This is a genomic window from Paenibacillus sp. NPDC056722 (assembly GCF_042790635.1).
In the GTDB taxonomy this organism is placed as follows: domain Bacteria; phylum Bacillota; class Bacilli; order Paenibacillales; family Paenibacillaceae; genus Paenibacillus_AQ; species Paenibacillus_AQ agri.
In genome coordinates, this window is the sequence record NZ_JBHTYV010000002.1 from 752,544 (window position 1) to 810,214 (window position 57,671).

A 57,671-nucleotide genomic window follows, 5' to 3' on the forward strand; every position below is an offset into this window, starting at 1 on the left:
TGCCATATCTTTTCACCGGCACTGTCACCTGCCGCCATAATCTCTTCTAGCAGGGCTTCATTATTCGTTACAGCACCAGTAGCAATATCGCCCAGCGTAGACAGTACAGCCCCTGTCAGGGTTGCCACATCCACAATGCGCTCCGCTCCCCATTCCCTAATGTAGGTGAGCGCGTCTGCCAGTACAATTCGTCCTTCCGCATCTGTATTGAGCACCTCGATGGTTCGTCCGCTGTAGGAGGTGACGATATCACCCGGCTTGAATGCATTTCCTGCCGGCATATTCTCCGCCGAAGGAATCGCCATCACTACATTGATGGGCGGACGCAGACGCCCCAGCGCCTCCATAACGCCCAGTACTGCAGCGGCGCCGCCCATATCACTGATCATGTCCTCCATGCCGGGCGCCCTTTTCAGGGATATCCCTCCTGTGTCGAAGGTGATGCCTTTGCCGACCAGCCCGATGACATTCTCCCACTCCCCCGTGCCCTGATAGCGGATTACGATCATTCGAGGTGGATTAACGCTGCCCTTGCCCACAGCGATTAAACCACCCATACCCTTTCTAGCGATCTCCTGCTCATCCAGTACCTCTGCCGGAAAACCGTATCGTTCTGCTACAGCAATAGCCGCAACGGCCAGATCAGACGGAATCAACAGATTGCCCGGCGTATTCGTCAAGTCACGTGCCAGATTCGTGCCCTCACCAAAGGCTTGCCCTCGTTCAAGCCCTTCTCTCCAACCAGCCGCTCTCTCCTCTTCTGCCTCACCCTCCTGATGGATCAACAGATGATCTATACCGAACTGGGACTGATCCAGCTTATAATGCTTCCGGCGGTAAGCCCCTAGTATAAAGCCTTCGCTCAGCGCTTGTGCAGCCTCCATGCCCGACAACCCTGCTGCGCGCAGAGCGAAGTCCTGCGGCAATTGCAGGATCACTCGCTGCATCTTCAATCTGATCGCTGTACGGACAAGCTGAGCCGCCCACAGCCGTAAGTCTGATTTATCAAGAGGACCAACCCCTACTCCAGTCAAAATGCCCAAAGAACAAGCCGGATGATCTTCCAGCGGTAACGCGTAAGTCTGATTCACCTTACCTTCAAACAATCCCGCCTTGTTCAATCCGTGCAACCGTCTGTCCCATTCTGCGGATACACCGCCATGCTGAGCTTCTGATTCCGAGATCATCAGCACAAGGGCATCGGCCTGTGCGGAATCGGTCAGTTTTCCACTGCTCCATTCAATATTCATTATAGTCCCTCCATCTGTCGTTCCCAGAAGTCTAAGATTTTATTGTAACACAGAACAGGCTGATCTCCTGTAAGGTGAGGGATCTGGGCTCTCAACCTGACAAAATATCAACCTGTCTTTTCCCGCTATGGAACTAATAATTGAAGCAACATACCCTATACAGGTCTACTATTGAATCAGAGGCAGCGAAATTACAAACTGCGTGCCCTCATTCAATCGGCTGTTGACGGAAATGCATCCCCCATGATTTTTAATAATCCGGTCACTAACCGACAGTCCAAGTCCCGTCCCATTCTCCTTGGTGGTGAAGAACGGGCTAAACAACCTGTCCAAGGTGAGGATGTCCATCCCCTTACCGTTGTCGGAAATAAAAATGCGGACCTCTGCGCCCTCTCTCCGTGCGCCGATCTCGATTTTACCCATATCACTGTCCATCCGGTCTGTAATCGCTTCCATTGCATTTTTTATCATATTCAGAACCACCTGCTTCACTTGCTTCACATCCACAGATATGATCAGGTCGTTTTGAAGTTGGTGGAGATTGATCTGGCAGCCCTTCATTAGAGCCTCACTCTCAGTCAAAAGCACAACTTCTTTAAGCAATGCAGACACTGAAATCATTCCGACTTGAGGTACAGAAGGTTTGGAGGAGGTCAGAAATTCATGTATAATATCGTTCGCCCGGTCAATTTCGGCCAGTATAATTCTGGCATACTCTTCTTTGCCGAGTTGGTGCAGGTGTGGACGGAGCAATTGGATAAAGCCGCGGATTGCGGTCAGAGGATTGCGGATCTCATGGGCGATGGACGCTGACAGCTTGCCCAACATAGCAAGATTGTCATTTTGGTAGGCGGTTTGCTCGATCAGCTTGTAATCGGAGATTTCTTTTACCGTAAATAGATAAGAGCCTTTCAGTTGTTCCCCCGAGGATAGAGTAACTCTCCAATAACGGCCGAATTCATCAATATATTCATAACTTGATTTCCCCTTGTAGACCGTCTCACGGTAAGTACGTAGTATTAGCTTCTTCTTGAAGCGGCTTAGCTGAACATGGGCCAGCAGATGAGACATCGTGCATCCAACCAACGAACTACGCGGCAGGTCCAGCATCCCGTACATTTGCTTGTTCACAAAGCTAAGAACTCCCTCTTCGTCAAAAAGCATGATCCCACTGTCAATGTGCTCCAGAACATCCTCAAAAGTCGTGTCCAACATTCCTGATTGAAACGTTCTTGCCGTTAAATGCAAGCTTTCTTGAAATTGGCTTATCACGATACGAAGTTCCCCCTTCTACTGCAAATGACGAAGCGCTCAACGACATCAAATGACTATGTATTTGAGTATATGACGAAGACGCCAGAACATTCGGTAATCGTTCTTTATTATCCAACCGTTTCAACTATATTCCAATCATATCCAAGTAGAGAAGACAACGCAATCAGAGAAACTGTCGAATAGTAAAAATAATCATAAAATGATACATAAGACATAGTATTTTTCTCAATAAAGTTAAATTTAGTCCCGAAGCAGCATAATGAAAGGGTACACACGTTCCTGATTTTACATTAATAACGACATACAGAGCGATTTTGACATAAAAAAGAACCTCTACAGCAGCAGAGGCTCTTTTTCATGAAATAGCAACTTGTCGTTCTATGCTTTTTGCTGAAGACGGTGACGACGCTGGCTCATAACTGCCAGTCGCTTCTTCAATTCACGTTCCCATTTGGCATCCTGAATCTGCTTGGCAAAAGCAAGCAGGTCAAGCGCCATGTCAATTTGACTGCGGACAATCGCCAGCGGGTCCTCACTCTCGACATTCACGACATTCTCGAAGACCGCTTCATCGTCCTCCATGACGTAATCCTGGAAATCCACATCCGTTACACCATCGCCATGCGCATATTCCGCAAGAATTTCATATTCATTCTCAACCTTGTAATGTACCTCAACCCGGTGGCACACCGGGCAAAAAAGCAGGGGAACATTATGGACTTGCGTGCGATAATGTTTTAGGGTTCCCGTTGTTCCTACCATACTCGCTCCACAGCAAAAGCTCATGATTGTTCACCCTCCTTGGATGATCCGATATTTGTGAATTACGTATTATTGTATTGTATTACGCTTCTTTTATAAAAATACAAACGATTTGGAGCAAAAAACCCCCTTGTCGGGAAAAATCCCGCAAGGAGGTCCTTGTCAGCTATCAAAGATCACAATGCTGAATGAACGGATTACAAGTTCTTGTCGCCTGGTTTCCAGTTCATTGCGCACAATCCGCCGGATTGCAGTGCTTGAAGCACACGAAGCGTTTCTTCCACGCTGCGGCCTACATCATTGTGGTTAACAACTTGATATTTCAGTTCGCCTTCAGGATCGATGATGAACAGACCACGCAGAGCGATACCTTCTTCTTCGATCAGGATGCCGTAATCTTTGGCAACCTTCTTCGTAAGGTCAGCTGCAAGCGGGAAGTTCAATTGGCCAAGGCCATTGGAATCCTTAGGTGTGTTGATCCATGCTTTGTGGCTGTGGATCGAGTCAGTGCTGGCACCCAAAATTTCAGTGTCAAGCGCCGCAAATTGAGCAGCAGCATCGCTAAGAGCTGTGATCTCAGTTGGGCATACAAATGTGAAATCTAGTGGATAAAAGAAGAATACAAGCCATTTACCACGATAATCGGACAAGCTAACCTTTCCGAAATCCTTACCATCACCCGATACAGTCTCCAAAGTGAAATCCGGAGCCGGTTTACCTACCAAACGTTCTGCCATTGCTTATTCCTCCCTTGATTATGTAAGAAAAACAACAAGTCTGCATGATTTCCGAAGAAAATCAGGAAGCCGGTGTCTTTCTTGAATTTTGATGGACAGTTACTGTCTTACTGCTACATACCAAATGGTATCATCGCACAAAATCAAAGTCAATATTACATTCATTATTTTTTTATAATAATTATAATTAAGCAACTTTTTGTGACGTTTCAGTACATGCTTCCCGATTCAAAATGAGATCAGCGACGGGTTGGTAACGATTCTTTAGGCTTTGCGGATAGCCGCTGCAATCAGGTCGCCCATCTGCGTGGTGCTGATCGCTTGGCTCTTATCTACAGCGATATCGCTTGTACGGTGACCCGTATCCAGCACTTCCGCTACTGCCGCTTCAATGGCATCCGCTGCATCTTCATAACCGAAGGTCAGGCGGAACATCAAGCCCAGGGACAGAATGGTCGCAATTGGATTGGCAAGACCTTGGCCTGCGATATCAGGCGCGGAGCCATGTACCGGTTCGTAGAGGCCGTAGCTGCCTTCGCCCATGGAAGCGGAAGCCAACATTCCGATGGAACCTGTCAGCATAGCTGCTTCATCACTCAGGATATCTCCGAACATGTTCTCAGTAACGATAACGTCGAAGCTCGACGGACGACGCAGAAGCTGCATCGCGCAGTTATCTACCAGTACATGCTCCAGCTCGATGTCCGGGTATTCAGGAGCCACTCTGTTTACAACCTCACGCCACAGGCGCGAAGTCTCAAGAACGTTGGCTTTATCTACACTGGCCAGCTTCTTGCGGCGTTTGCCGGCAATTTCGAACGCCTGGCGTACGATGCGCTCAACTTCTGTAACATTGTATACGCAGGTATCCACTGCTTCTTCGCCATGCTCACCTTGACGGCGAAGCTTGTCCCCGAAGTAAATGCCGCCTGTCAGCTCGCGCACAACCATGAGGTCTGTGCCTTCCAGCACTTCCGGTTTCAATGTGGACGCATCCTTCAGACAATCAAAAACGTTAGCCGGACGCAAATTGGAGAACAATCCAAGGGCTTTGCGAATACCCAGCAGACCTGTTTCCGGGCGCAGCTCTTTCGGGTTGTTATCCCACTTCGGTCCGCCTACAGCACCGAGCAATACAGCATCTGCACTGCGACAGATTTGCAGTGTATCTTCTGGAAGCGGTGTGCCTCTCTCGTCAATGGCGATGCCGCCGAATAGCGCATGCTCCGTTTCAAACTTGTAGCCGAACACTTCTTCTGTTACCTTCAATACTTTTTCCGCTTCAGCCACAACCTCAGGTCCGATTCCATCCCCTGCGATTACCGCAATCTTCTTAACCTCGCTCATTCCAGTCACTCCTCAAGTGGTCTGCAGTCACACAGACATAGTTCTTCTTTCTATTGTTGTATCATAACGGACAGTAAACAACAAAGATATAAATTCTATTGAGCTTATAGGTATATCCTATAGGGTTACTCTTTTCAAATATATAAAGATTAACTTAAGATCCTAACGTAAGACTCGGTCGTCACTACGGTGGAATGTTTGGACTTTTGGCCGCTGTTGTCTCCAGGTTTCTTTCCATTGTACTTATATAGAAAGATTTACTACTAGATTTTACTTTACCTGTTGAGCCGTTTCAGCTTCATAGTCCGTCGCCATTCCTTGATCGGTTGTTGCCAATCGTCTTGTCATAAATGTACAGATCAAGTGCTGTTATACCTCTGCGGGCAAGCTTCACAAAGAGTACAAAGGCATACAGACCCATTCCAAGCGTAGCCAGCCATAGCAACACACCGAATACACTTAGTCCATTTAATAAAAATAATCCTCCCGATGTACTCGACATTTCAACTCCCCCTTTGAAGTAAAATTTCTATGAATATCATGACTGTACTCGATCTGTAACAATTTGTAAATGAGCTTCATTATTGTTAGTTTCACAGCTCAATGGGTATAACATAGCTCATGTATAAATGTTCCCTCATACATTTGCTCTTGACCCAGAAGTTGGTTACACTTAATAAGTAAAAGAAAAAGCAACCGGTTTCGTCCTATTTCAAAATCATTGAGGGAGTGATTACACCGTGCAATACGCTAAACTTGGTAAATCAGGACTGAAGGTTAGCCGCCTCTGTCTGGGAACAATGAATTTTGGCCCGTCTACCGATGAAAAAGAAGCATTCCGGATCATGGACGCCGCGCTGGATGCAGGAGTCAACTTTTTTGATACCGCTAACATTTATGGATGGGGCGAAAACTCCGGCCTGACAGAGACCATTATCGGCCGCTGGTTCAAGCAAGGTGGAGGACGCCGTGAGAAGGTTGTCCTGGCGACCAAAGCCTATGGCTCCATGAGCGACAAGCTGGACGGTCCTAATGATGAAGCTGGCCTCTCCGCCTACAAAATCCGCCGTCATCTGGAAGGCTCCCTGAAGCGTCTTCAGACCGATCACATCGAGCTGTACCAGATGCACCATGTGGATCGCAGCGTGTCCTGGGACGAGCTGTGGGGTGCCTTTGAGCTGGCTGTGAGCCAGGGTAAAATCGATTATGTCGGCTCCAGCAACTTTGCTGGCTGGGACATCGCTGTGGCCCAACAGGAAGCTAAGGCCCGCGGATTCCTGGGGCTTGTCTCCGAGCAGCATAAATACAGCCTTACCTGCCGCCTGCCGGAGCTTGAGGTACTGCCAGCTTCGCAAAGTCTTGGCCTTGGGATCATCCCTTGGAGCCCGCTGGACGGCGGCCTGCTAGGACGCAACGCCCTTAAGAAGATTGAAGGCAGCCGCAGTGGTGGCAATACGGAGCGCGTAGAGCAATACAAGAGCCAGCTTGAGGCATTTGCCGGGCTGAGCCAAGAACTGGGTGAGCCACAAGACAATATTGCCCTGGCTTGGCTACTGGCCAATCCGGCGGTCACCGCACCGATCATTGGACCGCGCACGCTGGAGCAGTTCGAAAGCGCACTGCGCAGCCTGGAAATCGTACTGGACGAGTCCGTACTGAAACGTCTCGACGAAATCTTCCCTGGTCCGGGCGGGGAAGCTCCGAAAGCCTACGCCTGGTAATCCCCAGTAAGACTGATAATACATGGTAAGACCAGAAAGCTGTACGGTAAGCAATGAATCTGATCGCATTTTAACTCGATATCTGTAAGCAGAACTACAATCAACAAAGGGAGCTGTCTCTCCCCGGTCTTGTGCCGGTAGGGACAGCTCCCTTTAACATTGGCTCTACTATTCTGTTGTATCTGCGGTGATACCACCATTGCTTGTAGAGATAGTAACTTTATAAGTACCTTTGCCGACTTTAGCCGTGCCGCTGGTATCGCTGCTGCGTTCCCAATTCACATTGCCTTTAAGTGAACTGTTACTGGTGTCCGCGGAGATAGTGGCATCAGTAGCTTCTGGTATTCCCATGACAACGGAGCCATTGCTCGTTGTCAGTCTCCAATCCCCGGTTACCCCGGAGTTTACCGTTATTTTGCCGTTGCTGCTCTTGGCAGTCAGGGCTCCATCCACTTTATCAAGCGTCATCGATCCGTTGGAGCTGGCCAAATCTACTTCGCCCTGAATATTTTTCACCGTAATCGATCCGTTACTGGAATGGGCTGTCAAGCCGCCAGCAATATCATGCAGGTTCATCGCCCCGTTGGAGGTATCCACCGTCAAACCAGACTGAAGTCCGAATGCCTCAATAGAGCCGTCGCTGGTGATCACTTCTACGGACAGATTCTGCGGCACACTCACATTCAGATAGGGGCCTTTGCTATAGAAGCCAAACTGTATATTGGAAAGCCAGTTATTGTTGCCAGCCAGCCTAAGAACCAATGTATCCCCTTGGGTTGTGATCTCCCATTTTTTGTCCAGGTTACTCTTCGCTTCACTTTCTGAATCACCGGGAAGCAGCAGGCTTCCCTCATATTGAACCTCGGCCTTCTCTGCTTCTCCCTTTACGGTTACTTTGCCATTCGGCAGCTCTATCCTGACCGCCTTGACCTCAGAGCCCGCCTCTGCCGTTCCGCTCATCGCAACCAACTGGTTATTGCCGAACAATCCACCCAGCGAACCTCCAGCATAAAGAGACTGACCTCCGCTTGCAGCAACGAGAAGAATGATTAAAACAATAGCCCACCCGCTTACACGGCTCTTGGCATCTGAGCGGATAAAGAGTCTAAGCAGCATCTCCAGACCGAACAGAATCAGCAAGGCGGGCCATAAAAAGCCCAAGGCAGCGTAGCTCAACATACCATACTGGGCCAACGCAATAATAGCGCCAACCGCGATACAGCCGATCGCTGCGGTGAAACTTCCGATTTTCCATCTACTCATTGACACAACTCCCCGTTTCTTAGGCTCTTGTATTACTCTTGAGCAATTTCAGCCCGTAGCCAATCAGCACCAGCGAGAGTAGAATCGTGCCGAAATTGATCTCTGACAGAATGTCCCACAGTCCTGGAAACGCTGTAATCATCAGTAGCAGAATGCCGCCAACAACACAGCCAATCCCTACCCAGGCCGGGTTCATATCATCCTGCGGGTATCCCGGCATTGAATGCAGATCCATCGTCCACGGAGCGCCGAAGGCATCCGGCTGGAACATCATTCGTTCATGCTCTGCTGCTGCAATCTTCATCCAAGCGGCTTTTTGCAGCGCATCAAATAACTGATAGAACCATAATGCCGCCAAGGCGAATGGAAAAATCATCGGTTCAGACGGAATGCAGATGATGCAGATGGATGCTCCGATCATAAACTGCAGGCCCTGTTTTTTGAACCCTAGGTAAAGGTGACCGACCCCTGGAACCATCGCCAGAAAAAAGGTAAGCCAGCGTCTCTTTCTAATCATACAATATCCTCCCATAATTTGTAATGTACTAATCTTAGTGATTGCAGATCATTCGTTATTTATTGGCTCTGAACCATGAATTCACCGAGGTTGACACATGCCCGTTGATCTCCGTGATTCCGTAAGCCAAATTCTCAAAGACACCGAGCTGGAGCAGCAGGAACGTCAAGCAGGCCGCAAGACCATAGTGCATCCAAGAAGTTTTGGGCGCGAACCGTCGTCTTGCGAGCGTTCCTGTAATCGTACGCTCTCTTCGCTCGGCTTCTAGCGATTCAATATGAGCCATCACATCTGTTTTCAAATCTGGATACTCCATGGGCTCCTCTGTACCCGGCAGCCAGGCTTCCATATCGGTCCACAAAGCTGACATTTCCCTGGCTTCTTCCAGCCACTGGGCACAATCGGGACAGGACTCGATATGCAACCTGATGCTCAGCTCCATCTCAGGAGACAGCTGACCGTCTATATAATGCGGCATCCATTCTTTAACTGTTGCACAATTCATCGCCATTCCTCCCCTTGTTTGCGCATCATCTGTCTGGCACGATACAGCTGTGATTCCACTGTTTTGACGGAAACACCCCGCTGCTCGGCAATTTCCTGATAGGAGTGTCGCTGAAAATAGTAGAGCTGCACAACCGACCGGTACGGTTCCGCTAGGCTGTTCAAATTCTCATCCAGTTCAGCAGATGCTTCTTTACGAAGCGCTGCGTGCTCTGGTGTCTGCGACGTCACCCAATCATTCTCTGTGTACTCAGCCATACTGCGGTGCCGCCACTCCCTGTCGTTAGCCCGTTTCCAGTCCAGACAGGTTCTGTAAGCAATTCTGTATAGCCAAGTGGAGAAGGAGGATTGTCCCCGAAAGGAGGGGAGCGCTTTGTAGGCTTTGATGAAAACCTCCTGGGCCATATCCTTGGCGGACTCGGCTTCTCCTGTAATCTTAATACATACTCTGTACACCATGCCCTGATAACGTTCCACCAAATGTCCAAACATTTGATGTTCGCCTCTCAGCACAGCGGATATCCACTCCGCCTCTTCCAGTTGTCTCCCCTCCTCCTGCTTCTTTTAGTTAGACGCCCGGCAGCGCGGTTTCCCTGCAATCTTTTCACATTATTTTTTAATTTGGGACCAAACAACTGGCTTCTTCCAATCATCTATAGAACAAGTCATTACCATTATAGAGGGAATGATGCCTTTTTTGTCGAATTAAAGCTTCAGTCTCCTGAATACTGAATTTTTTTTGAGTGGGAACTTGAACTTGTGGTCGCTTATTTGTACATTGAGAAGGAACGATTCTTACTAACGGATAGGGAAAGTATGGAAATTGCATGTCAGCTTTGCGTTTTTTGTGCAGGTAGCAGACAGAAACTCCATTAACAACGAACTCTTTTATATACGGAAATTGAATCTAATTCAGTAGTACTGTCTTGCAAGATAAAACTAAGTCTGAGTGGTGGGATAGTAATGATCCAGGCAATACTAGTGGACGATGAGCGGCTGGCCTTGATGAAATTGGAGCATATGCTTAAAGAACTAGGAACAGTGAATGTAGTGGCCACATATACGGACCCTGTGGAAGCGGTCAAAGAAGCCGGAAAATGGAATGCGGACGTTATTTTTCTGGATATTGATATGCCGGAGATGAACGGCCTGCAGGCTGCAGAAATCATGCATGAGCATACCCCTGAGGCTGATATTGTATTTGTGACAGCTTACAACAATTATGCCTTGGAAGCATTTGAAGTCAACGCATTGGACTATGTACTGAAGCCAGTTATCCGTGACCGGCTTTTAAAGACAATAAGTCGTTTGGAGGAACGTACACAACGAGTGACCAAGCAGGTAATTCCCTCGGATACGCTCATGGTCCGCTGCTTTCCTTCTCTGCGTTTTGAACGGGGAGGCGTACCCCTGAACACAATTCGCTGGCGGACCAACAAGGCACAGGAACTGTTCGCTCTTCTGCTCCATAACCGTAACCGTTTTGTTAGTAAAGATACGCTGATAGATATGCTGTGGCCCGACTTTAATCTTAAAAAAGCTTCAACCCATCTCTATACTACAATCTATCAAGTTAGGCAATGCTTGAGGCAGGCCGGTATCGAGCTGCTGATTAACAATGTCAGTGGTGGTGAGGGCTATACCCTGGAGAGCGGTTCGATGCTAATTGATTCCGTCCAGTGGGAAAACGGTATTCTTACGCTTGATCCCATCGACGATAGCAATTTCAATGATCATCAACGGTTGTTCGATCTTTATTCTGGAGATTATTATGGGGACTACGATTATCTCTGGGCGGAAAGCGAACGACAGCGGCTTCGGACTATTTGGTTGCATCATGCCATTGGGACCGCCGATTACTATATTGGCAGTGGGCGAATTCCTGAAGCTGTGACCGTCTACCAACGGATTGTCCAGCTTCAGCCCTATTTTGAACAAGGACATCTGGGGCTGATGAAGGTCTATGACAGTATTGGAGAACGTTTTGCGGTGGAGGAGCAATACAAAGCTCTCAATGAACTGCTAAAGGATGATCTCAGCACCGAAATGCCGTCCAATATTGAACGCTGGTATTCCGACTGGAAGCTACACAACCTGAAACAGTTGTAGAGAAAACGAACTGATGCTGATTCCGGTCCTATACAAAGAAGCGAGCCTATCTCCGTTTCATCTGGAGATGGGCTCGCTTTTCCTTTAATCTAGACCTTTTTAATATCTCACGCAGTTCTTATCTCTATTCCTGTTTGCCGCCTCTTCTGAATCTTCTGCTGAGTACATAGCCGAGAATAATCAGAGATCCACCAACCAGGTAGATCGGAAGCGGGCTGTCTTCGCCAGTCTTCGGCAATACGCTAGGCTTTCCATCTTTGCCTTTACTATTACCATTACCATCTGGCTCTCCTGTTACCGTACCCTTTGGTACTTCTTCAACATCAATTTCGATGACGATCTCTTCTTCATTTCCGTCTTTATCGGTCACGATGATCGTGAATTTGTCTTTTCCGATAAAGCCTGGATCCGGTGTATAAACCCACTTGCCGTTTGGCTTCAGGGTAACCTTACCATGTGCCGGTTTATCACCTACACTTGGCACACCTCCAAGCGGAATTTCGCCTTCAATCGGCACTTCTTCAGTCGTTGTCTCTTGCTTCACAGGCGGTGTTACCTGCGGGACTGGTGTTGCCGGAGTTGTCGGTTGAGCAGGTGTTGTTGTTGGTCCTGCACTTGGTACAACTGTCGGCGTTGCCGGTGGTGTTGCCGATGGTGTCGCCGGTGGTGTTGCCGATGGTGTCGCCGATGGTGTTACTGAAGCACCCGGTGACGGCCATGGCGTTGGTGTAACAATGACTCCTGGTACAGGAGTAGGCGTTGCTACCGGCTCAAATGTCGATGTCGGCGGCGAGGTCGGTACTGGTGTTGCTGTCGGCGCGGCCGAAGGTGTAGCCGTTGGTTCTTCAGTCGGCGGCGCTACCGTTGGCGACGCGCTAGTCTCAGGCGTAGCCGAAGCTGTTGGCGTCGGTGTTGCTACCGGCGTTGGTGTTGGTGTTGGTGTTGCTACCGGTGTTGGCGTCGGTGTTGGTGTTGCTACCGGCGTTGGCGTCGGTGTTGGTGTTGCTACCGGCGTTGGCGTCGGTGTTGGTGTTGCTACCGGTGTTGGCGTCGGTGTCGGTGTTGCTACCGGTGTTGGCGTCGGTGTCGGTGTTGCTACCGGCGTTGGCGTCGGTGTTGGTGTTGCTACCGGCGTTGGCGTCGGTGTCGGTGTTGCTACCGGTGTTGGCGTCGGTGTCGGTGTTGCTACCGGCGTTGGCGTCGGTGTTGGTGCTACCGTCGGCGTTGGTGTTGGTGTTACCGTCGGTGTCGGTGTTGGTGCTACCGTCGGCGTTGGTGTTGGTGCTACCGTCGGCGTTGGTGTTGGTGCTACCGTTGGCGTCGGTGTTGGTGCTACCGTCGGCGTCGGTGTTGGTGCTACCGTCGGTGTCGGTGTTGGTGCTACCGTCGGCGTCGGTGTTGGTGCTACCGTCGGCGTCGGTGTTGGTTCCACCGTTGGCGTCGGTGTTGGTTCCACTGTCGGTGTCGGTGTTACTACCGGCGTTGGTGACGGTGTTGCTGTGGGCGTTGGTGTCGCCGTCGGTATCAGCTTATTAGATACCTGTTTCTTTAATTCTTGTGATGGATCAATGGTTACATTGATGCGAGAAGTATCCAGCACGTAACCTGTAGGCGCCTTTATTTCTTTAAGCGTGTACTCTCCGCCCTTTAATTTAGTGAAAACAATCTCACCATCACTATTGGTAGTATCTCTACCAACTAATTGATCATTTGAATCGTACAACTCAAATTCCGCGCCTTCCAGTTTTATAGACGTGTCTTCATCTGCTACTTTTATAATTCTTAATGACCCATTGAAATCATTTTTAAGAGTTAATGCAATAGCAGTTGAAGAGTTGATCGTCACTGGATGCTCTGTTGGATCCAAGGCGTATCCCGCTGGGGCTTTTGTTTCTTTTAACACATATTTCCCTGCTCTGAGATCCTTGAATTCCAGGATACCATTTGAATCCGTCTTTTCTTCTTTCTTCTCTGTCTGCTGAGTACCAGCCAGACGGAACAGCGCAAATTCCGCATCCTTCAGCTTCTCAGTATCGTCAGCATTGGTTTTTGTGACTACGAGAGAGCCCCTAACCCCGCTTCCCGATCCGGAAGTATCGATAATACGAATATCATTTTTGCTCGTAAACGGTTTTTTAATTTCATTTTTTCCTTCAGCACTGAAATCTACTTGATTGTTAACTATGACGTTATTTCCGACTGCTGTTACGATAGAATTATACTCCAGGATATAGGCCTCTTTGATCGGGTTCTTTAACTCGAGCGTAAAAGTCTCTCCAGTTTGATCTGAACTGATTTCCAACGTATAGTCCACATCGCGAGTTAATTTATCATTAGTCTTTGTTACAGTACCGTTCTTAGATACTGTAGTCTTGAAGAGCTTGAAGCTATCCGGGAGCAGAATCTGATTCGGAGTAGGGGTATCAACGATTTTAACCTTATTGATATCGGACTGGTTAGCATTAATCGTGATGCTCCAATTCATTTGAGTCTGGTCATTGGTATCCTGAGTACCAGTTTTGCTGATATATTCGCCACCCTTTGGAACATCAAGCTTTTTCTCTAGTGGCTTGGATACATCATTACCCTCTTTATCCTTGAGAGTTGCAATATTTTTTACCTCGGATTGATTGATATCCTCATTCACAAATTCCGTATCAAAAACAACGTAAAAAGCGTAGTCAACTGCATTGTTGAATTTTACTCTTAATATTGCAGGAGCATCAGGATCATCAGGATCATCTGATACAACCGACTGAGCATATTCACTGGCATCAATTAGATCCTCATTTTTCGGATTGCTTGGATTCCCATTAGCACCATAGCTCAACTTGTATACTTTTAAGCTATTGTCAACATACTTCTGACCGTCAGGAATGGGGTCTTCGAGTACTGCACCAGCGGCAAGATTTCTCTTGTTATAATTCGCACCGACGGTCCAGGTAATCTTCTTGGTGGTCGCGTCATAATCTCCGTTTTTAAACCCATTGTTCTTCACTTCATTACGCGGAGAAAATTTATCCCATACATCCCCCTTTTTTTGCTCTTTTCCATCTGTATCTTTCCACACAAGATTAGCCACATTGTAAAATTCAGTTTCTCCGGCTCTCAGCTTGTAAGAATCAAAAGAAGTAGTGTAAGTAATTGTGATCGGCTCAGTGATCGGATTATTAAATTCGATTTTGAATCCATCTTTTTCCTTATAATCTGAGTTGCCAACAGGAGTAATACTGTAACCCGTACCTTCTACTCCTTGGCTTGGCGAAATCTGTAGATCTCCAAGGTATTTCAAGCCCCCGCGATCAAAAACATCGGTCAGAACCACTTCATTCATGGTTCTTTTATCTTCATTGATTTTGATCGTCCATTTCACAGTCTTGGCATCATAGTCTACGTCTCCACGTTTCTTGGAGAGAACACGCTGGCCAATGCCTTTTTGGTCGCCTGCAGAATTATTATCACCATAGGTAACATCGTTATGAATGGTTTCATCATTAATTACCCGATCCGCTACTTTGGTTTTGTACACGATACGATAAGCCGAGTTGATGTCATTACTGAATTCAAGTTTGAACCCGTTCTTATTGTTTTTGTCTGTCAGGTCAGATAATGTGTAGTCCGTACCCGAGACCAATTCACCATCATCGGTGCCCTTTCCATCCTGATCCAGCTTTACTTTATAGACATGGAAAGAATCTTTATCAAGCACCTGTGACTTGTTGAAATAGTCATTCAATACAGCATCATCTTTTAGAATCGTTTTTTCATTGTAATTAAAACGAATTTCCCATGGGATGGTTTCTGTAACAGGATCATAGTTGCCAGTAGCACTCTTCTCCAATGTTTTTCCACGGTCTACTGGAACTACGTCAGAAGAATCTTTAGATACTCCATCGCCTGTCAATTTAGCTGTATTACGGTAAGATAATCCTGCTGAATCCGTAATTTTGGTAGAAAACTTAATGCGGTAAGCTTCTTTGATCGGATTGGCAGCAAACTTCAGGTTCAATTTCGATGCATCACTGCCGGTCGTATCAAATTCTCCTGCATTAAGGGCTCCATTTTCAGTTGCTTCCCCTTTGACATTAACATCCAACTTATAAACAGAAATGGAGTTAAGATCAAGCTCCAGCCCCTGCTCCAGAATATCCGTTACAATTGCATTATGAATTTCATCTAGTGACGTATTGACGTCAACCGACCACTCAATGCGTTCCGGATTATACTTTTGCGGTTTGGGCGTTCCTTCCTTTTTAATACTAGTGCCGCCCTTTGGCTTAAGGTGAAGGACAAATGAGTTATTAGCATCTCCAGCAATTGGGAAAGGAATCACCTGCTGCGTAGATCCGCTAATTCGGGTAGAACTCAAGATTGATTCAATGTTAAATGTTCCTTTAACATCAAAGAGACCTTCAATATTTTTATTAAAGGTAAGAACTACTTTATTATCAGGGCCTACATTATAGGTCCCGATGCCATCTGGAAACTCATCGTACACTAAGGTCCCACTATAGCCCCGATCGATTAGAAATACATTTGGGAGTGTAAATGTATAAGTCGATCCTTCACCATACTTGCTTGCCCCATCCGGTCCAGCCGGTAATTCGTAAGTCAAGTTTAGCTTCGTTGTTGAGTCCAGCTTATACACATTATCTGTCACAACCTGGCCATTTTCATAGACTGCCAAAGTCACATTGGTGATAATGTTTTCGCTGATTTCATTGGACGGGTCTGCACTCGCACGTGCGCTAAATCCAAAAGAATTAAAAAACTGTGTAAAAAGAAGAAGAAGTGTCAACCAAATTCCTGCATTCTTTCTTTTCATGAACTAGATAGCCTCCCTTTCTCGTAGTGTCATCTCCCAAATACGATCTGCACCTTCTTAACGCTGCTCCTATCCAACTCGCTGATTCCATCTCCCCCCAAACAAATTTGAATTATTGTAGGTTTTTAAGCTTTTGACAGTCTACATTTCACTTTAATTCAGCCAGCTAAACATTTTCTGAACAAAACGTCCCAAGCCCAAATCCTCATGTTACGCAACAAAAAAAGCCGTCCTGACCATAGACAAATGTCTATAGCCAAAACGGCTTTCATCAAACAATCCAATGCATGCACATTGTATTCAATTTACAGAGTAGCGTGATCACGCTGCGTATAGGTTTTACGCTTCTCGATCAGCTTGTTAAGCGCATCCAGATAAGCCCGGGCGCTGGCTTCCAGAATATCGGTGCTGAGACCTCTACCCTGTGCTGCAACTATGCCCTGTGTCAATACCACATGAACCTCACCCTGCGCATCTTTACCCCGGCTGACGGATTTAATGGAATAATCACTCAAGGTGACTTCCTCGCCTGTAGCCGAATCAATGGCATTGTAGATAGCATCTACCGAACCGTTTCCTTCAGCAGAAGCAGTAATCGGCTGCTCCTCAGGACCGTTGATAACGACCTTGGCTGTTGGTGTGGCTTCATTACCATAAGTGACATAAATCGTCTGCAGACGGAACACTTCAGGAGTCTTGACAAGCTTCTCTTCAATCAGTGCCAAAATGTCCTCGTCGGACACTTCCTTCTTCTTATCCGCAAGATCCTTGAACTTAGCAAATGCAGTGTTCAAATCTTCATCCGGCAGATCATAGCCAAGATCACTCAGCTTATCACGGAAGGCATGACGGCCGGAGTGCTTGCCGAGCACAAGCTTGCTTTCCTTCAAACCGATGGTCTCCGGAGTCATGATCTCGTAAGTCGTCTTCTCCTTCAGCATACCATCCTGATGAATGCCCGATTCATGGGCGAATGCATTCGCACCTACAATCGCTTTGTTCCCTGGAACGACCATACCGGTCAATTTGCTAACCAAACGACTGGTACGGGATATCTCCGATAGTACAAGGGAAGTCTTCGCTCCGAAGAATTCGCTCCGCGTCTCCAGAGCAAGCGCCACCTCTTCGATAGCAGTATTCCCGGCGCGTTCGCCGATACCGTTGATCGTACCCTCAATCTGGTCTGCACCATTCTGGATCGCCGCAAGGGTATTCGCCGTAGCCATGCCAAGGTCGTTATGGCAATGCGCGCTGAGCTGCACCCGCTCGATGTCAGGCACATTTTCTTTCAGATACTTGAAGATCGCTCCGTATTCCGAAGGGTTCAAATAACCCACCGTATCCGGGATGTTGACCACATTCGCTCCTTCACGGACGGCCATGCCAACCACTTCTGCCAGAAAATCATATTCAGTACGGCCAGCATCCTCAAGAGAGAACTCCAGCTTGGAAAAATGTTTCTTAGCATAACGGATCGCTGACTGGGCTGTTTCCAGCACCTGAGCCTTATCCATCCGCAGCTTATGCTTCCGGTGAATGGGCGAAGTTGCGAGGAAAATGTGAATGCAAGGATCTTGTGCGCCTTGCAAAGCCTCTTTAACTGCATCAATATCCGCTTCTCTTGAACGGGACAACCCGATTACCGTCGCATTCTTGACAGCTCTGGCTACCGCGTTGACTGCCGCCAGATCACCCGGCGAGGCAGCTGGAAATCCCGCTTCCATGCGGTCAATCCCAAGCTTTTCAAGCTGATGGGCGATTTCCACTTTTTCAAGCGTGTTCAGGTTCACACCCGGCGACTGCTCTCCATCGCGCAGTGTCGTATCGAACACATAAATTTTCCGCATGCGGAGCACCTCCTGAAAATTGGGCTAAAACCCTCAAATGCGGCTCGTTGGTGAACGGCCGCATCTGGGGATTACCATATAGATTTCAATGTTACCTTATTTATATGTGCTTATTTCTTGATCCAGTGCATCATTTCACGCAATTGACCGCCAACTACTTCTACCGGGTGAGCAGCTTCGTTGCGGCGAGTTGCTGTCAAGAAAGCATTACCGGATTGGTTCTCCAAGATAAAGTCGCGAGCAAATTTACCTTGTTGGATATCGGTAAGTACAGCCTTCATTGCTTTCTTAGTGTCTTCAGTAACAATACGAGGACCAGTTACATAGTCACCGTATTCAGCTGTGTTACTGATGGAATCGCGCATGCTAGCCAATCCGCCTTCATATACAAGGTCAACGATCAGCTTCAACTCGTGCAAGCACTCGAAGTAAGCCATCTCAGGAGCATAACCTGCTTCAGTCAATGTTTCGAAACCTGCTTTGATCAGTGCGGATACACCACCGCAAAGGACAGCTTGCTCACCGAACAAGTCAGTTTCGGTTTCTTCACGGAAGGAAGTTTGGATTACTCCGGCACGAGTACAACCGATACCTTTCGCATAAGCCAGACCGATTTCTTTTGCTTGTCCAGTTGCATCTTGCTCAATTGCGATCAGTCCAGGAACTCCGAAGCCTTCTACATATGTGCGGCGAACCATGTGTCCAGGGGATTTCGGTGCCACGAGCAGCACGTCAGCATCCTTAGGTGCTACGATTTGGCCAAAATGTACGTTAAAGCCGTGGGAGAACATCAGCGCTGCGCCTTTTTTGAGGTTAGGCTCGATGTCATTCTTATATACGGACGCCTGTGTTTCATCCGGCATCAGAATTTGCACTACATCAGCACGGGATACTGCTTCTGCTACGGACAATACTTCAAAGCCGTCATTTTTAGCTGTGTTGAAGGATTTGCCTTCACGCAGGCCGATGACAACCTGAAGACCACTATCACGAAGGTTTTGTGCTTGGGCATGCCCTTGGCTACCATAACCGATTACCGCAATTGTCTTCCCTTTTAATACGCTAAGTTCTGCATCCTGTTCATAGTACGTTGTCACTGCCATTGTCAATATCCTCCTTTAAATTGGACCCATCGTAAAGAGCGGGTGCTTCAAGAGCATCTGGCTGAAGGAATCCTTAAGCTGCTCCTCAAGCCCCCGCTCTTTAGCGGGCATGTCATTTTTTCATAATCTCGTTATACCGTTATATCACATCTCGTTAAAGCAACCAAGCAGTAATTCGCTAAAGCCGTAAAATACAACCTTTAGGCGTTGCCGCGAACCATGGCTGTAACCCCTGTACGCGACAGTTCTTTAATGCCGTAAGGCTTGAGCAGCTCAATCATGGCATCGATTTTATCGGTGTCTCCAACGACCTGTACAAGTAGACTAGTGCTACCGATATCAATAACAGCAGCCCGGAAAGTCTCCACCACGCCCATGATTTCCGGACGCTCCGACGGCTCTGCCTTCACCTTAATCAAGGCAAGCTCTCTCGCCACCATTGGTTTGGAGCTGAGGTCCACAACCTTGATGACATCGATCAGCTTGTAAAGCTGCTTCTCGATCTGTTCCAGGGTGCTGGCGTCACCCCAGGTAACGATAACCATCCGGGAAAGTCCTTCTTCTTCAGACTGCCCCACAGTAATACTCTCAATATTATAGCCCCGGCGTCCGAACAAACCGGATACCCGCTGCAGCACACCTGGCTGGTCATTCACAAGCACAGCAATCGTATGTTTCATCACAGTTATTCATCCCCCATCAGCATTTGATCGATGGTTGAGCCTTGGGTAACCATTGGATAGACATTCTCGTCCTTAGGAACAACGAATTCTACCAATACTGGACCCGGTGTTTCCATCGCTTCCTGCCATGCCGCTCTTGCTTCTTCTTTGTTGGTGGCTCTAAGACCTTTTACACCATACGCTTCAGCCAGCTTGACGAAGTTCGGGCTGCCTGCCAGATCTGTATAGCTGTAACGCTTCTCATAGATGAGGTTCTGCCATTGACGAACCATGCCGAGCACTTCATTATTGATTACTACAATTTTGACCGGTATATTGTGAATGGCGCAAATCGCAAGTTCCTGAGAACACATTTGCATGCCGCCGTCTCCGTTAATGGATACTACTAACCGTTCCGGGTGCGCCATTTGCGCGCCGATTGCGGATGGGAATCCAAAGCCCATCGTTCCAAGACCGCCAGAGGTGATCCATGAACGTGGATGATTGAACTTGTAGTACTGTGCCGCCCACATTTGGTGTTGACCAACGTCTGTCGTTACAATCGCTTCACCTTTAGTGGTGTCATTGATCATCTCGATAACCCATTGCGGCTTCAATTCTGTCTCAGAATCGTTGTAGCGAAGCGGTTTATCCTGCTTCCACTGCGCGATCTGTGTTCTCCAGGCGTCCGCGTTAGCTGCGCGTCCTACTTCTGGATTCAGCATTTCCAGAACAGTCTTCACATCACCTACAATCGGAATGTCAGGCGTTACGTTCTTGCCGATCTCAGCCGGGTCAATGTCAATGTGTACAATTTTAGCTTTTGGCGCAAAGCCGTCCAGCTTCCCTGTTACACGGTCGTCGAACCGGGCACCGATATTAATGAGCAGATCACATTGCTGAATGGCGTTGTTGGCAGTATAGGTGCCGTGCATTCCCGGCATTCCCATCCACAGGTCTTCGCCGCTTGGGAAACAGCCCAGGCCTAGCAATGTCGTCGTGATTGGAATTTCAGTACGTTTGACAAATTCCAGCATCTCTTCATGTGCTCCGGAGTAGATAACTCCGCCGCCTGCAATGATAATCGGGCGCTCAGCTTCCGAGATAGCTTTCACGAGCTTGTCAAGCTGCAGCTTGTTGGGTACAGTTCGCGGGTTGTATCCACGAAGGTTAACACCTTGCACCGGAGTGAACAGCGTTTTCGCTGCCGATACATCCTTCGGAATGTCGATAAGGACAGGACCTTTGCGACCTGTGTTTGCAACATGGAACGCTTCGTGAATCACACGTGGCAGATCCTCAACATCGCGTACCAGATAGCTGTGCTTCGTAATTGGCATCGTAATACCGGTAATGTCTGCCTCCTGGAACGCATCTGTACCAATTAGGCTAGAGAATACGTTACCCGTAATAACAACCAATGGTACAGAATCCATGAACGCGGTCGCGATACCTGTTACCAGGTTAGTTGCCCCTGGTCCCGAGGTCGCGATACAAACGCCGGGCTTGCCGCTTGCTCTAGCGTAGCCGTCTGCTGCGTGGATGGCACCTTGCTCATGACGAGTAAGAATATGATTGAAATCTTTAAAGCCGTGCAGTGCGTCGTAGATGTACAGTACTGCACCACCCGGATATCCAAATACGGTATCTACGCCCTCGAGTACAAGACTGCGGAGTAGAATCTCCGATCCGGTAATGACCTCCGGCTGTTTCCATTTCTCACGTAACTCATCTGTCGATCGCAGTTTCGGTATTTGCGCGCTCATCAGTCTTCCTCCTTCGATGTTTAACGTTCAGTATTCAAAATGACGGACCGTCAATTTAACAACAACTTTAGTTAGGGGCGGCTTTCCTTAACAACAAAAAAACCTTTCGCCTCCCACACGCAAATTAAGCGTGTGAGGGACGAAAGGTTGATCTTCCGTGGTACCACCCATGTTTGCATTCATCTCGCGATGAAATGCCTTATCAGGTATACAAAAATCCATCGATGTAGGCAGGGCCCAATCTTTGTAACCTGAAGTCCCTAACGCGGACTAAACGATTCCCCCTAATAATTCCACCGCTCTTACTGATGGACCTTTCAGGAAAACAGCTCCGAGGTGAGCTCGTATATAAGGGATTTCGGTGGAGGTTGCAGCAAATCCTCACACTCTCTGAGCAAAAGAGCCCTTAAAACTTCGTCCTCATCATTGCCGATACATGTATGCTCGTTAAAATGTTTAGACACATTATATGATTCCTCACACGGATTAGTCAATACCCATATTTTTAAAAAAGTTTTTCCTCCCCTGCGCCCTTACGGAACGCTTCCCCCTCCTGCTGTCATATGATGTACGACAATGCGTGGAAAGGGGGCGCCATATGATCCGTTACCGCAGACCGAAACAGGACGATGCCGTCATCCTCGATCTGATCGAGAAACAGCTCGTCCCATTATCCCATCTGCCGAAAAAAGTGATTTCCCAGGTACGAAAAGATTTGCCCCGCCGGATGGGGCACGGTGTGACGCTTGTTGCCTGTACCGATTACGAAAGTGATCCGCTGGGATTTGTCCACTTTATGCTGCACGGGGATCTGCTATATATCGACATGCTGGCCATCACACCCGCCGCTCGGCGCAAACGCTGGGGGAATCTGCTCATGGATCGGGCAGAGCGATTTGCACTATCACGCGGGTGCCAGCGGGCCAAGTTATCGGTCGATTCCGGGAATACAGCTGGCCTTACCTTTTATCGTAAGCTAGGCTACACGACGACCCGTTATCATAGACAGAGCTGCATCTACGAGATGGAAAAACAATTACTCTGAGACCCATGAGGCTATAAGACTTTAGTAAAATCCATAAGGATAAGGGGATCCACCATACCCATATCCAGGGCCGTAACCGCCATAGCCATATCCGCCGCCATAAGGCGCACCACCGTATCCTCCATAGGCGTATGGAGCCGTCCCTACAGCCAGCAAATCAAACAGTACCAGTGGAATCAGTGCCTTTGTTTGTACTTTTTTGCCACTGGAACGCTGCAAGATCAAACGATTTCCAGAAATGCGGACCAATTTGCCCGATACCTTCGTTCCATCTTTTTTCACTGCTACGATATGTTTACCAACCAGCTTCATGACTTGCTTTTTGGTAACCGCCTGTGCCATAATACCCCTCCTCAAAAGTTGTACGAAGTCTATCCGTGCATCGAATGGTCTTCGCAATCATATTGACTCTGCTCTCAGCCTTTTACTTGCATCTTCAAAACAATGTATTCACTGGATAAGATGCCTGCCTGTTCATCCGCCTGTTCTGCTGAGTTTACTTTGGATGAAAGTCTAAAATGGGAATAAAAAAAGCCGCATCCCCGGCAATACCGGAAATGCGGCTTGAACTGTATTACTCTAACACTGCTGCTCTAACCTAACGTTTACTTGGATCGTACGCTTGTCCCAGCGCTTTGGGAGCAGACGAACGTCCTACAGTACTTACAAGCACGATAATTGTCAGCACATAAGGAATCATATAGATAAATTCCTGAGGAATGTTCTTGGACCATTCGAACAATTGTACGTAGTTGCGGATCGCTTGGGAGAAGCCGAAGAATACGGCCGCACCAAAGGCACCCAGCGGGTTCCACTTTCCGAAGATCATCGCTGCAATAGCGATGAAGCCTTGACCTGAAATCGTATTATGGGCAAAGGTTCCCGTTGTGGTCAATGTAATTGTTGCACCGCCAATACCAGCGAGCATACCACTCATCATTACGCCAATATACCGCATTCTGTTTACATTGACACCCAGCGTGTCCGCAGCACTCGGATGCTCACCCACAGCTCGCAAACGAAGACCAAACGGCGTCTTGAAGAGCACCAGATATACAATGATCACCAGGACAATGGCCAGATAAGTCGTCGGATAGGAATTGAAGATCCCTTCTCCGATAATTGGAATTTTGGACAGACCTGGAATAGCAAACTTGCTGAATCCATCCAGCAATGGAGTCTCCCCTGAGCCTTCAAACAACAGCTTTACCATGTAAAGCGTACTGCCTGCTGCCAAGAAGTTGATCACCGTACCACTGATAGTCTGATCTGCTTTGAACGTAATGGAGGCAACAGCATGAATTAAGGAACCGATAATCCCCACTGCCATTGCAGACAGCACCCCTACCCAAGGTGCTAAATCACCCATGCCAGCTTCTTGGGCATAATATCCCCCTACAGCAGCGGCAAACGCACCAAACATCATCAAACCTTCAAGCCCAATGTTAACTACACCGGAGCGTTCCGAGAAGATGCCGCCGAGGGAGGCGAAAATGAGCGCTGTGGAAAATACAAGCGTCGTATTGAGCAATTGGCCTAATAGCGTCAGCACATCCATCTATAACACCTTCTCTTTCTTGCGCTTGAAGTAAAATGGTTTGAGTACCCAGCGCACAATACCTTGTGCAGCAATGAAGAAAATAATCGAACCGATAACGATACGGATCAGCTCAGGCGGCACGTCCGCACCAAAACTCATACCCGCAGCACCGTAGGTTAGCGTACCATACAATATTGCTGCCAAAATGACACCAAACGGATGGGTCAAACCAAGCAGTGCTACCGCGATACCATCGAAGCCATAGCCCGGCGAACCTGCAAAGACGGATTGGTAATGGAATACACCAAGGACTTCACCTGCTCCGGCTAAGCCCGCGAATACCCCACTAATAAACATCGCTTTAATGACATTCCGGCCGACATTCATCCCGGCATACTCTGCAGCATTTGGATTGAGACCCACCGCACGCATTTCGTATCCTTGTTTTGTTTTCCACAGATAAACATAGAAGAAGACGGCCGCTGCTAACGCAATGGCTGTTCCCCAGTGGAGACGGGCATTGTCGAAGAAAGAATTAAGGAAGGTCATAGAGAGCGAAGCGGGAATATCTTCCGAACGGTTCTGACCCGGAATTAGCAAGAAGGTTCTAACAATATAATTCGCAAAGAACAATGCGATCCAGTTCAACATAATGGTGGTAATAACTTCGTTAATCCCACGCTTGGCCTTAAGGTAACCGGCAATCCCGGCCCATATACCGCCGCAAAGTCCGGCAGCAATCACCGCCAGTGGAACAAGCAGGAAGGATGGCAGAGCAGCCAGCTTAATGCCGACTACCGATGCAGCTGTCATCCCAATCAGAACTTGTCCATCCGCACCAATATTGAACATCCCTGAACGGAATGCAAAGGCTACTGCAAGTCCGGTCAGCATAAGCGGCGTCATCTCACGGATGGCTTCCCCGATGTCATATGTGCTGCCGAATACGCGTTTAAACAGCGCAGAGTATGCTGCAATCGGATCATATCCGCCAGCTAGCATGACAATAGCGCCAACTAGAAATCCAAGAACAATCGCGACAAGAGGAATAATGTAGCTGTCTGTCGCAAAGATTTTTCTAAGCTTATTCAACCGTCTTCCCTCCCCGCTTCAAGCTGCCCGCCATCATCAGACCCAGTTCCTGGTCGTTTGTATCCTGCGGGTACACTTCGCCGACAATCTGTCCTTCATAAATAACGGCGATTCTGTCGGAAACGTTCATAATTTCGTCCAGCTCAAAGGAAATGAGTAGAACGGCTTTGCCTTGATCACGCTGAGCAATAAGCTGCTTTTGCACAAATTCAATCGCACCCACATCAAGACCACGGGTTGGCTGAGCCGCGATGAGTAATGTCGGATTTTTATCTATTTCCCGCGCAATAATCGCTTTTTGCTGATTACCCCCGGACAAAGAACGCGCCTTAGTCTCCAAAGACGGCGTCCGCACGTCGAATTGCTGGATAAGCTCTCCTGCATGCTTGTTAATAATGTCATAATTCAAAAATCCATTTTGGTTATATGGCTTCTGATAGTAGGTCTCCAGCACCATATTCTCACTCATTGAGAAATCAAGGACAAGGCCGTGTTTATGGCGGTCTTCTGGTATATGGGAGATATTCTTCTCGGTAACTTTACGCGGGGAGAGGTTCGCGATCTCCTGGCCTTCCATAGTAATGGAACCGGAATCAATCTTGCGCAGACCGGTAATCGCCTGAATCAACTCACTCTGTCCATTGCCATCGACACCGGCAATCCCCAGAATCTCGCCTGCTTTAACTTCAAAGGTAAGTCCATTCAATACAGGCACGCCATCTTTATTCTTGCTGTTGACATCATTCAGCTTCAGCACGGCTGTACCAATTTCCGGAGGCTTCTTGTCCACTTTAAAGGTTACCCCGCGTCCGACCATTTTCTCGGCCAGTTCATTGGGATTAGTCTCAGAAGTCTTGACGGTATCAATAACTTTTCCGCGACGAATAATGGTAACCCGATCGGAGATCTGCATGATTTCCTTAAGCTTGTGAGTAATCAAAATAATGGATTTACCCTCAGCAACGAGTCGTTTCATGATAGCCATTAACTCTGTAATCTCCTGCGGCGTAAGCACAGCAGTTGGCTCGTCAAATATGAGAATATCCGCTCCACGGTACAGGGTCTTCATGATTTCAACCCGTTGCTGCATGCCTACAGAAATATCATGGATTTTGGCATTTGGATTGACTTGAAGTCCATACTGCTCAGACAGTTTCCGAACCTGCTCCGCAGCGGATTTATAGTCGATTTTAAGACCTTTTTTCGGTTCCATGCCAAGAACAATGTTCTCGGTAACCGTAAAAGGATCTACTAGCTTGAAATGCTGGTGAACCATACCGATACCGAGCTCAATGGCTTTATTCGGACTATCGATCATCACCGGTTTCCCGTCAATCTCAATACTGCCTTCATCTGGTTGATACAGCCCAAATACGATGTTCATCAAAGTGGACTTTCCTGCCCCGTTCTCACCGAGCAATGCGTGGATTTCCCCTTTTTCAAGCGTCAGGCTGATGGAATCGTTGGCGACAATACCAGGAAAACGTTTTGTGATTTGCTTCAACTCTACGACTGGAGCCGCAGCACTCATGGAATCACCCTCATCACAGAATATAATACAGCGGAGTAAGAAACTCTCTTAGAAATCGTTTTACCGCCCTATCGAGGACGGCATCACTGGTTACTTATTTACAAATTAGCGCTTTAACCAAAGAACAAGGCCAGCTGTATAACCGGCCTTGCTCCCTTGTACTATTGTGTAATACACGAAAAAGGTGAGGCAATATTACTCGGCAGGAACTGTGATCTTGCCGTCGATGATTTGTTGCTTGTACTCATCTACTTTAGCCAGAATTTCCGGAGTTACGTTAGCCTTCGAAGTTTCAGGAAGACCTACGCCATTGTCTTTCAAACCAAGAACAGTATGTGTGCCGCCTTTAAAGGTACCGTCAACAACTTGTAGGGATACTTTCTTAACAGCTTCGTCTACGCGTTTGATCATAGAAGTCAGGGTTACATCATCGCCAAATTCCAGAGATTGGTCTTTGTCTACACCGATAACCCATACTTTGGAACCGCCTGATTTGTTACGGGATTTAGCTTCGTTGAACACACCAGTTCCTGTTGCGCCTGCAGCAGGGAAGATAATGTCCGCGCCGGAATCATACAATGTAGCTGCCAGGGACTTACCAGTATCAGGCTTGTCAAAAGCACCTGCATACGTGATTTTCACATCAGCGCTTGGATTTACTTCAAGAACGCCAGCTTTGAAACCAGCTGCAAAACGTTTGATAACCGGGCTTTCCATACCGCCAACAAAAGCTACTTTGTTAGATTTAGTTGTCAGACCTGCAACAACACCCACCAAGAAAGAACCTTCGTTCTCAGCAAAAGTAACGGATTCAACGTTAGGAGCATCTACAACGCTGTCGATGATTGCCAGGTTTGCGTTAGGGTTTTCATCAGCTACTACTTTAATAGCATCGCCAAGGTCAAAACCGATACCCCATGTCAGGTTGTATCCACCCTTAACGAATTGATTCAGGTTTGGCTGGTAGTCTGCATTGGATTTACTTTGAAGGTATTTAACTTCTACACCTTGTTCCTTCTGAAGGGCTTGCAGCGATTCCCATGCGGATTGGTTAAAGGATTTGTCGTTAACTCCACCTACGTCAGTAACCATACCGACTTTAACATCGGATTTAGGAGCGGCTTCTCCACCGTTTGCACCTGTGTTAGTGTTGGTGTTTTTGTCTTTACCGCAGCCTGCCAAGACTACTGTGAACGCAAGCAGCATAACGAGAGACAGCTTGAAAACCTTTTTCATTGATAGTGATCCCCCTTAGAAAATTGGTCGTCCTCTGTGTTTCTGGTTGGACATCCATTAGCTCAAATTATACCTGCAAAAAATGCTAAAATCCAGTCTATTAATGACCGAAGGTCAATAATAATTTGTCTTTTCGACTCAAGAAAGCGCTATCCTTGTCATATTATGTAACAAAAGCATACAAAACACGTTAGATAGGTCGAAAACTCTGCAGCAGCTTTCGCTTTCTTCGTTTTAATATTATTGCACAGAATCGCAATTTCTATTATCATGAGTGCTTACAAAGCCGGAAAGGAAGTTTCAGAAAATGAATGAAAACAAAGAAACCCCAGCGGCGGCTCCCGCCTTTAAATACTGCCGGGAATCCCGTGTATTCAAAACCGGACGAGTCTTCCCAAATGATGTAAATAATCACAAAACATTATTCGGCGGCAAGCTCATGAGCGGCATAGATGAAGTTGCTTCTATTTCAGCTATGCGGCATTGCCGGATCAACGTCGTCACTGCTTCCACCGATTCCGTGGATTTCCTGCGCCCAATCGAACCGAGCGATTCCGTATGCTTCGAATCCTTCGTCTCCTGGACCGGACGTACCAGTATCGAAGTATTCGTTAAAATCATCGCCGAGAACCTCTACACCGGAGAACGTGCTGTTGCAGCGACGTCGTTCCTGACGTTTGTAGCCATCGGCGAGGACGGTCAGCCAGCCCCAGTACCAGCAGTCATTCCTGAGACCGATGAAGAGAAGCTGATCAGCGAGTCGGCTGAAGAACGTGCCGAACTGCGGAAAGTCAGACGGGGCATTAGCAAAAAGCTTGCTCTCCAGCTCAACACAACCAAATACTGGGAGTAGGTCCTTTACGCCATAAAAAACCCAAAACAGGTTTGCGGGCAAGTCTCAGCCTTAACCGAAATCTCGAAAGAGCTCTCTTATCCCACAAAAAAGCACCGCCTGCGGGTTCCCCGTATAGCGGTGCTTTTCGGTTATATTACAACACTTACGCGTTGATTTTCTCTTTAGCTACAACTGCAAGTGAGTTGAATGCGTTAAGATCATTAACAGCCAGGTCAGCCAGCATCTTACGGTTTACTTCTACGCCAGCCAATTTCAGGCCGTGTACAAGTTTGCTGTAAGACAAACCGTTCAAACGAGCTGCAGCATTGATACGAACGATCCACAGTCTGCGGAAGTTACGTTTAGTTTGACGACGGTCGCGGTATGCGTAAACCATCGATTTCATTACTTGTTCTTTAGCTGTTTTGAAAATGCGGTGTTTAGAACCGAAATAACCTTTTGCCAACTTCAATACTTTTTTATGTTTACGACGAACGACGAATCCGCCTTTAACTCTTGCCATATTAATAAACCTCCCAAAAATGTGTAGTAAACTATTACAAATTACCCAATTGTTGTTTCAAACGTCTTACATCCCCAGGGGCCATAACAGGGTTCGTACCCAATACGCGCTTCGCACGTTTGGATTTGTGGGAAAGCAAGTGATTTCTGTGTGCTTTGTAACGTGTTACTTTACCAGTTCCGGTAATTTTGAAGCGGCCTTTAAGGCTGCTATGTGTTTTCATTTTAGGCATTGTGTTTCCTCCTTGAATATTATGTGGCGCCACTTTGCATTGCAAAATGGTTCCGGGGTTATTGAGGCTTAGGAGCCAAAATCATGATCATGCTGCGACCTTCCAGCTTAGGCTGGCGTTCCACAACAGAGATCTCAGCAACTTCATTCTTGACGCGCTCCAGGATCTTCTGGCCGATATTGGCATGTGTAATCTCACGTCCGCGGAAACGTACGGAGCACTTCACCTTATCGCCTTCGCCCAGGAATTTAACCACGTTGCGGAACTTGGTTTGATAATCATGTTCCTCAATGTTGGCACGGAACCAGACTTCCTTGATATCAACGATCTTCTGGTTCTTACGCGCTTCCTTCTCTTTCTTCTGCGTCTCATAACGGAACTTGCCGTAATCCATGATGCGGCATACCGGCGGTTTCGCCTGCGGCGCTACATTGACTAAATCCAGATTAAGATCGATCGCCATTTGCAGTGCCTCGCGGATCGGTTTGATTCCGATTTGCTCACCTTCCGCACCTACCAACCGAACCTCTTTGGCCCGAATTTCATCATTGATCATATGTTCCTTACTGATAACTCTCCACCTCCGGATCTTGTTAACAATAAACTTCAGCACAACTTCATAAAAAAGGGATGCCGGTTAACTCCCGACACCCCTGTTTGATCAACGTTCATGAACATTAACATTCATAAAGCATTGAGATCAAAACCAGCTAGCATAATGCCAGTCAGGTGAGAAGCCGGTGCTTCTGCTTGCAATCTCTATGTTTTGCATACTTGAATACTATACACTGTTGCCCGTATGAATGTCAATAGATTTTCGATATTTTACGAAAAAACATTATCCAGCTGTTACCCTTGCTTGCTCTGCACTTCCTCCAGCCTTACGACACGCGTATGCTTGGTGTGGCTCCATTGCTTGTTGTTCTGCGTGAAGAACGCATAGAACGTAATCGGATACCACGAGATCAGGTAGATCGGGAACAGAATTAAATACGCATATACCTTCTTGAACTTAACCTTCTCTAAGATCATCGCCAAGAAGAACGTAAGCAGATTCCCGCCTACAGCCACAAAGCCCAGCCATAATGGAAGATGTCCATAAATATTAGCGATGTTCGGTCCGTCAAAAAAGGCATTGTCGATCCACATCACAGCAGTCATCAGGAAAGTAAGCAGCACAATATATACATTTGCCCCATACAGGGCGAGGTCAAACTTCGTCAAGCTGCGCTCCTTGATACTCTGCCATAGCAGCGGGAAGAAATAACGACGGGCCACGGTGAAGTGTCCCTGCATCCAGCGCAGGCGTTGTCTTGAGGAAGCCTTGAAGGTCAAAGGTTTCTCGTCGAAGACTTTAGCGTCATAGTTGAACTTCGGATATACACCCTTCGAAGCGCTGCGCATCGTGAACTCCAGATCCTCGACCAGACTCGTTGCTCCCCAACCCATCTCCTTCAGCAGTTTGGTCTCAAAGCACATGCCGGTACCGCCAAGGAAATTCGCCATGCCAAGGTTATGGCGGGAGAGCTGCCATAGACGGTTGATATACCAGTAGGATACCCCGTAAGCGGCCGTAATCCATGAATCTTCCGGGTTCTTCGTATCAATGTAGCCTTGGATTACTCGTGCCCCGGAGCAGAGGTCATTGTTCATTTCCATCAAGAATTCCGTGTGTGCCAAGTTATCGGCATCGAACATCACGACGGCGTCATACTGACGCTGCATGCCCCACAGTTCCTTGAGCATCCATTCAATCGCATAGCCCTTACCTCTCAGATTGGCGTTGGTACGGACACAGGCATTCATGCCATGCTCACGTACTATCCGGGCCGTCCCGTCCGTACAATTGTCGCAAATAACGAATACATCGTACAGCTCCGGCGGATAATTAAGCTGTTTCAGGTTTTCCATCAGTGCGCCGACGACTTCTTCCTCGTTGTGCGCCGCAACGAGTACCGCAAACGATTTTTCCGGCTTAAACTGCTCTTTTCTTTTTTTCTTGTGCAGTCCGAACAGCGAGAACGCAAACTGGTAAATCGCAATCGCCGCCAAGATCACTTGGAGCGAAACAAACAGTGCGTCTGTCATGATCTTTTTAATGCCCCCTTTTTACACTCTTGGTGTTCTTTTTCTCTCTAGCTTGTAAAACGTTCTTTCTGACCCTTTTGTTGCATCCCTTACAAAATAGACTACAAGCATTCACTTATTGTTGGCAGGGTTCCGGTTTTTTATATGTTCCGCGCTTAAGGGCTGGTCGGATTTCCTGATGCAGAAACCCTTTTTTCTCTGTTACCTTTTAAACACGTTCGGCCCGCTTGAATCATTGTAAGGCGTAAGGGTATCCCAAGTCAAAACTGGCAATTTTCGCGCAAAGCTGAGCTTTTTCTTGAATGGGCTCCCTTAAAAAAGTATGATTAAGACGGCTTCACTTTTTAAGAACGGAGTGCCGCATCAATGCTAAACCGATAGCCGGACTAGCGGAGGGACAACGATATGAGACATTTATTCATGAAACTGCATCTCTGGGAGCGGCGTCTTTTTCAATGGATTAACGGCCGGATGCATAACCGGTTTTTGAACTTCTGGCTTTACCATCTCACGCATTTGGGCGGAGCAACGATCGCAATCGGCACCAATCTGCTGATTTGGGCCTTCTCTCCCCAACCATGGAGAACAACGGCGTTTCAGGCGCTGGTTTCGCTAGCTGTTAGCCATGTGCCTGTAGCTATCGCCAAGAAGCTGTATCCGCGCAGACGCCCCTATCTGGCGCTTCCGGGTACTCGGACATTTCGCAACCCGCTTAAGGATCATTCTTTTCCATCAGGTCATACTACTGCTATCTTTGCTTGGCTCGTTCCTTATATGGCAGCCTTTCCGCCGCTCGCCTTTGTGTTGCTCCCATTAGGAGGCATTGTCGGATTCTCACGGATGTACCTGGGCCTGCATTATCCGTCCGATGTGCTTGCAGGTGCTGTGATTGGTACCGGAGTTGCCGCCGGCACGATTGCCTTTTGGCCCTGAGCAAGATAGGCTGGACTATTAGAATCCCTTTTGAGAACAGGTGAATTATACATTGCGCAAAAAAAGAGTGCTGTTACTGTCGGAAGGCTTTGGCGCAGGTCATACGCAGGCAGCCTACGCGCTGTCAAGCAGCCTGCGCAAGCTGTCGCCCAATGTTCAAACGAAGGTGCTTGAATTGGGGAATTTTCTAAATCCTAAAATGGCGCCTATTATTGTATCTGCTTATCGAAAAACGGTGACCACTCAGCCGCGGCTGATGGGGTATGTCTACCGTCATCAGAAATCATTTAACCGCCTTACCACGCTTGCCCTGCATCGCATTTTTTATACCCATACCAAAAATATTATCAAGCAGTTGCAGCCGGACATTATCGTGTGCACCCACTTTATTCCCAGTGCGGTGATCTCGCGTATGAAGCGGCTGGACCCGGATTTTAAAGTTCCGCTCTGCACTGTCATCACCGATTACGATGCGCATGCCAGTTGGATCAGTCCGCATGTGGACCGTTATTTTGTCTCTACGCCGGAAGTCAGATCCAAGCTGCTCCGCCGCGGAGTTGCCTCTGCCAGTATACAGGTTACGGGGATGCCGGTGCACCCCAATTTCTGGGAGCATCCTGGCAGACAGGAAATTCTGGAGCAGTTTGGTCTTCGTGATAAGCCAACGGTAATGGTCATGGGAGGCGGCTGGGGAATGATGAATGACGAGACTGTAAATCATTTCCTGGCAGGGTACCGGGAGCAAATCCAAATTGTATTTTGTCTCGGCCAGAATGAGAAGCTTCTGGAGGAAATGCGCGGAAACCCGGTATACAACCACCCTAATATCCACCTCATCGGCTTCACCCGTGAGGTCGACAAGCTGATGGAGGTATCTGATCTGCTCGTCACCAAGCCAGGCGGTATGACCTGTAGCGAAGGTCTGGCTAAAGGCATTCCGATGCTCTTCCATCATCCCCTGCCCGGGCAGGAGGAAGAAAACTGTCGATATTTCACGGCGGCTGGATTCGGCGAGCCCATTGAATCCCTCGATGTTGTCGTCAAATGGATGGAACGCCTGCTGAACAACTATGAGGATCTGCAGAACAAGCGGAGTCACCATTTGGAACGAATCGCCCGCTATCATCCCTTGCAGAGTGCCCAGAGCATTCTCGATATGTTAGAGTAAAAGCTAACAGCGGCCCCAGGGCCGCAAATAAAAGCCGGCAAGTCCCCGTGAACACGGAGGCTTGCCGGCTTTTATTCTAATGCGATTAAAGTCTGTATTTGTCCAGCCGAGTAGCCTGATAACGTTCAAGCGCTTCTGACCCCACAATGGCTTCGCAGCGGTGAATGTTGACACCCCGTCCGTAGAACTTCGTCTCATATTCAGTCATCACATGTTCTTCATTGATAACGCCGTCCGTATGCAGATCAAGCGAAATGTTCTTCATTTGCAACCCAAAATCCGCAAAGGCATTGAGCGAGAACTCGAACAGGCTTCTGGAATCCGTCTTCAAATGAATCTCACCCAAAGGGCTCAGCAGGCCGCGATATTTGTCGAGAAAACGCGGATGCGTTAAACGACGACGGGCATGCTTGCTCTTCGGCCAAGGATCGCTGAAGTTCAGATAGATGCGTTCCAGCTCTCCTGGAGCAAATACTTCTTCCGCATAGTTGATATTGGCAAGCGCCAGCTTCAGGTTAGGCGGGGTCTCATGACCTTGCGGCTCCCATACGGCTCTCGCTTTTTCTCCGGCACGGCGGATCAATTCATCGTACATGTCCACACCGATAAAGTTAATATCAGGGTATTTGGAGCTCATTTGGCTGATAAACTGCCCTTTGCCCATTCCGAATTCGACATGAATCGGATGGTCATTCCCGAACAAGGCAGACCACTGCCCTTTATGGCTACGGGGGTCGAGAACAACCAGATCAGTCTGGCCCTCGAGACTTTCGCGTATTCCTTTTCTTCCACGTAAACGCATGCGTATTCCTCCGCTTATCGATTGCTATAACTGTCACTTGCAATATTGTGCCGAACTTGTCCCCAAAAGTAAAGGTATAACGGCAAAAAAAAGAATCCTCTACACCAGCCCAAGGAAGGCTGCTGCGAGAATCCCTTACTGATTTGTATTGAAATCGGGTCATGCCGCACTACACTACCAGTGGTGTGCTCAGCTTACCTTGTTCCGGAATTGAAATCGAGTGTCTTCTCGAAAGCGTTGCGAATCTTGCGCTGCGCTTCTGTCTTAATCTTGTGGTTACCGTTAAATTCTACACCTGTCAGTGCAAGCGCCTCATCAGGGGTTAACGTAACGTCAATTGAACCTTTGCCATCGGCATATGCCGCTTGAGAATTCATCGATATCACCTCACGGTTATTAGTATGGACCGGACGACACGAAAGTATGAATTCAAGAAAGGAAAATCCATTGATATTGCTGACTTTTTACATTTCAAATATAACATAAGGTGTAAGTATTAACAAGCCAATTTTTCTGCTTTCAAGCCTAAATTTTAGCGGTATTTGAAGTGCATATTGTTACGCTTCGCGATGATTTTTGGTACAATGGTTTGGACTCATGGCGCATGATAAAATTACTTGCGTCTTCTTTATAAGCCGATATACTAACCGTATAGCAGAGAATGAACCGAATTTCAAAGGAGCAACCCATGTTCAACCTATTAGAGCCCTCCTCTGTCCCTCTGTGGGGAGATAAACGTTTTCATACCTGGAACTACGAAATGCGCGAGCAGATGAATACAAAAGTGTTCAAAGTCATGCTCGACGCCGGTTTCACTTGCCCGAACCGGGACGGATCCATTGCCAAGGGCGGCTGCACCTTCTGCAGCGCGCGGGGCTCTGGCGATTTTGCCGGCAGCCGTCGTGACGATCTCATTACCCAGTTCAACAAGGTACGTGACCGGCAGCATCTCAAATGGCCGAATGCCAAGTACATCGGCTATTTCCAGGCATACACTAATACTTACGCCCCTGTAGAAGAACTGAGAGAATATTTTGAAGTTATTCTTCAGCAGCCAGGGGTTATCGGGCTGTCTATCGCTACCCGGCCGGACTGCCTGCCAGATGATGTGGTCGAGTATCTGGCAGAGCTGAACAAGCGTACCTACCTTTGGGTGGAAATGGGTCTTCAGACGATCCATGACTCCACTTCAGAGCTGATTAACCGCGCCCATGATACAGCCTGTTATCTGGAAGCTGTCGAAAAGCTGCGCAAGCACGATATTCGAATCTGTACACACATCATTCACGGACTTCCACAGGAAACCCATGAAATGATGCTGGAGACGGTCTCAGCCGTAGCCAAAATGGATGTACAGGGCATCAAGATCCACCTGCTTCACCTCATGCGCAAGACGCCGATGGTGAAGCAGTATGAAGCCGGCTTGCTTCGCTTTATGGAGCAGGACGAATATATCAAATTGATTGTCGATTCTCTGGAAATTCTGCCCCCGGAGATGATTGTGCACCGTCTAACCGGTGATGCGCCGCGCGATCTGCTCATTGGGCCGATGTGGAGCCTCAAGAAATGGGAGGTCCTCAACGGCATCGATAAAGAGCTGATTGCCCGGAACTCCTGGCAGGGCAAGTACTGGAGGCAGCGCTGATGGGCTTCTATTCTGTTCTCAGCTTCGCCCAGAAGCTGACCGCCGAGCGGCTAACCTCCGGCGGCCGCGCCATCGATGCCACGGTCGGAACAGGGGCAGATACCCTGTTCCTGGCCAAGCTCTGCGGACCGCGAGGCGAAGTCCGCGGCTTCGACATCCAGGCGGAGGCGCTCGCGCTGGCTGAAGAGCGCCTCCGCGCGGCGGGCGAGGCGCTACCGGGGACACTGTCCCCGGTAACGCTGCTGCAGCGCAGCCACGCCGCTATGCTTGAAGCGGTTCCGGGAGATTGGCCCGGAACCGTGTCGGCGGTGATGTTCAATCTCGGCTATCTCCCTGCGGGAGATGCCGATAAGACCATCATCACCCAGCCCGACAGCTCCCTTGCGGCTCTGGAAGCTGCGCTGGAGCTGCTGCGCCCCGGCGGGATCATCACGGCGGTGCTGTATCCCGGGCATGACGGCGGCGATCTGGAAGCCGCCGCCGTGGAGTCTTGGGCCTCCGCCGTCCCGCCTGTCGTCGCCCAAAGCATTGTATACCGCCAGATTCAGCGGGCGTCAGCCCCTTACTGCCTGGCGCTGGAAAAGAAGAAAAGGAGCTGAACACCGCATGGCCGTACACAAAATTGAGCATGTTGGGATCAAGGTCTCATCTCTCGAGCCCTCGATTGATTTCTATCGCGACGTCATTGGCCTGACGCTGGCCGAAACGGTCGGTGAGCCGGGAGACCGTCTGCGACTGGCCTTTCTCTCTTTTCCGGGACAAGCCTCTGTCGAAGTGGAGTTGATTGAGTCCCTATGGGAGGGCCTGCCTGATGAAGGCCGGGTCAGTCACATCGCCTTTACGGTCTCCGATATCGAGGCAGAGTACCAGCGAATAGAAAGTCTTGGCCTTGAGGGCCTGACCGCTATCCGCCAATTGGAAGGCGGCAGCCGGTTTTTCTTTTTTGACGGACCGGATCATGAAAAAATTGAGTTTTTTGCATCCACCCGTAAGGTCTAACAGCAGCTAAATTTTACTATCAGAGAGGAAGATGTAATCATGACTCAACCTTATCCATTGAAATTTCAACCGGAATTCAAAGAACGCGTTTGGGGCGGACGTGCCCTGGAGAAATTCGGACTGGACCTGCCAGAAGGCCATATCGGTGAAGGCTGGATGATTGCCGACCATCCCAACGGAACTTCTTCCGTGGTCAACGGAGACCTTGCCGGACAAGGTCTGGATCAAATCCGTGAACAATACGGACGGGAATGGTTCGGCAGCAAAGGTATTTCAGAAGCCGGCGGCAGATTTCCGCTCCTGATCAAACTCCTGGACTGCAACGACAATCTTTCCGTACAGGTACATCCTACCGATGATTACGAAGGATTACCGAAGGGCGAACTGGGCAAAACAGAAATGTGGTACGTTCTTGACGCTAAACCGGATGCGAAAATCATCTACGGATTGAAAGAAGGCGTTGACCGCGAAACATTGCGTCAAGCACTGGAGAACGGTACAGTCATGGACACGCTGCAAGAAGTCTCTGTATCGGCAGGCGATACATTCTACATTCCGGCCGGAACAGTGCACGCCCTGTGTGCGGGTGTTGTTGTCGCCGAGATTCAACAGAACTCGGATACTACATACCGTATCTATGACTACGACCGTCCGGGTCTGGACGGCAAGCCGCGTGAGCTTCATGTCGAGGATTCCCTTAACGTAACGGCTTACGAAGGCGCGGGAGCCACTTCCATGAAGACGGACAGTGCAGTCCCTGGAGAATGGCTGCAGCTTGCTGCCTCCCCTTATTTCATTGTAGAAAAAGGAATTGTTCAAGGTGAATGGAATCTCGCCACTACTCCGGACAGCTTCACTATCCTGGTCATCTGTGAAGGCAGCGGTCATCTGACCTGGGAAGGCGGATCACAGCCTTACGCCGCAGGCGAATGCTACCTGTTGCCAGCTAATCTGGGGGCTTACGGAATCGAAGGCCAATCCACGGTGCTTCGCTCCTATTTGCCATAAGTTTTCTTAATTCCAGTGTCTTTGCCCACAATCTTTTTCAGGAGGAAGGGCTATGTTGGAAAATAGTTTTACAATGACTGATCCCATCGGGGTCGATATACATGTTTATGAATGGCTGCCGGAGCCCGGTGCTACCGTCAGGGGCATCGTGCAAATCTCGCATGGGATGTCCGAGACGGCGGCCCGCTATGCCCGCTTCGCGAAGGCGCTGACATCAGCGGGATATACCGTATATGCCAACGATCACCGGGGCCATGGTAAAACAGCAGGCCAAGTGAATCTGCTTGGCGATACTGGTGAGGATGGCTTCTACTGGATGCGTCGTAATCTGCTGCAGGTCGCTGAGATTGCAACCTCCAGGCACAGAGATCTGCCGATCTTTCTGTTTGCACATAGCATGGGCTCCTTTCTGGCCCAAAAGCTGATGTGCGAAGAGGGCAGCTCCACCTATGCCGGGTATATTCTCAGCGGCACCAACGGACCGCGCAGTATGCTTAGTATCGGGGAATCCCTGGCCAACCTCCAGTACCGCCTTCAAGGAGAACTGCATCGCAGCGTGTTGTTGAACGGCCTTGTATTCGGCAGCTACAACCACGGGTTCTTGCCGACAAGAACCCCATTTGACTGGCTAAGCAGCGATGCGGATGAGGTTGACCGCTTTGTATCCGACCCTTTTTGCGGCGCGATCTGCACTACCCGCTTTTTCCGCGACTTCTTCCGGCTGCTGCGTGATATCCATTCCGAGACATCACTCGCCTCCTTATGCACAGACAAACCAGTGTATCTGTTCTCTGGGGAGCTGGACCCTGTCGGCATGAAGGGCAAAGGTGTGCTGAAGCTGGCAGAGTTGTATAAAAACAAGGGAATTCAGGATGTGGCCTGCCGGTTATACCCCGGAGGGCGGCACGAGATGCTAAATGAAGTTAACCGCGATCAGGTTACCGCAGATGTACTGGATTGGCTGGTGCATCATCTTCCCGCCGGGAAGGCACTGCTACAGTCCTAATCCTAGATAAATAAAGACAGGCCATTCCAAATTACGGAGTAGCCTGTCTTTTTATTCTTCGCTATAAATCTACTAATGCTCGATTTTTTGATTTTATAAATATGATATGATTCTACTGTACAAACACTGCTTTAATTAGCCACGGTCTATCTCCTTACTAAAGGAGGTGACACGAATGGAAGTCAAGGATGCTCTAACTTTAATGTTCGCTTTTGGCATGTTTATACTCGCGTTGCTCGCCTATCTAAAAAAGAAATAGACCGACCCGGCAAGGTAACGGTCTATTCCACACACAAGCGATAACGGCCGACTGCTATGAAGCAGTGGTTGTACGCTGGGAACCGTGTTTGCCGCACGGCTCCTTTTTCATACCTATTATAGCACAATCCATATTATTACATAATCACAACCCAGATCATAATATATACGGGTTGCTCATAAAGCAAATTTGTCACAGCTGTCTTTACTTCATGGGCTGTAAAATACTTCTCATAATAAGGAGGCTGATACACGTGACTGTTTTGGATGGTATGAAGCAGATTCTCGACTACTACAATGATGGTGGAGAAATTGGACGTCTAGAGCGCGGCATCGGTGTTATTGAATGGGAGCGCACCAAAGAGATTATCTCCAGATACATCTCTATTAGCAATACCGATAGAAAAGTCATCTACGATATCGGCGGAGGCATAGGCGTTTACTCCAGGTGGCTGGCAGAAATGGGACATGAGGTTCATATGTTCGAGCTTGCACCCAAAGCCGTGGAATATGCGCGAGCCTTTCAGGACTCCAGCAAAGTCGTCCCCATTCATACCATTGAGGTTGCCGATGCCCGAAGCATTGCGCGGCCTGATTATAGCGCGGATCTTGTATTACTGATGGGACCGCTCTATCATTTACCTGAACGAGAAGAACGAATAGCGGCGCTACATGAAGCCAAGAGAGTTCTAAAACCCGGCGGAATTATCATTGTCTCTGCGATTTCCCGCTTCAGCTCAACCTTATGGGGACTATCTGTATACGGAGGGCAAAACGACTATTTGGAAGATCCCGTTTTTTCAGCAATGATTACACAGGAACTGACAAATGGCCAGCATATTCGGCCGGAGGCCTATCCTTCTTTTATCTCCCGGGCCTTTTTCCACCTGCCTGAGGAATTGAATAGCGAACTTGCCGAAGCAGGCTTCATGGACACTAAGACGTTAGCTGTTGAAGGGCCGGTGTGGATCGTGCCTGCACTTGCTAAGAAGTGGAAGAACGCTTACAGTAGAGCGGAACTACTGAAACTATGCGCACTGGTTGAAGAGCAGGAAAGCTTACTGGGGATGAGTCCGCATATGCTAGCTGTCGCTAAAAAGAGTGAACGGCGGTACTCTGACCATTTCGCTTAACATAGCGACGAAAACACCTTTAGGCAACTAGCCCGAAGGTGTCTTTGTGTTAGAGATGAATAGAGCGATTTACCAGGGCACAATTTGCAGCTCCGGCCATTTATTTACCCATTTTTGTGCCTTACTAAGGTAAATCGTTTCATTGATCAGCACCTTATTGGGACGAATGGTCAGTGCAAATAAATCTTCCAGACCATAAGGGGCATAAATTTTCCAGCTACCCTCCTTATTCATCCTTGCGCCTAGGCAAGTTGCCGTTGTTGGCCAAGTATCAAGCGACGCTTCCAATGAAATGTAGGGCTGGAGATCAATTCCGAATTTGTCGCGGTACCATAGGTGGACACGGGCCTGATTTTTCAGATCAAGAGGAATAGGAATATCTGCGAACAACGTCTTGGCTTTCAAAATCATTGCGTCTTCGCTCTCGAAGCTAAGATCAGTACTGTCGTAATAGACAATATCAATATCTTCAATCCCATAATGGAGCGGTCTCCCGGTCAGCTCATTCCAGACTGTCTGGACAAGACAACCTGCACCAATGTAATAGGGGTAAGGCTCCAATGCTTGAGCACCGTGAAATAAGTTCATTAACCAGGGGCTTCCGGTGATAATGTCGATCAACCTTTGTTTTAACCCCTCACCCTCTCCTGGATTTTCTAGTGCCGGGTAAGAGTGCAGATCGTACTGAAGAATTTTCTGCAGGCCCCTTTCCCCGGTTCGGCGCATCCCATGATCGACAAACCCCGCCTGGGAATACAAGCGTTCTGCCGGAAGGTTCCTTTCATTCACAGCAAGAACCACTTCCCTTACCGTTGGAAAATGCATCCGTACGAACTGCGGCAGCAATAACAGCGCTGTCTTGGCATAACCTTTCCCCTGGTGTGCATAATCAATCAGGAAAGCACGAAGCAGCAGTGCCCCGAAAGGATTCGGATAGAAGTCAGAAATTCCATCACCACCATGAAGAATGAAGAAGCCGACCGGCCGCTCTCCTTCTAGGATGACAACGGCCATTCTGTTCTCATCCGCCAGCGCTTCCTCCAATGTATCTGCAGGCATACCGGTGAATTGCTCTTGCTCTTCTGGAAGGTAAAAACGAAACAGCGCCTCCTTATATTGATCCTGATACAGAGCCAATGAAATCGCTAGATTCACGAATACGCCCCTCTTTCTCTTTCGCCTTCACTAACAGGCATGGCGTAATAATGCGGCTTCCCGCTCTCCTCCTGCTGGTACAGCACGATGAGCAATGTGCTCTCGCCCGCCCTAGCATCGGCGACGAGAGTGGAGATGTTCGCCTGTGCAGATGGAAGGGTAGACAATCCTTCCTCACCTGGAACAGTTGCTTGGGCCCCGGTTTCGGCGGTGATCATGCTCTCATCAGCACGCAAGCCGCTGATCGATGTCAGCACTTCCGCAAGCGGGAAGGGCAGCAGTTCCAGCACGGCATATTTTTGCAGCTCGCGCTCGTTGATTCCCGACCTTGCTCCTGCAAGTCCCGTGGACAGAATTTCTGGATTCGCAGCAATTTCCTTCAACCAGGAAGCCCACTGTGACTTGCCGAGTGTAGGCTCCCACCAGATTTTACGCGGCTTGTACTTATGTCCAAGGAAGTAGTCGAGCTTCATCAGTCCGGTGATGATCTCCATCGATGGTGTACCACGCTCTGTTAGGAAATCATGCAGCCTGGTGAACAGATCCTCGAGCTGATGGCCGATCTTCTGCCAGCCCCGTTCCTCCCAGTAATCGCCGAATTCCTGAAAGAAATCAAAGGGTGATGGAAACACATGACGGATCAGATACTTGACTGAATGATCCAGACGGTGGCTGTTCCAGTATTTCTCCAGCACATCCTCCAGCCGCTTCAGGCGGATAATGTCGCCAAAAGGCATCACGTGGCTACTCAAAATTTCATAAGGAGCGTGCTCCATATACGTGTACTCATATTTGGCCGCCTGCGTGCGCAGCCCGGTGCCACGCAGCATTTTCAAAAAGCCTAATTGCAGCTCCTCCGGCTCCATTGCAAACACATCGTTAAAGGTCTTGCGGAACGTTGCGTAATCCTCCTGCGGCAGTCCGGCGATCAGATCCAGATGCTGGTCTATATTGCCACTGGCCTTAATCTTCATGACCGTACGCGACAGTTTCGCAAAGTTCTGACGGCGTTTGACCAGTTCATTCGTCTCATCGTTGGTCGACTGCACGCCAATCTCGAACCTGAAGATCCCCGGCGGCGCATTTTCCGCCAGAAAATCCAGCACCTCTGGCCGCATGATATCCGCCGTAATCTCAAATTGGAACACACAACCCCGGTGATTATCGATCAGGAACTGGAACATTTCCATCGCATAATTGCGGTTAATATTAAAGGTTCGATCAAGGAACTTGATAATCTTGGCTCCATTGTCAATCAGGTAGAGCAGGTCCGACTTCACGCGCTCAATATCATAATACCGGACACCGACCTCAATACTGGACAGGCAGAATTGACAGTTAAAGGGACAGCCCCGGCTGGTCTCAAAATAAACGATCCGCTTGCTTAAGTCCGGCAGATCATCGGGAAACCGATGCGGCGTTGGCAATGTGTTCAGATCGCTTTTCGGCCTAGGCGGATTGACGATCAATTCCTCTCCCTTGCGATAAGCGACGCCGTATACAAAATGGAACTTGCGGTCGTCCCGCAGCTCCTGGAGCAAATGATGAAACGTCTCTTCGCCGTCACCATTGACTATAAAATCAATACCAGGCTCGCGCTTCATCCAGTACAGCGGCTCATAAGACACTTCCGGTCCGCCAAGCACAATCGTCACTTCGGGCATGACTTTCTTGAGGATAGCAATCAGCTTGATCGTCTCCTCGATATTCCAGATATAGCAGGAGAAGCCGATCACATCCGGACGTCTCTGGAACAGGTCAGATACCATATTCATTACAGGGTCCTTAATTGTGTACTCCGCCAAATGAATATCACTGAATTCATGCTGACTATACGCCTTGAGCAGGCGAATCGCTAACGAGGTGTGAATGTACTTGGCATTTAATGTAGCCAGGATGATTTTCATGCGCAGCGCCCTCTTTACATGTCATTTTGGAAAAACTCAAGGAACGGCTTGCCATACTTGCGGTATTTCACTTCACCGACACCCTTCACCCTCAGCATTTCCGCTTCGGTCTGCGGGCAAACCACACTCATCTCACGCAGGGTCGCATCATTGAAAATAATGTAGGACGGCACATGCTCCCGGCCTGCCAGCTCCCGCCGGATCAAGCGAAGCTGCTCGAACACCGTCTCGTTAACCGCCGACGGCGACAGGTCACGCACCCGGCTGCGATCCCGTGAGCCTGAAGATGACCCTGTCCGCGAAGGCCGCGCCACCCGTTGCAGCACTTGACGCTGACCGCGCAGCACCTCCGCAGCCGGAAGCTGTAAGCGAACTACCGGATACTGTCCCTCCGACAGGGCCAGATATCCTTCCGAGATCAGCACGTTAATGCTCTCGGTAATCTCCTTCTCCGTTCTTCCGGACATCGCGCCATGGGTGGGCAGCGACTCGAAGCCATATTGCAGCACTTTCTGATTGCGAGAGCCTTTCAGCACAGAGGCCACTAAAGCAACGCCAAAGCGCTCACGCATGCGATGAATGCAGGAGAAGATTTTTTGCGCATCCACCGTCATGTCCACTAACTCACGCTCATCGGTACAGGAGCTACAAATACCACAAGACTTGTCCTTATGGACCTCGCCAAAATAATCGAGCTGCGCGCTGCGCAGACACCGGGTGGAATAACAGTATTCGATCATCTGCTGAAGCTTGCGGTATTCATTGGCTTTACGCTCCGGGTCCTGCGGATTCTGCTCGATCAGGAATTTCTGGGTCATGATATCCTGGGCGCTGAACAGCAGAATACACTGACTTGGCTCACCGTCCCGTCCGGCACGGCCCGCTTCCTGAACGTAGGCCTCCATATTCTTCGGCATGTTGTAGTGAATGACATAACGGACGTTGGACTTATCGATCCCCATACCAAACGCATTTGTCGCCACCATCACCCTGATGTCGTCATAGAGAAAGCTCTCCTGGCTCTCCGCCCGTTCCTGGTCATTCATACCGGCATGATAGCGTCCAGCAGCAATCCCGCTGCTTAGCAGCCGTTGATACAGATCGTCAACGTCCTTACGGGTCGCCGCATAAATAATGCCCGGCTGGTGTGTATGCGAAGCCGCGTAGTCCATTACGAACTCACGCTTGTTCTCGCCGCGCAGGACGGACATCGCCAGATTGTCTCGCCCAAGTCCGGTCATGAAGACACCCGGCTCGCGCAGGCGCAGCAGACGGACGATATCCTCCATGACCTCCGGCGTAGCCGTCGCCGTGAATGCTGCCAGAATCGGCCGCTGTGGCAGTTCATCTACGAATGGCGATACGGCAAGATAGCTGGTACGGAAGTCATGCCCCCACTGGGAGACACAGTGCGCCTCGTCCACAGCTACACAAGAAATGGACAATCCCGCCATTTCCAAGCGGAACCAGTCCAGTTCCAGGCGTTCCGGTGCGACATATAGCAGCTTCAAGTCGCCCCGGCGCGCCGCCCGGATGCGTTCATTGACCTCCTTGCCGCTGAGCGTACTGTTGATATACGCAGCCGGGATGCCCGCCGTAGTGAGCGCATCCACCTGATCCTTCATCAGCGAGATCAGAGGAGAGATTACCAGTGTGAGGCCCGGCATCAGCAGGGCTGGCACCTGATAACAGATGGATTTCCCGCCCCCAGTAGGCATGATGCCTAGTGTGTCGCGGCCTTCCAGCAGATTTCCGACGATTTTCTTTTGACCCTCCCGAAAATCGGGATAGCCGTAATATTTTTGCAGTTCAACCTGCGCCTGTTCCATAGTAGGTGCTTGCATAGTCATCTCTATCATAACTCCTTAGATCTATCTCTCTTTAGTTTACCGGGCATGGGAGTAATGAGCAACCGCCCAACCACATTTCCAGCTCTCTTTTCCTCTTTACAACAATAGTAATTCTTCAGAGCCCATGGTATATTGAAGAGTACAATATCAGAGGACGGAGAATGCATACATGAACACAAGACGAAATCCCGGGGAGACCTCTGCAAGAACTGCGAAGCCTGCCCATAAAAGTAAATCCCAACACAAAGCACAACCCAAGGCTGGGGCCAGAACCCATAGCAAACCTAACAGCAAACCAAATGCTAAGGTGAAGACACCGGCACCACCAAAAACCTATACAGTAACCGAGCCAGCGGAACTGTTATCCTTTTTGCTCAGTCACATCAGCGGACGTGGACGCAATGCGATCAAATCCATCCTCGCCCGTGGTCAGGTATCGGTCAATGGCAAGTCGACAACCCAGCATAATTACCAGCTTCAACCGGGCTATAGCATTGTGATCGAAACGGAAAAACCTGTGCAGCCAGAAGTGCTGAACGGACTCACTATAGTACATGAGGACGATGATATCATCGTGATCCAGAAGGATGCGGGACTGCTGTCCATTGCTACTGGTGAAGAAAATGAAGTGACCGCCTACCGCCAGCTTATGGAGCATGTCCGTCGCAGCAATCCGAAGAATCGTATCTTCGTCGTACATCGTCTGGACCGCGACACCTCAGGAGTCATGATGTTTGCCAAAAGCGAACGGATCCAGCAGGCCTTGCAGAATACCTGGAAAGATACTGTGAAAGAACGCTCTTACGTGGCGCTTGTTGAAGGAGCAGTTAAAAAACCGGAAGGCACCGTCAGCTCCTGGCTGAAGGAAACCGCTACGCTCAAGATGTATTCCAGCCCTTATGAAGGCGACGGCCTGCACGCTGTTACCCATTACAAGCTGATCCAGTCCAATCGCCACTTCTCCCTGCTGGAAGTACAACTGGAGACGGGGCGGAAGAATCAGATCCGTGTCCACATGGCCGACATTGGCCATCCTATTGCGGGTGACAAGAAATACGGAGCAGAGACCAAAACCGTAGGCAGACTCGGACTGCATGCCCGTGTTCTATCCTTTGTTCATCCGGGAACAGAAGAATTACTGACCTTCGAGAGCCCGATCCCTAAAGCGTTCCTGAAGTATACTTCGCCTGAGCCGATAAAATAAAAAAAGTCTGTCCCATCAAGCTATCAACATAGCTGAGGGACAGACTTTTTCTATGTTTAAGCCTTACTCCACTTTACCGCCCTCTACGACCAGTTGATCGGTAAAGCCTTCCCCGTATACCTCTTTCAAGGTCTCGTTATACGCCTCGTGAATGAATTTTTCCTTGCCCAGCGTGCCCAGCTCGTTGTTAATCCAGTCCAGCAGTTCCTTGTTGCCCTTGGCTACCGCTGGAGCAATGGTGTCCTGGCCGCCGAACTCGGGGATGCTAACTGTAAAGCCGGGATTGGACTTAGCCCAGGCGATTAGCTCGGTATTATCGTTGGCAATCGCCGCGCCGCGTCCATCTTTGAGTGCAGCGAAAATTTCTGTGTATTGATCAAATTTCAGCAGCTCCACGTCCGGATACTCCTTGGTGAAATAAGATTCAGCCGTTGTGCCTTTAGCGACAATCAGCTTCTTGCCCTTCTCCTTCAGCTGATCAATGGCAGTGATCGGCGCACTGTCCGGCGATACAATCCCGAAGGACAGCTTCATGTACGGATCAGCAAAATCGACCTTTTCCTTCCGTTCATCGGTCACCGTGAAGTTCGCCATAATAATATCTACTTTATTGGATTCCAAATACGCTACACGGCTGGCGGCGTCCACCAGAACAAACTCCGCCTTGGATTCATCGCCTAGCAAGTCCTTCGCAAAACGCTTGGCAATATAGACGTCGAATCCCTGGTTTTTGCCCTCCGAATCTACGTAACCAAACGGTGGTTTGTCCGCAAATACACCAATCCGGATTTTGCCGTTCTTCTTCAACTGCTCAATCGAAGCGAACTTGGAGGAGCCGGTACTGCCACTGTTCTTGTCCTCATTGCCATTGCCGCAAGCCGCAACACCCACCACTAGCAAACTGGTCAACACGATAGTCGTTAACAACTTTAATCCTTTTCTCATCTCTCTTCATCTCCCTTAAGTCTATAATTTGTCGTACTGAAATATATCCAGAAAATGCTGGGCACGTTCTGTCGACGGTGAGGTGAAAAACTGTTCCGGTGAAGATATCTCGCAAATTTTCCCTTGATCCATGAAGACAATCCGGTCCCCGACAGACCTGGCGAATCCCATCTCATGGGTGACGATAAGCATCGTCATTCCCTGCTTGGCCAGCCCTAATATGACTTCAAGCACCTCTCTCACCATCTCGGGATCAAGCGAAGCGGTAACTTCATCGAAGAGCATGATTTCAGGATTCATACACAGTGCCCGAACAATGGCAATCCGCTGCTTTTGTCCTCCAGACAACTGGCGAGGGAAGGCATCCTTACGGTCCAGCAATCCCACTCGCTCCAGCAGCTGCTCCGCCTGCCGCTGCGCTTCGTCTCTGCTGCGCTTCTGCACCTTCAGCGGGCCGAGCAGAATGTTCTCGATGACCGTCATATGCGGGAACAGCTCGTAATTCTGGAATACCATGCCAATATGCTGCCGCACCTCGCGAAAATCTACATCAGGCTTCGCCAGATCCTGACTTCGATAATGAATCCTTCCAGCCTGGACAGGCTCCAGGCCGTTAAGACATCGTAGAAAGGTGCTCTTCCCACAGCCGGAGGGACCAAGAATGACGAGCACTTCTCCTTTGCCCACTTGCAGGTGTATCCCCTCCAGCACTTTACGGTCACCAAAGGTCTTCTCCAATCCTTCTATCTCCAGCAAAATTTCCTCCGAGTGTGCCATCGCTATCTGTCCTTCCTAATATCTAATTTTGCCATCGGCGCTCTACCCTCTTGGATAGTCTGGATAACGGATAACAGACAAGAAAATAAAGAATGAAGATGAATCCGTATACCCAAAAGGATGCCGTCGGCGCTTTGATCACGCCGAGCTCTATAATCTGCTGTCCGATCTTCACCACGTCGATCACTCCGATCAGCACGACCAGGGAAGTCGTTTTAACCATCCGTGTTGCCAGATTAATCGCCCCGGGCAGCATTCGCCGCACGGCCTGCGGAATAAGAATATAGCGGTATAACTGCCGGGTGCCGAGGCCAAGCGCCTTTCCCGATTCCAGTTGATGACGAGGCAGGGATTCCAATCCTCCCCGGACAATGTCGCCGATTTCTGCCGCACCCCACAGGCTGAACACAAGGATGGCTGTCACTTCCCCGTCTATATCAATGCCGAGCAGCGGAGAGAATCCGAAATGCACCACGTACAACCAGACCAGGATTGGTATGATTCTGAACGCCTCCAGATACAGTCGCAAAATGAACTTCAGCGGCCGGGAATTCAGTGTCCGCAAGAGGCCCATAATCGTTCCAAGCACTACGCCGATAATAATGGAGATAAATGCAATTTCTATCGTGACCAGCAGACCGCCCAATAGGCGCTCAAAATTGGAGCCTTCAAACAACACCCTAATCCCCGAATTCTGCATATCGTACCTTCCTTTCCACCCAGCTCAGCACCAGCGACAGTGGCAGCACCATCACCAGATAGGCCAGCACCAGCAGCAGCAGCGATTCCGCCGTCTTGTAATACATGCCGATGAGATCCTTAGCCACATTCATCAGATCCATCAGAGCGATGGCTCCGACAATGGACGTCTCTTTGAGCAGGAATATTACATTAGCCCCCAGTGACGGAATACTGATCGCAAACGCCTGCGGAAGGATCACATATCTCGCCAGCTGAACCTTGGACAGTCCAATACTTAGACCGGATTCTATCTGAGTTCTCCCTACGGCTTCGATCCCACTACGGAATGCTTCTGTCATATAACTCCCTCCGAGAAAAGTCAGACCGATGATGGCACAAGCCGTCTCACTCAGATGAACACCGACCTTAGGCAAGCCATAGTACAGGAAGAACAGTTGCACCAGCAGCGGCGTATTCCGGGAAAGCTCCACATAAGCAAGGATCACAGGACTAACGACCTTGACCTTGTAATATAAAATCACACTGAACACCAGGCCGATCAGCAGTGAGAATAGAATCCCCCAGAAGGCCAGCTTGAAGGTCAGCCACATCGCTGCACCATACAGCGGCAAGCTCTCTATCATAAACTCCCAATTTAATTGCATATGCACACCCACTCTGTCCCAGAAAATAAAATCCTTCAATAAAACTCACTATACGCATGAATTTTATTGGTTATATAAATACACGAACTCTATGAATCATATGTATCTCTTAATTAATTCAATTTTAAGGAAATAAATTACATCCTGCGACACTTATAATATTCATATAATTCCAACTTGTCAACTAAGTTTTATGCATTTTTAACCCTGTCTAGCGGCATGTTACAATAAAAATAAAAGTAAGAAGGTGCCCTCATGTTCCATCCTACCGTCTTTGATAATATTAAAATTGCTATCGAGAACCAAATTTACGACTACGACAACCTGGATGGACTCCTTATTGTTACAGACCGGTCAGATCTGCTGGATCTGGCGATCATGTCCCGGGAATTTATGCTTTCCTTCCAGCTCATCGGGAACCGGAATATTACCTCCGAGATTGTACTTCGTTCCTCTGTAAAAGAGCTGAGCGATGAAATTTTGGAGACGCCGGGAAGTGATCCCGGCTGTCATCTGCTACTACGCTTTTATATGCAAATAAGCGATGCCACTAAGGAATGCCCGACTATAGCCAGTGCACTGAATACCATTTGGGGGCCGGATCTGCAGCCAGTGCAGTCCTTGTCTTTTATATACGGTCAGGAAGAGGATAGCTATCATAACTGCGTTGAATTACAGTTCAAGCGGCAGATTACTGAGGAACAGATGGAGGATATTCCTGAGCTGTTGAAGCATGTCTTGCAAAGTGCCGAAGCCCTTGGAAATCTATAGTTTCTACTCTGCAGCCAAACTCTAATCGAGAATGGAGAATGTCACTATGTCATTTCTGCCTTCTGCCAAAGAAGCTCGCTGGTTTCGGTGGATGGGGATTTACAGTCTGCTTCTGTGGCTGCTGCTCTGCCTGAATCGCTTCGTCTTGCTCGGACGGCCTTTTGAAGCTACGCTTCTGCTGCGGTTCGCCCTGTTTGCCCTAACGATATCCGCTGTTCTGCATACCTTCGGATGGCTTGGTGCCCGGTTGGTCTGGATGATGGCAACTGTCGGGATTGCCGCAGGCTTTCTTGTGATGTTCACTTACAGCTCCAGGGAAATGTCCGGCTGGCAGGATCTTACGGGGTTTTTCGCTTTCTCTGTATTATCACTCGGAGGCTTCGTCTTCGGGTTGATCGTAGAAGGCATCGTGCGGCTGGCCAAGTGGTGGAGAAATTCCTAGTTTCACACGTTGCAATTACATGTGGAGGTGATGTCTTTGTCTAATGCCATACTTACCAAAAATGCGCTGGCCCACTCACTGAAAGGTCTGATGGAGCATACTCCGCTGAACAAAATAACCGTCAAGCATCTTGTAGATGATTGTGGACTGAACAGACAGACCTTTTACTATCATTTTCAGGATATTTTTGAGTTGCTAGGCTGGATCTATACTACAGAGGCGCTGGAAAGCATCGCCCAGTATCGAAGCTTTAACACGTGGACGGACTGTTTCTATAGAATATTCTGCTATATTGAGAGCAACAAGGCCTTCTGCTGCAACACCCTGGATTCCCTAGGCCGGAATCATCTCGATGCCTATCTCTATTCAGTGACCCATGACATGATCATGGGGGTCATTCGTGAGCTGTCCGAAGGACTGGAAGTGAGTAGTACCGATAAAGAATTCATAGCTAACTTTTATACACTGGCTTTTACCGGATTAGTCATTCAATGGATAAGAAACGGCATGAAGGAGCCACCCAAGCAGATTATAGAAAAGCTAAGCGAACTGCTCGAGGGCAACTTTGTTAAGGCCCTACACACGTACGGCAACAAGTCGGCTTCATCCCTATAGATCTGATTCAAATCTGATTTTACGAAGCAGTCGTTCTTAAGAATGCCTCGCGAAGTTCTTTGAATCCTGTCTAAAAACTAGACACTTTCCCTCAAGTGACCAAAATCCCGACACTTCCAAGGTTTTGATTATACTCACGCCTCACGCCTTGTATTACATTAGGGGTGTGATTACAGCAACCCTTTGGAGGCGATAGTTGTGAGAGAAGAATACAGTGATAAACAGGTCTATTTTGTAGGTGGAGGCATTGCGTCCCTGGCCGGCGCATCTTACCTGGTCAGAGACTGTGACTTTCCCGGTCAGAACATTCATATCATTGAAGAAATGAAAATTCTAGGCGGTAGCAACGACGGGGCCGGCGACGAAGAGAATGGCTATGTAATCCGCGGCGGGCGGATGCTCAACGATGAAACTTATGAGAACACGTGGGAACTGCTGACATCGATCCCATCCATCGACCGGCCGGGCCTGTCAGTACGGGATGAGATTATGGCCTTCGACATGGCCAACCCGACTCATTCCAATGCCAGATTGGTCAATAGCCGAGGCGAGGTAGAAGATGTTCTGTCGATGGGCTTCGACATGGCTGACCGCTTGACACTAGGCAAGCTAATCATCACACCAGAGGAGAAGCTGGGCAAAGCGCGGATCAACGACCTGTTCGGCCCTCATTTTTTCACAACGAATTTCTGGTTCATGTGGGCAACCACCTTCGCCTTTCAGCCGTGGCACAGTGCGGTTGAATTCAAGCGATACATGGTACGCTTCATCCACGAGTTCCCGAGAATTCAGACCCTGGAGGGCGTAACCCGTACGCCGTATAACCAATACGACTCTATTATTTTGCCAATGCATAAATATCTCGAAGGCTTCGGTGTAGACTTTACCCTGAAATGTACCGTAACTGACCTGGAGTTCAAGGACGGCGACGGCATCACTGTAACCCGGATGAATGTGCTGCGCCAAGGTGTAGCGGATGTGATCGATGTAAAAGAAGGCGATCTCGTCATCATCACCAACGGCTCCATGACCGAAGGCTCCAGCCTCGGCTCTATGACGGAAGCGCCAAGTCTGAACGGCAAGGGCAGCTCCTGGAAGCTATGGGAGAATATCGCGGCCAAGAAGCCGGGACTCGGTAACCCTTCTTCTTTCGCAGATCATGTGGACGGTTCGAAATGGGAATCCTTCACAGTCACCTTCAAGGACACCAAGTTCTTCGATCTTATGGAGAAATTCACGCGTAACCGTGCCGGTACCGGCGCCCTGGTCACCTTTAAGGAGTCCAGTTGGCTTATGTCGGTTGTGCTGGCCTTCCAGCCCCACTTCCGCAACCAGCCAGAGCATGTCCGGGTATTCTGGGGTTATGGCTTGTTCCCGGACAAAGTCGGCGACTTCGTGAAGAAGAGAATGTGTGACTGTACCGGGGAAGAGATCATGGAGGAATTGATCGGTCATCTTCACTTTGAAGCACACCGGGAAGAAATTATGGCCACCGCCAACTGTATCCCGTGTATGATGCCTTATATCACGTCCCAATTTATGCCGAGACTGCACAGCGACAGACCGCAGGTGGTGCCTGAAGGCTCCACGAATCTGGCCTTTATTGGACAGTATTGCGAAATTGCAGACGATGTTGTTTTCACTGAAGAATACTCTGTGAGAGCCGCCAGAATCGCCGTATACACGCTGCTGGGCATCAACCGCCCAATTGAACCGATCACCCAGTATCAGTACGATGTACGAAGCCTGTTCTCAAGCTTTATCACTTCTTTCAGATAATGGCCTAGATGATATTCATATGCCAAAAAGGCGAAAGAGCAAGGGATTCCCTTCTCTTTCGCCTTTTTAAGTTCAGAACAACAGATTACAGACTACAGGAGCCGTCTACACAACTGTCATCGCCAGCCGTTTGACCTTGGCCTTTGGGTTGGCCCACAACCTGCAGCGCCGGAGCTTCCTGCTCTTCTGCCCAAACAGTGTCCAGCACCTCTGAGAAGACCGGTCCAGGCTGTGCACCTGATACAGCATACTTATTGTTGAAGACAAAGAACGGCACACCGGTAATATTCAAGCGGGCACCCTCTTCGATATCGGCATGAACTTCGGCGCTGTACGCATCAGATGCCAGCATCGCCGCAGCGTCCGCCGCATCCAGCCCCACTTCTTCGGCCAGCTTGGCAAGTACACCCCGATCACCCAGATTCAGAGAATCCGTGAAATAGGCGCGCAGCAAACGTTCGGTCATCTCGGCAGCTTTTCCGTGCTTGGCTGCATAGTGGCTCAAACGATGACCGTCGAACGTGTTCGTATGCACCATAGTATCAAAACGGAAATCCAATCCCACACCCTGGGCCTGCTCCGTCAGCTGTGCATTCATTGCTTTAGCTTTCTCCAATGTCATGTTGTATTTCTTAGCCAGCATCTCGTGGATGGTCACATCGCCGTCAGATTTAGCATGGGGATCCAGCTGGAAGCTGCGGTAGACCACCTCCACTTTATCGCGGCCTGCAAACTGGCTCAGTGCGTGCTCAAGTCTTCTTTTGCCTATATAACAAAACGGACATGCATAATCAGACCAAATATCTATTCTCATCGTCATAACCTCCCAAATAATCCTTCACCTATTAAGTCACTTACTATTATATAGTTGAAGACTTGAAAATACAAACTTAGGTTTTTTCTGAAAAAAGTAAACGAAAGTGGTATATACGCTCTTCTTCGACGGGGAGTAGAATGGGGATAACGGAAATTTCGGATGAATAGCGGGGAGCGCTCCCCCTGGAAGGAGACAGCGGCATGCATGATTTATCTATCGTGATTCCAACGCGCAACCGGATAAGTGACCTCACGCGATGTCTTGAATCTATTGCTGGACAAGTTCAGCTAGAGGACATCTCTATAGAGCTGCTCATTATGGATGACGGGGACATACCGGAGGAGACCCTGGAGCAGTTCCGCAACATACTTGCTGGGCTGCCGCAGACGAAGCTCCGATATTATCGGAAGACCAAACCAGGCGTCTGGCTCTCACGCTATGAAGCGGTGAGTCTCGCCGACGGCGACATCCTCTTAACGTTCGATGATGATGCCGAACTGGACGATCCCCTGTATATCCGCCGTATGCTGGATACCTATGCAACTGATCCTGGCATCGTCGGCGTTGGCGGTATCGCCAAGGGGCTGTCCAGCAGTCCTTCGGGCAAGCTGCTCGGCCGACTGACCTGCCAAATGTCAGGCTCACCGGGCAAGCTATCCGCGAGCACGCTCGCTGGCTCCCTGCTTCTATGGGGAGAAACGAAGGAGACGTTTGAGACCGATTTTTTTCACGGCTGCAATATGTCCTTCCGACGATCTGCCCTAAAGGATATGAAGCCCTACCCCTGGATGACCAGCTATGCAGTAGCTGATGATATCTATATGTGTCATTTGGCCAGCCGCTACGGCAAACTAGTCATCAACCCCCAGATGAAAATTATGCATCACGAATCCCCCAGCTCCCGCGACAAAGCAGGACGCGTTGCCAGAGCGACCGCGGTCAATCATTATTATCTGCTGAACCTGCGCCAAGCTCCGCTAACCGCTTACGCTGCCCTGCTCTGGACACTTACCTATTTAACAGGGAAATCAACGCTAAAACGCAACACGAGTGCTGTTTCCGGTTATATCCAGGGCATCCTCTTCGTATTAAATCCCCGTAAGAATAAGTACAAGGAGTATATGATGAACTAAAGCCAGAGTTCATATGGATTTACACTATCACAATATGCATTACACCGACATGAATACCACTATTACTTACCAACGCATCTTCTCTTTTCAGGGAAGGTGTTTTTGTTCTGAAGTGAGACAAATTTACTATTCGCAGGCCTTTCTCTGGAGTATGCTTATTGTCGCCCGACTGGAGAAATGGGTTCCCGGGGCTTCTTATCTGCGGTATGATAGTCATGATGTGGTTTAAGAAACTAACTTTATGGATGGTGGAACATGTTTAAAAACAAAAAATTGACGCTGATCCTTGCACTCATCGTTGTTGTTGCCTTAGCAGGCGGGATCTGGCTATTCACCGGGGGCAAAAACAAAGAATCCGCGACCTCTCCGGACGGACAAGGTTCCAAGATTGTAGAAGAAAACGGAACGAAATCCCTGTCGCAGACATTTTACATTTATGATACGGTCGTGAACATCAAGATTTTCGGAGACAAGATCGCGCAGAAGAATATGGACGATATCCACCAGATGATGGAACGTATGGATTTGGAATTCAGCCGAACTAAGGAAGGCGGCGAGATCTATGCCGTGAACCAGGCAGCGGGCAAAGAAGCTGTTGTTGTCTCTGACGAAACGCTGGATATTATCAAGGAATCCCTTAAATATGCCAAGGAAATGGACGGACTGTTCGATCCTACCATTGGGCCATTGGTTGACCTCTGGAATATTGGTAGTGGCGGCAAGAAGGTGCCGGACAAAGACGCTATCGCGAAGGCTGCAAGCCTGACCAATTATAAAGACGTTATCATTGACGAGAATGCGAAGACTGTCAAGCTGACCAAAGAAGGTATGGTACTTGACCTAGGGGCGATCGGAAAAGGGTACGCCGCAGACCGTATCGCTGACTATTTGAAAGAACAAGGCATAGAGAGTGCCATGATCAACCTCGGCGGCAGCAGCATTATTGCTTTGGGCTCCAAGCCGGGCGGTGCGAAGTGGAACATCGGCCTGCAGGACCCTGACCAGAGCCGTGGAACACAACTAGGTACGATCAAGATTGAGGACGAGGTCATTGATGCTTCCGGTGTATACGAGCGCTTTTTCATCCAGGATGGTGTCCGTTATCATCATATTCTCGACCCGCGCACAGGCTTCCCGTCCCAGAACGGGCTTAAGAGCATCACAATCATGAGCCCTAACGCAATGGATGCAGATGCATTGTCAACCGGGATCTTCCTGATGGGTCTGGACGAAGGCATGAAATTCATCGAGGCGCTGCCAGAGAAGATCGAAGCGTTCTTCATTACCGATGACAACAAGATCTATGCCACGTCCGGTATCAAAGGCAGACTGAACCTGACAGACACTACCTACACTCTTGCTAATTAAGTGTGCAGAAATGTGGAGCTTTGAGGGCAGGCTTTGAATGAGCTTTGAGCGCGGGACGCGTCGAATGCAAGGTCGTAGATTGCGGAACGTTAATGTAGAGCGTCGAGTGCAGAGCGCGTAGATTGCGGAACGTCCTATGTGGTGCGGTGAACTCCAAGCGTCGATTGACGAGCGTCAAATGTAGAGCGTCGAACGTCAAACGTCGCATGTGGAGCATAGTGTGAACAGGACAGCGACTAGAAGGAACAGGTGAGTGGGAATTAAGTGCATACTTGTATCTTATATTTAAAAAATCTATCCTCATTTGCGAATTAAGTGCAATTATGTACCTTAATTTTCAAGAAAGGACCAGATAAGGGGCCATTGATGAATTTTAACATACATTTTTGCCTTTAATTGCCCAGAACCACTCCATTCCTCCAAATTAAGGTACAGATTTGCCCTTAATTTGTTCTACTCCGGGATCTATGCTCTAGTATCATTCAGAATTGAATTTCCGTGCAATTATAAGACTGTGAAAAGGACCTCATCCTCCACGAATCGTGGAGTTCAGAGGTCCTTTGTTTTATAATTTGTGCATAAATTGGATCATCCCTATTTCCTTCGAGCATCACTTTTGAGCTGACCACCGAGTGTACTCCAAACCACGGGAACGTTTTAAGCTAACGGGGAATCTCACTAAACCAGAACCCCGCGCAATACTATAGGATCGGCAGCCCGGCAAATTCTTCATAATTACTGAACGTGTGCGTCGGCTTATGCGCTGAACGCGGCTCTCTTCCGTGTGGATTGTACCAGCA

The 57,671-nt window shown here is 48.8% G+C and carries 55 protein-coding genes (2 of these 55 cut by a window edge); 20 read left to right on the plus strand and 35 right to left on the minus strand.

Annotated features, from left to right (window positions below):
* The 6 genes from ACFRAM_RS07690 to ACFRAM_RS07715 form a co-directional block, all read right to left on the minus strand.
* Positions 1-1,250 carry the 5' portion of a leucyl aminopeptidase gene (locus ACFRAM_RS07690; protein WP_379465351.1) on the minus strand. 277 nt of this gene lie to the left of the window's left edge, so only the first 1,250 of its 1,527 coding nucleotides appear in the window; it begins with the start codon at positions 1,248-1,250; the stop codon falls past the left edge of the window.
* A 168-nt stretch (positions 1,251-1,418) separates the two neighbouring features.
* Positions 1,419-2,522 carry an ATP-binding protein gene (locus ACFRAM_RS07695; protein ID WP_379465352.1) on the minus strand — a complete coding sequence of 368 codons (1,104 nt, stop codon included), beginning with the start codon at positions 2,520-2,522 and terminating at the stop codon, positions 1,419-1,421.
* Positions 2,523-2,903: 381 nt separating this feature from the next.
* Positions 2,904-3,311 carry a hypothetical protein gene (locus ACFRAM_RS07700; RefSeq protein WP_379465354.1) on the minus strand — a complete coding sequence of 136 codons (408 nt, stop codon included), beginning with the start codon at positions 3,309-3,311 and terminating at the stop codon, positions 2,904-2,906.
* Positions 3,312-3,484: 173 nt separating this feature from the next.
* On the minus strand, positions 3,485-4,024 hold the full coding sequence (locus ACFRAM_RS07705) for a peroxiredoxin (RefSeq protein ID WP_066373272.1): 540 nt from the start codon (positions 4,022-4,024) through the stop codon (positions 3,485-3,487).
* Between the two features lie 264 nt (positions 4,025-4,288).
* Complete coding sequence (gene leuB / locus ACFRAM_RS07710) at positions 4,289-5,371, minus strand: 3-isopropylmalate dehydrogenase (RefSeq protein WP_379465355.1); 1,083 nt, start codon at positions 5,369-5,371, stop codon at positions 4,289-4,291.
* A 298-nt stretch (positions 5,372-5,669) separates the two neighbouring features.
* Positions 5,670-5,873 (minus strand): hypothetical protein, encoded by a 204-nt coding sequence (locus tag ACFRAM_RS07715; protein ID WP_379465357.1) that lies wholly within the window; start codon positions 5,871-5,873, stop codon positions 5,670-5,672.
* A 238-nt stretch (positions 5,874-6,111) separates the two neighbouring features.
* On the opposite strand from ACFRAM_RS07715, the gene ACFRAM_RS07720 reads away from it, so the two are divergent.
* Entirely contained in the window at positions 6,112-7,092 is a 981-nt protein-coding gene (locus tag ACFRAM_RS07720) for an aldo/keto reductase (protein ID WP_175371204.1), read from the plus strand.
* A gap of 168 nt (positions 7,093-7,260) precedes the next feature.
* On the opposite strand, the gene ACFRAM_RS07725 is transcribed toward ACFRAM_RS07720, so the two are convergent.
* From ACFRAM_RS07725 to ACFRAM_RS07740, 4 genes are read right to left on the minus strand one after another with little or no spacing between them, the layout of a single operon-like run.
* The gene (locus ACFRAM_RS07725; RefSeq protein ID WP_379465359.1) at positions 7,261-8,355 is read right to left on the minus strand and encodes a LiaI-LiaF-like domain-containing protein; all 1,095 of its coding nucleotides are present in this window, start codon (positions 8,353-8,355) and stop codon (positions 7,261-7,263) included.
* A 19-nt stretch (positions 8,356-8,374) separates the two neighbouring features.
* The gene (locus ACFRAM_RS07730) at positions 8,375-8,872 is read right to left on the minus strand and encodes a hypothetical protein (RefSeq protein ID WP_066373265.1); all 498 of its coding nucleotides are present in this window, start codon (positions 8,870-8,872) and stop codon (positions 8,375-8,377) included.
* Positions 8,873-8,927: 55 nt separating this feature from the next.
* Complete coding sequence (locus tag ACFRAM_RS07735; protein ID WP_175371207.1) at positions 8,928-9,377, minus strand: anti-sigma factor family protein; 450 nt, start codon at positions 9,375-9,377, stop codon at positions 8,928-8,930.
* Positions 9,374-9,916 carry an RNA polymerase sigma factor gene (locus ACFRAM_RS07740; protein ID WP_379201249.1) on the minus strand — a complete coding sequence of 181 codons (543 nt, stop codon included), beginning with the start codon at positions 9,914-9,916 and terminating at the stop codon, positions 9,374-9,376. Before ACFRAM_RS07740 ends, ACFRAM_RS07735 begins: the two co-directional genes overlap by 4 nt.
* Before the next feature lie 423 nt (positions 9,917-10,339).
* Here ACFRAM_RS07740 and ACFRAM_RS07745 point away from each other — a divergent pair, with 423 nt between their 5' ends.
* On the plus strand, positions 10,340-11,485 hold the full coding sequence (locus tag ACFRAM_RS07745) for a response regulator (protein ID WP_175371209.1): 1,146 nt from the start codon (positions 10,340-10,342) through the stop codon (positions 11,483-11,485).
* Between the two features lie 124 nt (positions 11,486-11,609).
* Here ACFRAM_RS07745 and ACFRAM_RS07750 read toward each other — a convergent pair whose 3' ends face one another.
* The 5 genes from ACFRAM_RS07750 to ilvB form a co-directional block, all read right to left on the minus strand.
* Complete coding sequence (locus tag ACFRAM_RS07750) at positions 11,610-16,310, minus strand: collagen binding domain-containing protein (protein WP_379465362.1); 4,701 nt, start codon at positions 16,308-16,310, stop codon at positions 11,610-11,612.
* A 305-nt stretch (positions 16,311-16,615) separates the two neighbouring features.
* Positions 16,616-18,157 carry a 2-isopropylmalate synthase gene (locus ACFRAM_RS07755; RefSeq protein WP_379465363.1) on the minus strand — a complete coding sequence of 514 codons (1,542 nt, stop codon included), beginning with the start codon at positions 18,155-18,157 and terminating at the stop codon, positions 16,616-16,618.
* A gap of 110 nt (positions 18,158-18,267) precedes the next feature.
* The gene (gene ilvC / locus ACFRAM_RS07760) at positions 18,268-19,260 is read right to left on the minus strand and encodes a ketol-acid reductoisomerase (RefSeq protein WP_066373257.1); all 993 of its coding nucleotides are present in this window, start codon (positions 19,258-19,260) and stop codon (positions 18,268-18,270) included.
* Between the two features lie 200 nt (positions 19,261-19,460).
* Complete coding sequence (ilvN, locus tag ACFRAM_RS07765; RefSeq protein WP_379465540.1) at positions 19,461-19,940, minus strand: acetolactate synthase small subunit; 480 nt, start codon at positions 19,938-19,940, stop codon at positions 19,461-19,463.
* 5 nt (positions 19,941-19,945) lie between these two features.
* A complete protein-coding gene (gene ilvB / locus ACFRAM_RS07770; RefSeq protein WP_379465364.1) occupies positions 19,946-21,688 on the minus strand; it encodes a biosynthetic-type acetolactate synthase large subunit in 1,743 nt (580 codons plus the stop codon).
* A 598-nt stretch (positions 21,689-22,286) separates the two neighbouring features.
* On the opposite strand from ilvB, the gene ACFRAM_RS07775 reads away from it, so the two are divergent.
* Positions 22,287-22,733, plus strand: coding sequence for a GNAT family N-acetyltransferase (locus ACFRAM_RS07775; protein WP_379465366.1), 447 nt, complete (start codon positions 22,287-22,289; stop codon positions 22,731-22,733).
* A 21-nt stretch (positions 22,734-22,754) separates the two neighbouring features.
* Here the strand turns inward: ACFRAM_RS07775 and ACFRAM_RS07780 are convergent, their stop codons facing one another.
* The 5 genes from ACFRAM_RS07780 to ACFRAM_RS07800 form a co-directional block, all read right to left on the minus strand.
* Positions 22,755-23,075, minus strand: coding sequence for a hypothetical protein (locus ACFRAM_RS07780; protein ID WP_379465368.1), 321 nt, complete (start codon positions 23,073-23,075; stop codon positions 22,755-22,757).
* Between the two features lie 256 nt (positions 23,076-23,331).
* Positions 23,332-24,291 carry an ABC transporter permease gene (locus tag ACFRAM_RS07785; RefSeq protein WP_379465370.1) on the minus strand — a complete coding sequence of 320 codons (960 nt, stop codon included), beginning with the start codon at positions 24,289-24,291 and terminating at the stop codon, positions 23,332-23,334.
* Complete coding sequence (locus ACFRAM_RS07790; protein ID WP_379465372.1) at positions 24,292-25,365, minus strand: ABC transporter permease; 1,074 nt, start codon at positions 25,363-25,365, stop codon at positions 24,292-24,294.
* The gene (locus ACFRAM_RS07795) at positions 25,358-26,896 is read right to left on the minus strand and encodes an ABC transporter ATP-binding protein (RefSeq protein WP_175370007.1); all 1,539 of its coding nucleotides are present in this window, start codon (positions 26,894-26,896) and stop codon (positions 25,358-25,360) included. The genes ACFRAM_RS07790 and ACFRAM_RS07795 overlap by 8 nt, the downstream gene beginning before the upstream one ends.
* Before the next feature lie 195 nt (positions 26,897-27,091).
* Positions 27,092-28,132: a BMP family lipoprotein gene (locus ACFRAM_RS07800; protein WP_379465374.1), complete on the minus strand. Its 1,041-nt coding sequence runs from the start codon at positions 28,130-28,132 to the stop codon at positions 27,092-27,094.
* Positions 28,133-28,439: 307 nt separating this feature from the next.
* On the opposite strand from ACFRAM_RS07800, the gene ACFRAM_RS07805 reads away from it, so the two are divergent.
* On the plus strand, positions 28,440-28,985 hold the full coding sequence (locus tag ACFRAM_RS07805) for an acyl-CoA thioesterase (protein ID WP_379465376.1): 546 nt from the start codon (positions 28,440-28,442) through the stop codon (positions 28,983-28,985).
* A gap of 145 nt (positions 28,986-29,130) precedes the next feature.
* On the opposite strand, the gene rplT is transcribed toward ACFRAM_RS07805, so the two are convergent.
* The 4 genes from rplT to ACFRAM_RS07825 form a co-directional block, all read right to left on the minus strand.
* Positions 29,131-29,490, minus strand: a complete 360-nt coding sequence (gene rplT, locus ACFRAM_RS07810) for a 50S ribosomal protein L20 (RefSeq protein ID WP_066373240.1) — start codon at positions 29,488-29,490, stop codon at positions 29,131-29,133.
* A 34-nt stretch (positions 29,491-29,524) separates the two neighbouring features.
* Positions 29,525-29,722 carry a 50S ribosomal protein L35 gene (gene rpmI, locus ACFRAM_RS07815; RefSeq protein ID WP_066373235.1) on the minus strand — a complete coding sequence of 66 codons (198 nt, stop codon included), beginning with the start codon at positions 29,720-29,722 and terminating at the stop codon, positions 29,525-29,527.
* A 58-nt stretch (positions 29,723-29,780) separates the two neighbouring features.
* A complete protein-coding gene (gene infC, locus ACFRAM_RS07820; protein WP_175370004.1) occupies positions 29,781-30,278 on the minus strand; it encodes a translation initiation factor IF-3 in 498 nt (165 codons plus the stop codon).
* A gap of 293 nt (positions 30,279-30,571) precedes the next feature.
* Positions 30,572-31,810, minus strand: coding sequence for a glycosyltransferase family 2 protein (locus tag ACFRAM_RS07825; protein WP_379465379.1), 1,239 nt, complete (start codon positions 31,808-31,810; stop codon positions 30,572-30,574).
* 405 nt (positions 31,811-32,215) lie between these two features.
* Between ACFRAM_RS07825 and ACFRAM_RS07830 the strand changes: the two genes are divergently transcribed.
* Complete coding sequence (locus tag ACFRAM_RS07830; RefSeq protein ID WP_379465381.1) at positions 32,216-32,743, plus strand: phosphatase PAP2 family protein; 528 nt, start codon at positions 32,216-32,218, stop codon at positions 32,741-32,743.
* A 52-nt stretch (positions 32,744-32,795) separates the two neighbouring features.
* A complete protein-coding gene (locus ACFRAM_RS07835; protein WP_379465383.1) occupies positions 32,796-33,911 on the plus strand; it encodes an MGDG synthase family glycosyltransferase in 1,116 nt (371 codons plus the stop codon).
* An 85-nt stretch (positions 33,912-33,996) separates the two neighbouring features.
* Here ACFRAM_RS07835 and trmB read toward each other — a convergent pair whose 3' ends face one another.
* A complete protein-coding gene (gene trmB, locus ACFRAM_RS07840) occupies positions 33,997-34,713 on the minus strand; it encodes a tRNA (guanosine(46)-N7)-methyltransferase TrmB (RefSeq protein WP_379465385.1) in 717 nt (238 codons plus the stop codon).
* 194 nt (positions 34,714-34,907) lie between these two features.
* Complete coding sequence (locus ACFRAM_RS07845; protein WP_175369999.1) at positions 34,908-35,090, minus strand: hypothetical protein; 183 nt, start codon at positions 35,088-35,090, stop codon at positions 34,908-34,910.
* Positions 35,091-35,401: 311 nt separating this feature from the next.
* Between ACFRAM_RS07845 and mnmL the strand changes: the two genes are divergently transcribed.
* From mnmL to ACFRAM_RS07880, 7 genes are all read left to right on the plus strand, one after another.
* A complete protein-coding gene (mnmL, locus tag ACFRAM_RS07850) occupies positions 35,402-36,358 on the plus strand; it encodes a tRNA modification radical SAM protein MnmL/YtqA (RefSeq protein WP_379465387.1) in 957 nt (318 codons plus the stop codon).
* Positions 36,358-36,957, plus strand: a complete 600-nt coding sequence (mnmM, locus tag ACFRAM_RS07855) for a tRNA 5-(aminomethyl)-2-thiouridylate-methyltransferase MnmM (protein ID WP_379465389.1) — start codon at positions 36,358-36,360, stop codon at positions 36,955-36,957. Before mnmL ends, mnmM begins: the two co-directional genes overlap by 1 nt.
* A 7-nt stretch (positions 36,958-36,964) precedes the next feature.
* Complete coding sequence (locus tag ACFRAM_RS07860) at positions 36,965-37,357, plus strand: VOC family protein (protein ID WP_379465391.1); 393 nt, start codon at positions 36,965-36,967, stop codon at positions 37,355-37,357.
* A 39-nt stretch (positions 37,358-37,396) separates the two neighbouring features.
* A complete protein-coding gene (locus tag ACFRAM_RS07865; RefSeq protein ID WP_379465393.1) occupies positions 37,397-38,365 on the plus strand; it encodes a type I phosphomannose isomerase catalytic subunit in 969 nt (322 codons plus the stop codon).
* A gap of 52 nt (positions 38,366-38,417) precedes the next feature.
* Positions 38,418-39,371: an alpha/beta fold hydrolase gene (locus ACFRAM_RS07870; RefSeq protein ID WP_379465395.1), complete on the plus strand. Its 954-nt coding sequence runs from the start codon at positions 38,418-38,420 to the stop codon at positions 39,369-39,371.
* Between the two features lie 175 nt (positions 39,372-39,546).
* Positions 39,547-39,630 carry a putative holin-like toxin gene (locus tag ACFRAM_RS07875; RefSeq protein WP_139084961.1) on the plus strand — a complete coding sequence of 28 codons (84 nt, stop codon included), beginning with the start codon at positions 39,547-39,549 and terminating at the stop codon, positions 39,628-39,630.
* 253 nt (positions 39,631-39,883) lie between these two features.
* On the plus strand, positions 39,884-40,762 hold the full coding sequence (locus ACFRAM_RS07880; protein WP_379465397.1) for a class I SAM-dependent methyltransferase: 879 nt from the start codon (positions 39,884-39,886) through the stop codon (positions 40,760-40,762).
* A 69-nt stretch (positions 40,763-40,831) separates the two neighbouring features.
* On the opposite strand, the gene ACFRAM_RS07885 is transcribed toward ACFRAM_RS07880, so the two are convergent.
* The 3 genes from ACFRAM_RS07885 to recQ are packed head-to-tail and all read right to left on the minus strand — an operon-like array spanning position 40,832 to position 45,674.
* On the minus strand, positions 40,832-41,917 hold the full coding sequence (locus ACFRAM_RS07885; protein ID WP_379465399.1) for a nucleotidyltransferase family protein: 1,086 nt from the start codon (positions 41,915-41,917) through the stop codon (positions 40,832-40,834).
* Positions 41,914-43,824: a B12-binding domain-containing radical SAM protein gene (locus ACFRAM_RS07890; protein ID WP_379465401.1), complete on the minus strand. Its 1,911-nt coding sequence runs from the start codon at positions 43,822-43,824 to the stop codon at positions 41,914-41,916. Before ACFRAM_RS07890 ends, ACFRAM_RS07885 begins: the two co-directional genes overlap by 4 nt.
* A gap of 14 nt (positions 43,825-43,838) precedes the next feature.
* Positions 43,839-45,674 carry a DNA helicase RecQ gene (gene recQ / locus ACFRAM_RS07895; RefSeq protein ID WP_379465403.1) on the minus strand — a complete coding sequence of 612 codons (1,836 nt, stop codon included), beginning with the start codon at positions 45,672-45,674 and terminating at the stop codon, positions 43,839-43,841.
* 169 nt (positions 45,675-45,843) lie between these two features.
* Between recQ and ACFRAM_RS07900 the strand changes: the two genes are divergently transcribed.
* Positions 45,844-46,878, plus strand: coding sequence for an RluA family pseudouridine synthase (locus tag ACFRAM_RS07900; RefSeq protein ID WP_379465405.1), 1,035 nt, complete (start codon positions 45,844-45,846; stop codon positions 46,876-46,878).
* Between the two features lie 63 nt (positions 46,879-46,941).
* Here ACFRAM_RS07900 and ACFRAM_RS07905 read toward each other — a convergent pair whose 3' ends face one another.
* The 4 genes from ACFRAM_RS07905 to ACFRAM_RS07920 are packed head-to-tail and all read right to left on the minus strand — an operon-like array spanning position 46,942 to position 49,946.
* Entirely contained in the window at positions 46,942-47,823 is an 882-nt protein-coding gene (locus ACFRAM_RS07905) for a cysteine ABC transporter substrate-binding protein (RefSeq protein ID WP_379465407.1), read from the minus strand.
* Positions 47,824-47,844: 21 nt separating this feature from the next.
* The gene (locus ACFRAM_RS07910; protein ID WP_379465409.1) at positions 47,845-48,600 is read right to left on the minus strand and encodes an amino acid ABC transporter ATP-binding protein; all 756 of its coding nucleotides are present in this window, start codon (positions 48,598-48,600) and stop codon (positions 47,845-47,847) included.
* Between the two features lie 22 nt (positions 48,601-48,622).
* Entirely contained in the window at positions 48,623-49,300 is a 678-nt protein-coding gene (locus ACFRAM_RS07915) for an amino acid ABC transporter permease (protein ID WP_379465411.1), read from the minus strand.
* The gene (locus ACFRAM_RS07920) at positions 49,281-49,946 is read right to left on the minus strand and encodes an amino acid ABC transporter permease (RefSeq protein WP_379465413.1); all 666 of its coding nucleotides are present in this window, start codon (positions 49,944-49,946) and stop codon (positions 49,281-49,283) included. The genes ACFRAM_RS07915 and ACFRAM_RS07920 overlap by 20 nt, the downstream gene beginning before the upstream one ends.
* Before the next feature lie 255 nt (positions 49,947-50,201).
* Between ACFRAM_RS07920 and ACFRAM_RS07925 the strand changes: the two genes are divergently transcribed.
* The 4 genes from ACFRAM_RS07925 to ACFRAM_RS07940 all read left to right on the plus strand — a co-directional run bounded on the left by ACFRAM_RS07925 (position 50,202) and on the right by ACFRAM_RS07940 (position 53,553).
* The gene (locus ACFRAM_RS07925) at positions 50,202-50,717 is read left to right on the plus strand and encodes a hypothetical protein (protein ID WP_379465415.1); all 516 of its coding nucleotides are present in this window, start codon (positions 50,202-50,204) and stop codon (positions 50,715-50,717) included.
* A 46-nt stretch (positions 50,718-50,763) separates the two neighbouring features.
* Positions 50,764-51,159, plus strand: a complete 396-nt coding sequence (locus ACFRAM_RS07930) for a hypothetical protein (RefSeq protein ID WP_379465417.1) — start codon at positions 50,764-50,766, stop codon at positions 51,157-51,159.
* A 30-nt stretch (positions 51,160-51,189) separates the two neighbouring features.
* Entirely contained in the window at positions 51,190-51,774 is a 585-nt protein-coding gene (locus ACFRAM_RS07935) for a TetR-like C-terminal domain-containing protein (protein ID WP_379465419.1), read from the plus strand.
* A gap of 198 nt (positions 51,775-51,972) precedes the next feature.
* Entirely contained in the window at positions 51,973-53,553 is a 1,581-nt protein-coding gene (locus ACFRAM_RS07940; protein ID WP_379465421.1) for an oleate hydratase, read from the plus strand.
* Between the two features lie 85 nt (positions 53,554-53,638).
* On the opposite strand, the gene ACFRAM_RS07945 is transcribed toward ACFRAM_RS07940, so the two are convergent.
* Positions 53,639-54,367 (minus strand): DsbA family oxidoreductase, encoded by a 729-nt coding sequence (locus ACFRAM_RS07945; RefSeq protein ID WP_379465423.1) that lies wholly within the window; start codon positions 54,365-54,367, stop codon positions 53,639-53,641.
* Between the two features lie 203 nt (positions 54,368-54,570).
* Between ACFRAM_RS07945 and ACFRAM_RS07950 the strand changes: the two genes are divergently transcribed.
* Positions 54,571-55,503, plus strand: coding sequence for a glycosyltransferase family 2 protein (locus ACFRAM_RS07950; RefSeq protein ID WP_379465425.1), 933 nt, complete (start codon positions 54,571-54,573; stop codon positions 55,501-55,503).
* A 255-nt stretch (positions 55,504-55,758) separates the two neighbouring features.
* Complete coding sequence (locus tag ACFRAM_RS07955) at positions 55,759-56,871, plus strand: FAD:protein FMN transferase (protein WP_379465427.1); 1,113 nt, start codon at positions 55,759-55,761, stop codon at positions 56,869-56,871.
* A gap of 701 nt (positions 56,872-57,572) precedes the next feature.
* On the opposite strand, the gene ACFRAM_RS07960 is transcribed toward ACFRAM_RS07955, so the two are convergent.
* On the minus strand, positions 57,573-57,671 hold the 3' end of the coding sequence (locus ACFRAM_RS07960) for an HAD family hydrolase (protein ID WP_379465429.1). It continues 612 nt past the right edge of the window; only the last 99 of its 711 coding nucleotides appear in the window; its start codon lies off the right edge, out of view — the gene reads right to left on this strand; its stop codon occupies positions 57,573-57,575.

Bases quoted from the DNA above. Each gene is read 5' to 3' on its own strand.
- ACFRAM_RS07900 (WP_379465405.1), top strand. From the start codon at position 45,844: ATGAACACAAGACGAAATCCCGGGGAGACCTCTGCAAGAACTGCGAAG.
- ilvC (WP_066373257.1), bottom strand. From the start codon at position 19,260: ATGGCAGTGACAACGTACTATGAACAGGATGCAGAACTTAGCGTATTA.
- ACFRAM_RS07780 (WP_379465368.1), bottom strand. From the start codon at position 23,075: ATGGCACAGGCGGTTACCAAAAAGCAAGTCATGAAGCTGGTTGGTAAA.
- ACFRAM_RS07715 (WP_379465357.1), bottom strand. From the start codon at position 5,873: ATGTCGAGTACATCGGGAGGATTATTTTTATTAAATGGACTAAGTGTA.
- leuB (WP_379465355.1), bottom strand. From the start codon at position 5,371: ATGAGCGAGGTTAAGAAGATTGCGGTAATCGCAGGGGATGGAATCGGA.
- ACFRAM_RS07955 (WP_379465427.1), top strand. From the start codon at position 55,759: ATGTTTAAAAACAAAAAATTGACGCTGATCCTTGCACTCATCGTTGTT.
- ACFRAM_RS07930 (WP_379465417.1), top strand. From the start codon at position 50,764: ATGTCATTTCTGCCTTCTGCCAAAGAAGCTCGCTGGTTTCGGTGGATG.
- ilvB (WP_379465364.1), bottom strand. From the start codon at position 21,688: ATGAGCGCGCAAATACCGAAACTGCGATCGACAGATGAGTTACGTGAG.
- ACFRAM_RS07700 (WP_379465354.1), bottom strand. From the start codon at position 3,311: ATGAGCTTTTGCTGTGGAGCGAGTATGGTAGGAACAACGGGAACCCTA.
- ACFRAM_RS07730 (WP_066373265.1), bottom strand. From the start codon at position 8,872: ATGATTAGAAAGAGACGCTGGCTTACCTTTTTTCTGGCGATGGTTCCA.
- ACFRAM_RS07745 (WP_175371209.1), top strand. From the start codon at position 10,340: ATGATCCAGGCAATACTAGTGGACGATGAGCGGCTGGCCTTGATGAAA.
- ACFRAM_RS07805 (WP_379465376.1), top strand. From the start codon at position 28,440: ATGAATGAAAACAAAGAAACCCCAGCGGCGGCTCCCGCCTTTAAATAC.
- ACFRAM_RS07750 (WP_379465362.1), bottom strand. From the start codon at position 16,310: ATGAAAAGAAAGAATGCAGGAATTTGGTTGACACTTCTTCTTCTTTTT.
- ACFRAM_RS07875 (WP_139084961.1), top strand. From the start codon at position 39,547: ATGGAAGTCAAGGATGCTCTAACTTTAATGTTCGCTTTTGGCATGTTT.
- trmB (WP_379465385.1), bottom strand. From the start codon at position 34,713: ATGCGTTTACGTGGAAGAAAAGGAATACGCGAAAGTCTCGAGGGCCAG.
- ACFRAM_RS07860 (WP_379465391.1), top strand. From the start codon at position 36,965: ATGGCCGTACACAAAATTGAGCATGTTGGGATCAAGGTCTCATCTCTC.
- ACFRAM_RS07890 (WP_379465401.1), bottom strand. From the start codon at position 43,824: ATGAAAATCATCCTGGCTACATTAAATGCCAAGTACATTCACACCTCG.
- ACFRAM_RS07830 (WP_379465381.1), top strand. From the start codon at position 32,216: ATGAGACATTTATTCATGAAACTGCATCTCTGGGAGCGGCGTCTTTTT.
- mnmL (WP_379465387.1), top strand. From the start codon at position 35,402: ATGTTCAACCTATTAGAGCCCTCCTCTGTCCCTCTGTGGGGAGATAAA.
- ACFRAM_RS07825 (WP_379465379.1), bottom strand. From the start codon at position 31,810: ATGACAGACGCACTGTTTGTTTCGCTCCAAGTGATCTTGGCGGCGATT.
- mnmM (WP_379465389.1), top strand. From the start codon at position 36,358: ATGGGCTTCTATTCTGTTCTCAGCTTCGCCCAGAAGCTGACCGCCGAG.
- ilvN (WP_379465540.1), bottom strand. From the start codon at position 19,940: ATGAAACATACGATTGCTGTGCTTGTGAATGACCAGCCAGGTGTGCTG.
- ACFRAM_RS07935 (WP_379465419.1), top strand. From the start codon at position 51,190: ATGTCTTTGTCTAATGCCATACTTACCAAAAATGCGCTGGCCCACTCA.
- ACFRAM_RS07870 (WP_379465395.1), top strand. From the start codon at position 38,418: ATGTTGGAAAATAGTTTTACAATGACTGATCCCATCGGGGTCGATATA.
- ACFRAM_RS07705 (WP_066373272.1), bottom strand. From the start codon at position 4,024: ATGGCAGAACGTTTGGTAGGTAAACCGGCTCCGGATTTCACTTTGGAG.
- ACFRAM_RS07915 (WP_379465411.1), bottom strand. From the start codon at position 49,300: ATGCAGAATTCGGGGATTAGGGTGTTGTTTGAAGGCTCCAATTTTGAG.
- infC (WP_175370004.1), bottom strand. From the start codon at position 30,278: ATGATCAATGATGAAATTCGGGCCAAAGAGGTTCGGTTGGTAGGTGCG.
- rplT (WP_066373240.1), bottom strand. From the start codon at position 29,490: ATGGCAAGAGTTAAAGGCGGATTCGTCGTTCGTCGTAAACATAAAAAA.
- ACFRAM_RS07755 (WP_379465363.1), bottom strand. From the start codon at position 18,157: ATGCGGAAAATTTATGTGTTCGATACGACACTGCGCGATGGAGAGCAG.
- ACFRAM_RS07865 (WP_379465393.1), top strand. From the start codon at position 37,397: ATGACTCAACCTTATCCATTGAAATTTCAACCGGAATTCAAAGAACGC.
- ACFRAM_RS07845 (WP_175369999.1), bottom strand. From the start codon at position 35,090: ATGAATTCTCAAGCGGCATATGCCGATGGCAAAGGTTCAATTGACGTT.
- ACFRAM_RS07925 (WP_379465415.1), top strand. From the start codon at position 50,202: ATGTTCCATCCTACCGTCTTTGATAATATTAAAATTGCTATCGAGAAC.
- ACFRAM_RS07910 (WP_379465409.1), bottom strand. From the start codon at position 48,600: ATGGCACACTCGGAGGAAATTTTGCTGGAGATAGAAGGATTGGAGAAG.
- ACFRAM_RS07800 (WP_379465374.1), bottom strand. From the start codon at position 28,132: ATGAAAAAGGTTTTCAAGCTGTCTCTCGTTATGCTGCTTGCGTTCACA.
- ACFRAM_RS07795 (WP_175370007.1), bottom strand. From the start codon at position 26,896: ATGAGTGCTGCGGCTCCAGTCGTAGAGTTGAAGCAAATCACAAAACGT.
- recQ (WP_379465403.1), bottom strand. From the start codon at position 45,674: ATGACTATGCAAGCACCTACTATGGAACAGGCGCAGGTTGAACTGCAA.
- ACFRAM_RS07725 (WP_379465359.1), bottom strand. From the start codon at position 8,355: ATGAGTAGATGGAAAATCGGAAGTTTCACCGCAGCGATCGGCTGTATC.
- ACFRAM_RS07920 (WP_379465413.1), bottom strand. From the start codon at position 49,946: ATGCAATTAAATTGGGAGTTTATGATAGAGAGCTTGCCGCTGTATGGT.
- ACFRAM_RS07775 (WP_379465366.1), top strand. From the start codon at position 22,287: ATGATCCGTTACCGCAGACCGAAACAGGACGATGCCGTCATCCTCGAT.
- ACFRAM_RS07950 (WP_379465425.1), top strand. From the start codon at position 54,571: ATGCATGATTTATCTATCGTGATTCCAACGCGCAACCGGATAAGTGAC.
- ACFRAM_RS07785 (WP_379465370.1), bottom strand. From the start codon at position 24,291: ATGGATGTGCTGACGCTATTAGGCCAATTGCTCAATACGACGCTTGTA.
- rpmI (WP_066373235.1), bottom strand. From the start codon at position 29,722: ATGCCTAAAATGAAAACACATAGCAGCCTTAAAGGCCGCTTCAAAATT.
- ACFRAM_RS07735 (WP_175371207.1), bottom strand. From the start codon at position 9,377: ATGAATTGTGCAACAGTTAAAGAATGGATGCCGCATTATATAGACGGT.
- ACFRAM_RS07945 (WP_379465423.1), bottom strand. From the start codon at position 54,367: ATGAGAATAGATATTTGGTCTGATTATGCATGTCCGTTTTGTTATATA.
- ACFRAM_RS07905 (WP_379465407.1), bottom strand. From the start codon at position 47,823: ATGAGAAAAGGATTAAAGTTGTTAACGACTATCGTGTTGACCAGTTTG.